Raw genomic sequence first — 55,391 nt, 5'->3', positions numbered from 1 at the left:
CAGCCTTCGTGCGTGAGGGCCGGTCGAAGGAGGAGCGAATGTTCGAGCGGTTTACAGACCGAGCCCGTCGGGTGGTCGTGCTGGCCCAAGAAGAGGCCCGCATGCTCTCCCACAACTACATCGGCACCGAGCACATCCTGCTGGGCCTCATCCACGAGGGTGAAGGCGTCGCGGCGAAGGCCCTGGAGTCACTCGACATCTCCCTGGAGGCGGTCCGCGCCCAGGTCGAGGAGATCATCGGACAGGGGCAGCAGGCGCCGAGCGGGCACATCCCGTTCACCCCGCGCGCCAAGAAGGTCCTCGAGCTGTCGCTCCGCGAGGCCCTCCAGCTAGGTCACTCCTACATCGGCACCGAGCACATCCTGCTCGGCCTGATCCGCGAAGGGGAGGGCGTCGCCGCCCAGGTGCTGCAGAAGCTGGGCGCCGACCTCAACCGGGTCCGCCAGCAGGTCATCCAGCTCCTCTCCGGCTTCCAGGGCAAGGAGGGCCAGGGCGCCCAGGGCCAGGGAGCCCAGGCCGCCGGCGTGGGTGGCTCCGAGGCCCCGACCTCGTCGCTGGTGCTCGACCAGTTCGGTCGCAACCTCACCGCCGACGCCCGCGAGGGCAAGCTCGACCCGATCATCGGCCGCGAGCCGCAGATCGAGCGCGTCATGCAGGTGCTCTCCCGGCGTACCAAGAACAACCCGGTCCTGATCGGCGAGCCCGGCGTCGGCAAGACGTCCATCGTCGAGGGTCTGGCGCAGGACATCGTCAAGGGCAACGTCCCCGAGACGCTCAAGGACAAGCAGATCTACACGCTCGACCTCGGCGCCCTGGTCGCCGGTTCGCGCTACCGCGGTGACTTCGAGGAGCGCCTCAAGAAGGTGCTCAAGGAGATCCGCACCCGCGGCGACATCGTGCTGTTCATCGACGAGATCCACACCCTCGTCGGTGCCGGTGCGGCCGAGGGCGCGATCGACGCCGCGTCGATCCTCAAGCCGATGCTGGCCCGCGGTGAGCTCCAGACCATCGGTGCCACCACGCTCGACGAGTACCGCAAGTACCTGGAGAAGGACGCCGCGCTCGAGCGCCGCTTCCAGCCGATCCAGGTGCCCGAGCCGTCGATCTCCGAGACCGTGGAGATGCTCAAGGGTGTCCGCGACCGGTACGAGGCCCACCACCGGGTCACGATCACCGACGCCGCGCTGGTCTCAGCGGCGACGCTGGCCGACCGCTACATCTCCGACCGGTTCCTGCCCGACAAGGCCATCGACCTGATCGACGAGGCCGGCTCCCGGCTCCGGATCCGTCGCATGACCGCGCCGGCCGACCTGCGCGAGTACGACGACAAGATCGGTGACGTCCGCTCCCGCAAGGAGGCCGCGATCGACGGCCAGGACTTCGAGGCCGCTGCTCGTCTGCGTGACGAGGAGAAGCAGCTCATCCTGGCCAAGGGCGAGCGCGAGAAGTCGTGGCGCTCCGGCGACATGGACGAGGTCGCCGAGGTCGACGAGGCCCTCATCGCCGAGGTGCTCGCCGTCGCGACCGGCATCCCGCTGGGCAACTTCTCCGCCGAGGAGTCCGCGCGACTGCTCACCATGGAGGACGACCTGCACAAGCGCGTGATCGGCCAGGACGAGGCGGTCAAGGCCGTCGCGCGGGCGATCCGTCGGACCCGTGCCGGCCTGAAGGACCCGAAGCGTCCCGGTGGCTCGTTCATCTTCGCCGGCCCCTCGGGTGTCGGTAAGACCGAGCTGTCCAAGGCGCTGGCCGAGTTCCTCTTCGGCAGTGACGACTCGCTGATCTCGCTCGACATGAGCGAGTTCGGTGAGAAGCACACCGCGTCGCGTCTGTTCGGTTCGCCGCCCGGATACGTCGGCTACGAAGAGGGCGGTCAGCTCACCGAGAAGGTGCGCCGCAAGCCGTTCTCCGTCGTCCTGTTCGACGAGGTCGAGAAGGCGCACCCGGACATCTTCAACTCGCTGCTGCAGATCCTCGAGGAAGGTCGCCTGACCGACTCGCAGGGCCGAGTGGTCGACTTCAAGAACACCGTGATCATCATGACCACCAACCTCGGTGCGCACGAGATCAACAAGTCGGTCTCGCTCGGCTTCGGCAGCTCCGACGGCGCCGGCGACTACGACCGGATGAAGGCCAAGGTCACCGACGAGCTGAAGAAGCACTTCAAGCCCGAGTTCCTCAACCGTGTCGACGAGGTCATCGTCTTCCCGAAGCTGCAGAAGTCGCAGATCATCGCGATGGTCGACAACTTCGTCGGGGCGATCGACAAGCGTCTCAAGGACCGCGACATGGGTGTCGAGCTCACCCAGGCCGCCAAGGACCTGCTCGCCGAGCGCGGCTTCGACCCCGACCTGGGTGCGCGTCCGCTGCGTCGCACGATCCAGCGCGAGATCGAGGACCCGCTGTCGGAGAAGATGCTGTTCGGCGAGATCGGCCCGGGCGAGATCGTCCTGGTCGACGTCGAGGGCAGCGGTCCCGGCGCGGAGCTCACCTTCACCGGTCAGAAGAACTCGTCGGTCCCCGACGTGCCGCCGCTGGAGACCGCCGACCTCGGCGAGTCCCTGCCGGACGACATCGAGGGCATCGAGGGTCTGGAGGCCCCGCCGACCGAGGAGTGACTCGGTGAACTTGAGGAAAGTAACGCCCTCAGCGCACTGAACCGGGGGAAGGTCACATCGCACTTGTGACTTTCCCCCGGTTCACCGCATTTCTGGGGTTACTTTCCTCAAGTTCACCGTCCCGGGGTGCCGTCAGAGGGCGAAGGTGTCCGGGCCGACCTGGCGGACGAGACCGTCGGCGAGCAGCGTCGCCAGGCAGCGCTCACGTTGCTCCGGGAGCGTCCAGGCGGCCTCGAGGGCGGAGCGGTGCACCGGGCCGTGGGAGTCGCGCAGCACCGCCATCAGGCGGCCCCGGCACTGGCGGTCGGTTCCGGCCCAGGCCTGACCCTTCCGGGCCGGCCCGTCGTACGGCGGGCGGCCGGCGAGATCCCAGGCGCAGTCGCTCCGCACGGGACACACGTCGCACCGCGGCGAGCTGGCCGTGCAGACCAGGGCGCCGAGCTCCATCACGGCCACGCCCCACGCGGGCGAGCGCTCCGGGTCGGGCAGCAGCTCGGTCGCGCGGTCCCGCTCGGCGCGCGTGACCGACGCCGGCGGGAACTCCTCTCCGCCAACAGCGCGGGCGAAGACCCGGCGGACGTTGGTGTCGAGCACGACGTGGTGGGTGCCGAACGCGAACGCGGCGATCGCCGAGGCGGTGTAGTCGCCGATCCCGGGCAGGCCGAGCAGCTCCTCGTAGGTGCCGGGGACCTCGCCGCCGTGCTGCTCCACGATCGCCGTCGCGGCGGCGTGCAGGCGTTGCGCACGCCGGGGGTAGCCGAGCCGGCCCCACGCCCGGACCGCCTCGCCGACCGGCTCGGCCGCGAGGTCGGCCGGCGTCGGCCAGCGCTCCATCCAGACCTGCCAGACCGGGAGCACGCGGACCACGGGGGTCTGCTGCAGCATGAACTCGCTGACCATCACCCCCCACGGCGTGGCCGCGGGGGAACGCCAGGGAAGGTCGCGCTGGTGGATGTCGTACCAGCCGAGGATGGCGTCGTGGAGTGAAGTCATGGCGGGACGATTCTGCGGAACAATGCTCGCCGTGCCCAAACCGATCACGCTGCTGTTCGAGGGGGAGTCCGACCGGGCCGCCTTCGAGACCCTCGCCCCCCGACTCGGTCTCGACCTCGTCGCGGAGGAGATCACCGTCGCCTCCCTCGGTGGGGCCGGCAACTTCGGTCGCGCGATCGGCGACGCCGTCGCCCTGGGGCACCGGGTGGGCGGCCTGTACGACGAGGCCGAGGAGCGGTTCGTCGCCGGCGCGCTCAACCGGCAGGAGGGCGAGGACCTGACCCGGCAGGGCTTCTTCGCCTGCCGCCGTGATCTCGAGGACGAGCTGATCCGTGCCATCGGGGTGGTGGGGATGACGGCGGTGCTGGAGTCGAAGGGCGATCTCAAGCGGTTCCGGGATTTCCAGGGCGAGGCAGCGCACCGTGACGCCGAGGCGGGCGAACAGCTGCGCCGCTTCCTCGGTGCCAACGGCGCCCGCAAGCGGGAGTACGCCGCCGTGATGGCCGCCGAGGTGGACCTTGCCGACGTGCCGGAGCCGATGTCGGGCCTGGTCAACTGGATCTGGGGCTTCTGAGCGCCCCACTCCGGGTCGTCCCCGGAGTGGCACCATCAATCTCGCCTGCCCCACCCATACCGTGGGTCACATGCCTGCGATGACCCGCGGACCCCTTCCGGCCGCCGTGTACTGGCGCCGCCGTGCGGCCGTGCTGGGCATCGTGCTGCTGCTCCTGATCGGGGTCACCCGGATGTTCGGCAGTGGCGAGGAGGAGCCGACCGCGCGTCAGGCCTCCTCGACCACCTCGACGCCTCCCGTGGTCCCCGACCACGTCGGTGCCGTCGACCCGTCCACCACGGCGACCACCGACGCGGACACCGACACGAACACGGACGCCGCGGCCGCGCCCACCGCCGCAGCGACGGCTCCCACGGCTCCCACCACGACGCTGGCGGCCCCCAGCACGGTCCTGCCGACCCCGACGGGGCGCTGCTCCGACGACGACGTCAGCGTCACCGCCTCGGTGCCGAAGGCCGAGGCGACCCGATCGGTCGTGGTCTCGCTGAGCATCCGGACGAAGGTCCAGGCGGCCTGCCTGTGGCGGATCAGCCCCAAGTCCCTCCAGGTCGAGATCAGCTCCGGGTCCGACCAGTTCTGGACGTCGCTGCAGTGCCCCAAGGCGATCCCGGCCAAGGAGCTCGTCCTCCGCCGCGACACCCCGGTCACCGTCGGCGTGCGGTGGAACTCCCGACGCTCGGACAAGGACTGCTCGGACCACACCCAGTGGGCCCTGCCCGGCTACTACCACGTGAAGGCGGCCGCCCTGGGCGGCGAGCCGGTCGACGTGCAGTTCCGCCTGGTGAAGCCGGTCCGTGTGGTCGCGCCGAAGCCCACAGCCTCCGCGACCCCGACGGCCAAGCCCGGCGCGGCGACGACGAAGAAGAACCCGAAGAAGAAGGGCGCTCGTTCCGAGCCCACCGGCAATCCGTCGGTCAACCCCGACTGATCCGGCCCGGGTACGACGCGGACGGAGCGCTCAGCGCACCATCCGACGATCCAGCAGCCCGTACTGGTCGACCTCGTCGAGTCCGTCGTACTCGAAGCCGTGCCGGCGGTAGAACGCCTCGGCGCGACCGTTCCCGTCCAGCACCCAGACCGAGGCCGGTTCGGTGCCGAGCGCGCGCTCCAGAAGCCGAGTGCCGAGCCCGGTCGACCAGTGGTCGGCGTGCAGGTAGATCGAGTACAGCTGCAGCTCGGGGCCGTCGGTGTCCCGGGTCGGCCCGGCCTGGGCCCACCCCACGATCGACTCCGGGGCACCGTTCGCGACGGCTTGCGCGACCCAGGTGGCGGTGTGCTCGATGAAGTCGGCCCAGCGTCGCTCCCGGTCCGCCGCGGGAACCGCCTCGCGGTCGAGGAAGACCTGCTCGGGGACGAGGCCGGCGTAGGCCTGCCGCCAGACCAGCAGGTGCAGCGCCGCGAGCTCGGCAGCGTCCTCGAGCACCGCTCGACGAAGCACCACCTCGACCGGCATCGGCGACCAGCTCGCTGGGGCGATCAGACGTAGCGCTCGAGGATGCTGGACTCGGCCAGTCGGCTGAGGCCCTCACGGACCGACCGGGCGCGGAGCTCGCCGACCCCCTCGACGGCCTGGAGGTCGTCGATGCTCGCCGAGAGCAGCTTCTGCAGGGTCTCGAAGTGCTCGACCAGCCGGTCCACCACGGTCACGGGCAGGCGCGGCACCTTGGCCAGCAGCCGGTACCCACGGGGCGTCACCGCGCTGTCGAGGTTCTCGGGGCCGCCGAGGCCGAGCAGCCGTGCGGCCGAGGCCGGGTCGACCAGCTCGGTGGGGGACAGCGCCGCCATCTCCTGGAGCACGTCGTCGATCGAGCGCTGCTTGCGCGACTTGGGCAGGTAGTCACGGATGACGAGCTCGCGCTCGGCGTCCACCCCGACCACGAGCTCCTCCAGCTGCAGGGCCAGCAGCCGGCCGTCGGTGCCGAGCTCGACGATGTAGGACTCGATCTCCTGCGCGATCCGGGTCACCATCTCCAGGCGCTGCGCCACCGCGGCGACGTCGCGGGCGGTGACCAGGTCCTCGATCTCCAGGGCGGACAGGGTCGAGGAGACCTCGTCGAGACGCATCTTGTAGCGCTCGAGCGTCGCCAGCGCCTGGTTGGCGCGGGACAGGATCGAGGCGGAGTCCTCGAGCACGTGCCGGGTCTCGCCGACGTAGGCGGCGATGATCTGCATCGACTGCGACACTGAGATCACCGGGTAGTTGGTCTGCTTCGCGACCCGGTCGGCGGTCCGGTGCCGGGTGCCGGTCTCCGTGGTCGGGATGGTGTGGTCGGGCATCAGGTGCACGGCGGCCTTGACGATCCGCGAGTTCGCCGCGTCGATGATGATCGCGCCGTCCATCTTGGCCAGCTCGCGCAGGCCGGTGGAGGTGAACGGCACGTCGAGCTGGAAGCCGCCGGTGGAGATGGCGTCGACCAGGCGGTCGTGGCCCAGCACGATCAGTGCGCCGGTCCGCCCACGCAGGATCCGCTCCAGTCCGTCGCGCAGCGGGGAGCCCGGCGCGATCAACGCCAGGGTCTCGCGCAAGGAGGGTTCAGGACGGTCGCTGGGCACGGACGTGATCCTAGCGTCGGGAGTGACTCAGGGCTCGACCGGTTTTGCCTGATCAGAAACCGGGGTCGACCGAGCGCAGGTTCGGGCGCTCCTGCGGCTCCGCGACGGCCTCGCTCCGTGAGCGCAGCACACCCAGCAGGTCGAGCGCGGAGTAGACGTTGTCGACCGCCAGCACGTCGAGGCCGTCGACCTTACGTCGCCCGGGTCGGGCACCCGGCTCGATCGGGACCACGGCGGTGGAGAAGCCGAGCCGGGCCGCCTCGGCCAGTCTCTGAGGCAGGTCCCGGACCCGGCGCAGCTCACCGGCCAGTCCGATCTCGCCCATCGCGACCACCGAGCGTGGGGCCGGATCGCCGTTGTAGGCCGACGCCAGGGCCACCGCGACCGCGAGGTCGGACGCCGGCTCCGTCAGCCGGGCGCCGCCGACGGTGGAGGCGAAGACGTCGGAGTTCTGCAGCTTGACCCGGCAGTGCCGGTCGAGCACCGCGAGCACCATCGCGACCCGCGACCCGTCCAGCCCGGAGGTGGTGCGGCGCGGTCGCTCCTGGGCCGACCGGGTGACCAGGGCCTGGACCTCGGCCAGCATCGGGCGCCGGCCCTCCATCGTCACCGCGACACAGGTGCCCGAGACGGGCCGCTGGTGGGACTCGACGAACAGGCCGGTCGGATCGGTGACCGCCTCGATGCCCGATGAGGTCAGCTCGAAGCAGCCCACCTCGTCGATCGGCCCGAAGCGGTTCTTCACCGCGCGCACCATCCGGAACCGTGAGTTCCGGTCGCCCTCGAAGCCGAGCACGACGTCGACCAGGTGCTCGAGCACGCGCGGGCCCGCGATCGAGCCGTCCTTGGTGACGTGGCCGACGATGATCGTGGTCAGCCCGCGGGTCTTGGCGGTGCGCACCAGCGCCGCGGCCACCTCCTTGACCTGGGAGACCCCGCCGGGGACCCCCTCGACCCCGGCTGCGCTGATCGTCTGCACCGAGTCGACGACCAACAGCTCCGGACGCACCTGCTCGATGTGGGTCAGGACCGCGCCGAGGTCGGTCTCGGCGGCCAGGTAGAGCTCGTCCTCGACGGCCTCGGTCCGCTCGGCGCGCAACCTGACCTGGGCGGCCGACTCCTCCCCGGAGACGTAGAGCGCGCGTTGCCGGGTGGCGGCGGTCCGGGCCGCGACCTCCAGCAGCAGGGTGGACTTGCCCACGCCGGGCTCGCCCGCGAGCAGGATCACCGCTCCGGGCACGAGCCCGCCGCCCAGCACCCGGTCGAGCTCCTCGACGCCGGAACCGCGGAACGCGGCGTCGCTGAGCTGCACCTGGCCGATCGGGACGGCGGCGGAGGTGACGGCGGCCGGCGCCGTCCGGGAGGCGACCGAGGTGGCCGCGGCGACCTCGGCCACGGCGCCCCACGCCTGGCACTCACCGCATCGGCCGACCCATTTGGCGGTCTCCCACCCGCACTCGCTGCAGCGGAAGGTCGCCCGTGGTTTAGCCATGGGAACCACCGTAGGTGAGACCGCCGACACAACGATGGATATGCTCTCCGTTGGATCGTTCCACCATGCAGGCCCTGTGCAGGGTGCTCAGCAGGCCGGCAACCGGTGGTGAGGAGGTGAAGACGTGGCGCGCTATCCGATGGCCGCTCCGACCCTGGCAGACGTCGCCGAACTGGCCGGCGTCTCGCGCCAGACCGTCTCCAACGCGGTCAACAACCCTGAGCTGCTGCGCCCCGAGACCCTGGTCCGGGTGCAGAACGCGATCGACGAGCTGGGCTACAAGCCCAACCGTGCGGCCCGCAACCTGCGCACCCGCACCTCGCACCTGGTGGGCTTAAGGATGAGCCCGGTCCAGGAGGGCGCCGCCGGCGCGATGATGGACCGGTTCATCCACTCGCTCGTCGAGACCAGTCGTGAGGCCGGCTACCACGTGCTGCTCTTCACCGGCTCGCACGAGGACCCGCTCGAGGGGTACGACGACCTCCTCCGCTCCACCGCGGTCGACGCCTTCGTCCTCACCGACACCTACCAGGGCACCGCCGTCGCCAGCTGGCTGCGCGAGCGGCGCGCTCCGTTCGTCAGCTTCGGCCGGCCGTGGGGCGACTCCGAGGCCCGCCACCCGTGGGTCGACGTCGACTGCGCCGCCGGCGCCGAGCTCGCCACCCAGCACCTGATCGACAAGGGTCACACCCGGATCGCCTGGATCGGGTGGAAGAAGGACTCCGTCCTCGGTGAGGAACGGCGCTCGGGCTGGCTGCACGCCATGCACACCGCCGGACTGTCGACGACCGGCCTGGCCTCCCGGGTCGAGGACACCATCGCGTCGGGCCGCAGCGCCGCCGAGGTGCTGCTCACCGAGGCCCGCCCGACCGCGTTCGTCTGCGCCTCGGACACGCTCGCCGTCGGCGTGATGCACATCCTCGCCGAGCGCGGCCTGCAGGCCGGCGACGACGTCGCCGTCGTCGGGTTCGACGACTCCCAGGTCGCCCAGACCGTCTGGCCCGGCCTGTCCAGCGTGCGCCAGCCGCTGGAGGAGGCAGCGATCCAGGTGGTGCGTCAGATGGAGGGCCTGCTCTCGCTGCCCTCGCAGCCGCACCCGGGGGTGATGCTCACCCCGAAGCTCGAGGTGCGCGGCACCTCGGGACCCATGCTGCGCTGACGCAGAACTTGAATCTCACCACCGCCGTGCTGTGCTGGGGGCATGAGCAGACTGGTGATTCTCGGCGCCGGGCTCACCGCTGCAGCCGCAGTGGAGACCGCGCGCGACCAAGGTTTCGACGGATCGATCACGCTGGTCGGGGACGAGTCCTGGCCGCCGTACGAACGACCACAGCTGTCCAAGGACCTGCTCCAGGGCAAGGACTTCGCGCTGCGCCATGACGCACAGTGGTACGTCGACCACGGGGTCGACCTGCGGCTCGGGACGGCGGCCACCGCGATCGATCGCGAGCGCACCACCGTCGTGCTGGCGGACGGCAGCGAGCTGCCCTACGACCGCCTGCTGATCGCCACCGGCGCCGCCCCGCGCGTCCCGGACCTCCCCGGCATCGACCGGGCGCTCGTGCTCCGCACGAAGGAGGACGCCGAGGCCCTGATCGGTCGGTTCGAGCCGGACGCCCGCTTGGTGACGATCGGTGGCGGCTGGATCGGGCTCGAGGTCGCCGCCTCGGCGCGTGCCGCCGGCCTGGAGGTGACGGTCCTGGAGCGGGGTGAGAAGCCGCTGCTGGGCGTGCTCGGACCCGTGATGGCCGACCACCTCGCCAAGCTGCACGCGTGCCACGGGGTGAAGGTGCGCACGGGCGTCGACGCCGCCGAGGTCGTCGACGGCGCGGTGCGGCTCGGGACCGGCGAGGAGATCGCTGCCGACGTCGTGGTCCTCGCCATCGGTGCGGTGCCGCGCGACCAGCTCGCCGCGGAGGCCGGGCTGGAGATCGGCGAGCACGGCGGGATCGTCACCGACGAGCACCTGCGGACCTCCGACCCGGCCATCCTCGCGGCCGGCGACGTCGCCCTGGCCAGGCACGCCGAGCTGGGGCCGTTGCGGGTGGAGCACTGGGACAACGCGATCAAGCAGGGACGCCTGGCCGCTCAAGAACTCACCGGCGGCACGGGCAGCTACAGCTGGCAGCCCTACTTCTTCACCGACCAGTTCGAGTTCTCCATGGAGTACGTCGGCCACAGCACGCCCACCGACGAGGTGGTGGTCCGCGGCAGCCTGGAGAAGAACGAGTTCATCGCCTACTGGCTGCGCGACGAGCACGGCTCGATGGTGGTCGCGGCGGCGATGAACGTGGGGATCTGGGACGTCAACGACACCCTGCGCGGTCTGGTCGGCTCGACCGTCGATCCCGACGAGCTCACCGACCTGCGGGACTAGAAGTCGCGGCTCCACACGTTGACCGCGTAGTCGACGTCGAGGCCGCCGCCGCTCGTCCAGTGCTCGGCGAGCGCGGCCTCGGCCACCTCGGGACTGAACTCGATCCGGACCACGGCCTCGAGGTCCTCGCGTGAGGCGAACCGCCAGCCCATCTCCACCGGCGTGCGGGTCCAGCCGTGGGTCGACCACCAGCGCTCGATGGCGTCCGGGTCGACCATCGGGTAGCCACGTCGGAACCAGCGGCCGAAGGTCGAGGTGGTCGCGTCGTTGTCGATCACCATCGCGGTGCCGCCGCGACGGACCACCCGGTCGAGCTCGCGCAGGCCGGGCTCGGCGCCGGGACCGAAGAAGTACGCCCACCGCACGTGCACGACGTCGACGGAGGCGTCCGGCAGCGGCAGCCGCTGCGCGACGCCTTCCAGGACACTGACGTTCGGCAGCCGTCGGGTGCGGCGACGAGCCAGCGCGGCGAGGTCGGCATGGGGTTCGACGCCGACGACGGATCGGGCCTCGTCGGCGAACTGCGGGAGGTGGAACCCGGTCCCGCAACCGAGGTCGAGCACGTCGCGCCCGGACCACGACGCCGTCGTACGCAGGGTCGACCAGAGCCGACCGTCAGGGTCGACGGCGCGGTTCTCGATCTCGTAGGTCGCGGTGTGGTCCCAGATGTTCGGGGACGGGATCGCGCCGTCGGGACGCGAGGAGCGCCCCGAGCGACCGGTCACGTTCAGATGCGGACGTCGCCCGCCGGGCCGCGGAAGTTGGCGGCCAGCAGACCGGGGGTGCCGTGCTCGGCGACCCACTTGATCTCGACCTCCTCGGCCGGCTTGCCGGTGTAGGGGTCGATCCGCTCGTCGAGGTCGTCGCCCAGCCAGTCCCGCACGCGGTGCGGGTCGCCGGAGATCTCCAGCGAGGCGAGGGTGACGTCGGAGCCGGCGTTGCCGGGGTGGTTGTCCTCGGACTCCCAGTGGATGAAGTAGGGCAGCTGCGGGTCGACGATCAGGTCGTTGATCCCGATCTGCTTCCAGCGCAGCTCGGTGCCGTCGGGCTTGTGCCGGTTGCCGTCGACCCAGTCGCGCCCGAGGCGCTCGGAGATCTTGGCCATGTTGCCGGCGCGGACGACCCAGCCGAGCCAGCCGCCGCCGAGGGCCGAGCGGGCCTTGACCGCCTGGCCGAACGGGGCCTTGTCGGAGGAGGGGTGCTCCAGCGCCTCGACGACCTCGAGATAGAGACCGCCGCGCAGCGGAAGCGTGTAGTTGCGGGTGCCGAAGCGGGGGTGCACGCCACCGTCCTCGAACTCAGCCCCGAGCAGCTCGCCGATCCGCTTGGCGGTAGCCACGAGACCATCGGGTCCGGCGGCGTAAGAGAGGTGGTCCAGACGCATGTGTTGATTCTTAACAATCCCTGAAGAGCACTCGTCAGGGGGGTCGATCTATCTTGACGTCGAGAATTCTCAGCGAGGGTCGGCTGGATGCAGCGCGAGGGCCGAACGCGATCGCACGTGGGCCTCGCAGTGCCGCGCCAGCTCGGCGTACCCCTCCGAGCCGATCAGGGCGACGAGCTCGTCGCGGCTGGTCAGGAAGAGCGGCTCGACCGCCGTGTGCGCGACCGGGTTGCCGGTGCAGTACCAGTCCAGGTCGTGCCCGCCGGGGCCCCAGCCGCGGCGGTCGTACTCGGTGATGGTGACCTCGGTGTACGTCGACCCGTCGGTGCGCTCGACCTCGCGGAAGAGCCGCCGGATCGGCAGCTGCCAGCACACGTCGGGCTTGGTCGTCACGTGCGAGGTCTCGAGTCGGTTCGCCAGCAGGTGCAGGGCGCACCCCGCGCCGCCGGCGAAGCCCGGCCGGTTGGCGAAGACGCAGCCCTGCTCGCCGTCGACGGTGTGGACCTTGGTCTTGCGCCCGCCCTCGTCGTCCTTCTCCACCCAGTCCGACGTCTTGACCCTGTCCCGCTTCGGCTTGAACTGCCACTCCTCCGCGGTGAGCATCTCGACGTGCTGACGGGTCCGGGCCTCGTCCTCGTCGTCGGCGAAGTGCGCGCCGAGGGTGCAGCACCCGATCGAGGGGGCGTCGGCGTAGATCCCGGCGCAGCCGTTGCCGAAGATGCAGGAGTACGCCGACGTGAGCCAGGTCAGGTCGGCCTTGATGATCTCGTCGGTGTCATCCGGGTTGACGAACTCGACCCAGGCACGGGGAAAGTCCAGGGGAACCTCGGGCATGTCCCCAGCCTAGGGGCCGCCCCGACGATCGGCGCGCGGCTAGGCTGCCGCTATGCGTCTGGGCGTGCTCGACATCGGCTCCAACACGGGCCACCTCCTCGTCGTCGATGCGCACGGCGGAGCAGCGCCGCTGCCGGCGTACTCCTTCAAGCAGCCGCTCCGCCTGGCCGAGCACCTGGATGCCCGGGGTGACGTCAGCCAGGTCGGCATCGACGCGCTGACCGACTTCGTCCGCGAGTCCGTCCACGTCGCCGAGGACAAGGGCTGCCAGGAGGTGATGGCGTTCGCGACCAGCGCTGTCCGCGACGCCGGCAACTCCGACGCCGTGCTCGACCACGTCGCCCGGGCGACCGGGATCCGGCTGGAGGTGCTCTCCGGTGAGGACGAGGCCCGGCTGACCTTCCTCGCCGTGCGGCGCTGGTTCGGCTGGAGTGCCGGTCGGCTGGTCGTCTTCGACATCGGTGGTGGGTCCCTCGAGCTCGCCGGTGGCGCCGACGAGGCCCCGGACGTGGCCTGGTCGTTGCCGTTGGGTGCGGCTCGGTTGGCGCGGGCCTCGCTCGGCCAGCACCCGACCGACGACGACCTCAAGACCCTGCGCCGTCAGATCCGCGCCGAGATCGCACGCAACGCCGGCCAGCTGATCCGTGCCGGCGCGCCCGACCGTGCGGTGGCGACGTCGAAGACGTTCCGCAGCCTGGCCCGGATCACCGGCGCCGCCCCGAGCGGGGAGGGCCTGCTGGTGCGCCGCACCCTGCCGCTCGCTGAGCTGCGGGAGTGGATCCCCAAGCTGGTCGGGATGGATCCAGCCACCCTGAGCGACCTGCCCGGGGTCAGTCAGAGCCGCGCCCACCAGATCCTGCCCGGTGCGCTGGTCGCCGAGGCCTGCATGGACATCTTCGACCTGCCCGAGCTGGAGATCTGCCCGTGGGCGCTGCGGGAAGGTGTCATCCTCGAGCGGCTCGACCACCTCGACTTCCTCGCCGGCGACCAGTGAGTCGGCCGGAGGAGTCATGAGCCAGCCCCTGCGCATCGGCCTGTCGACCGTCTCGGTCTACCCGGAGTCGACCGCGCAGGCCTTCGACTGGGCCGTCGCGCTGGGGTACGACGCCGTCGAGGTGATGGTCGGCGTCGACCGTGACTCCACCAGCATCGAGTCGGTGCGCCAGCTCGCCGACGGTCACGGCATCGCGGTCAGCGCGATCCACTCCCCGTGCCTGCTCTTCACCCAGCGGGTGTGGGGCACCGAGCCGTGGGGCAAGCTCGAACGGGCCGCCGAGATGGCGCACGCGGTCGGTGCCCCCACCGTGGTGGTGCACCCGCCCTTCCGCTGGCAGCGCGACTACGCACGCTACTTCGCGGTCGGGATCGAACGCCTCGAGCGCGAGACCGGGCTGGTCTACGCGGTGGAGAACATGTACCCGTGGAAGGGTCGCTCCGGTGCGACGCCGGGCAAGATGTCGAGCGGCTCCGTGGAGATGTACATCCCGGAGCGGGACCCCTCCTACGGCGACTACGCGCACGGCACCATCGACCTGTCCCACGCCGCGATCGGCGGCGACGACGTGATCGAGATGGCACAGCGCTGGGGCGCCCGGTTGAAGCACATCCACCTCACCGACGGCACCGGCTCGTCCAAGGACGAGCACCTGGTGCCCGGTCGGGGCACGGTCGGCGCCGACCGCTTCCTGCACCACCTCGTCGAGACCGGGTTCGACGGCGAGATCATCGTCGAGATCACCACCCGCAAGGCCGGCAGCCGGGAGGCGCGCGAGCAGATGCTCGCCGAGTCGCTGGCCTTCGCCCGGGAGCATCTCGGCCAGACCGAACCGGCGCCCTGAACCCTCCCCTGACCGAACTCAGCGGCCGCCGAGATCCCTCAGCCCTACACTGGCGGGCGTGAAGATCGCGATCGTCGGCGTGGGGTCGATGGGCGGAGCGGTGCTGGCAGGCCTCGTCGCCGCCGGACATGACGTGCTCGCCGGAGTCCGACGGCCCGAACGCGGAGCCGAGCTGGAGGCGACGTACGGGGTCGAGCACGGTGCGGCCGCCGAGGTCGCCGCTGCTGCCGACGTCGTCATCCTCGGGGTGAAGCCCTACGACATCGTGCGGATGGCCACCGAGCTGCCGCTGCGCTCGGGCCAGCTGGTGATCTCCCTGGCGGCGGGCATCACCACCGCCCAGATCGAGGCCGCCGCGCCCGCCGGCGTCGGCGTCGTGCGGGTGATGCCCAACACCCCGGCCGTGCTGGGGCAGGGCATGTCGATCATCAGCGCCGGACCGAGCGCCTCGGCCGAGCAGGTCGCCCTGACCGAGACCCTGATGGGTGCGGTCGGAGCCACCGTCACCATCCCCGAGAGTCAGCTCGACGCGGCCACCGCGCTGAGCGGTTCGGGTCCGGCCTACGTCTTCTACATCGCCGAGTCGCTGATCGAGGCCGGCGTCCACCTCGGCCTGCCGCGTGCCGTCGCGACCACCCTGGTCGAGCAGACCCTGGTCGGTTCGAGTCGGCTGCTGGCCGAGTCCGACGCGCACCCGGCGGTGCTGCGCGAACAGGTCACCAGCCCGGGCGGGACCACGGCGGCGGCGCTGCGGGTCTTCGAGGACGCCGGGCTGCGGGGCACCTTCCTCGCCGCGACCCGGGCCAACCGGGACCGCAGTCGCGAGATCGCCACCGAGGGCTGAGCCGTGAGCGATCCGCGGGCCGCGTGCCCGGGGCCGGCGAGCATCGTCTTCTCGCCGGACCTGACCGAGTACGACTTCGGGCCGACGCACCCGATGAGCCCGCTGCGGATCGACCTGACGATGCGGCTGGCCGACGAGATCGGTGTCCTGGCGACTCCCGCAAGCCCGGCCGGTGGCGGACGGCTGCTGACCGTGCCGGCCCCGATGGCCGACCTCGACACCCTGGCCACCGTGCACGACGAGTCCTACATCGAGGCCGTGATGAAGGCCGGAGCACACGGTGTCGACGACCCGGCGCACGGCCTGGGCACCGACGACGACCCGGTGTTCGCGCACATGCACGAGGCCAGCGCCCACATCGTCGGGGCGACGGTCGAGGCCTGCCGCCGGGTGTGGCAGGGCGAGGCGCTGCACGCGGCCAACATCATCGGCGGCCTGCACCACGCGATGCGTGACCGGGCCAGCGGCTTCTGCATCTACAACGACGTCGCCGCCGGGATCCAGTGGCTGCTCGACCACGGCGCCCAACGGGTGGCGTACGTCGACGTCGACGTGCACCACGGCGACGGGGTCGAGCGGGCGTTCTGGAACGACCCGCGGGTGCTCACGGTCAGCCTGCACGAGACCGGCCAGCTGCTCTTCCCCGGGACGGGGTTCGCCACCGAGGTCGGTGGTCCCGACGCCGCGGGGACGGCCGTCAACGTGGCCCTGCCGCCCGGCACCGCCGACGCCGGCTGGCTGCGTGCCTTCCACGCCGTGGTCCCTGAGCTGGTCCGCTCGTTCGAGCCCGAGATCCTGATCACCCAGCAGGGCTGCGACTCGCACTTCGAGGACCCGCTGGCCCACCTGATGCTCTCCGTCGACGGTCAGCGGGCGTCGTACCTGGCCCTGCACGACCTGGCGCACGAGGTCGCCGACGGGAAGTGGGTGGCGCTCGGCGGAGGCGGTTACGCGATCACCGACGTCGTCCCCCGTGCCTGGACCCACCTGCTGGCGATCGTGGCCGGCGAACCGCTGGACCCGACGCTGGAGATCCCCGGTGGATGGCGCGAGCACGTGGAGCAGCGCTACGGCCGGATCGCGCCCGGTTGGATGACGGACGGACGCACGCCGTTCTGGCGGGACTGGCGCGAGGGGTACGACCCCGACGCCTGGCTGGACCGTCAGGTGCACGAGACCCGGCAGGCGGTCTTCCCGCTGCACGGGCTCGACCCGTCGGCCTGGTGAGCACCCATCACATTGGGGATGTTTGCGTCAGTTTCAAGCCGACACGCCGATACAAAGTAAAATCACGTCTGTTTCCTCTTCCCCACCAGTCACAGCAGGCTCTAATCTTCACTCGCTGCCCTGCATGACGGAGGGTGACCAACGGTGGGGAAGCCGTTGACGGAGCAGGACACAAACGAACAGACAGGACCGATGGACCATGGCTGGACAGCCCGAGTTCTCTGAGGCGAAGTTCCTGACGGTCGCCGAGGTTGCCGCGATGATGCGCGTCTCCAAGATGACCGTGTACCGCCTCGTTCACAGTGGAGAGCTGCCCGCCGTGCGGGTGGGTCGCTCGTTCCGAGTTCGCGAAGAGGACGCCAACGCGTACCTCCAGAACAGCTTCTACAACGCCGGCTGACCACTCGCGTTTTCGCTGGCACAGGGAACCTCGATAGTCTGTCGCGGTCCGGCTCCCTGCCCGGGCTAGTCGGATACGGACGTGATGAGGCCCGATGGGCCTCGATGAAAGAGGTTTCCTGTGGGTTCTGTCATCAAGAAGCGCCGCAAGCGGATGGCGAAGAAGAAGCACCGCAAGCTGCTCAAGAAGACGCGCGTCGCTCGCCGCAAGCTCGGTAAGTGATGCAGGTGGTCGGGCTCTCGTAGCCTGACCGCACTGCGTTGTTAACGTCGACGACGCGATCGGCTCGTTCCGCCGGATAGGGTGGCGGACATGGCTGGTCGCGTCGTTCTCGTTACCGGGGTCTCGCGCGACCTCGGGCGGAAGTTCGCGGCCGGAGCCGCCGAGCACCCCAGTGTCGACCGAGTGATCGGCGTCGACGTGGTGCCCCCGCGCGGCGACGTCGGCGGGATGAGCTTCGTCCGTGCCGACATCCGCAATCCGATCATCGCCAAGGTGATCGCGAAGGAAGAGGTCGACACCGTCGTCCACATGAGCGTCATCTCGACGCCCGGCCCCACCGGTGGCCGGATGTCGATGAAGGAGCTCAACGTCATCGGCACCATGCAGCTCCTCGCCGCCTGCCAGAAGGCCCAGAGCGTCAAGCACCTGGTCGTGAAGTCGACCACCACCGTCTACGGTGCCAGCCACCGCGACCCGGCCCTCTTCACCGAGGACATGGAGCCGCGCCGGACCCCGCGCAGCGGCTACGCCAAGGACGTCGCCGAGATCGAGGGCTACGTCCGCGGCCTCGCCCGCCGCCGTCCCGACGTCAAGGTCACCGTCCTGCGCTGCGCCAACGTGATCGGTCCGAGCGTCAACAGCCCGATCGCCAACTACCTGCGGCTCTCGCTCATCCCGACCGTGCTCGGCTTCGACCCGCGGATGCAGTTCCTGCACGAGCAGGACCTGCTCGCGGTGCTCGGGCACGCGGTCGCGGCCGAGAAGCCCGGCACCTACAACATCGCCGGCGAGGGCGTGCTGACCCTGAGCCAGATCACCCGCAGCATCTCCCGGCCGACCGCGCCGGTCCCCGGCTTCGCGCTCGGCGGCGTCGGCAACCTGCTCCGCTCGGCCCGGCTGAGCGACTTCTCCCCGGAGATGCGAGGCTTCCTGACGTACGGACGCGGCGTCGACACCACCCGGATGCGCGACGAGCTCGGCTTCACCCCGCGTTATTCGACCCCGGCCGCGCTGGCCGACTTCGCTGCCTCCCTCGACCCGGTCCCTCACCGGGTCGACGACCTCCTGGCCGGCATGGAGACCCGCCTCGCCGCGGCCGCCCGGCCGGCACTCGGCCACGACGACGTCCTCGGGGAGGTGGCACCGTGAGCAGCCCACGCCCGGAACAGCCCGGCGACGGCGCCGAGATCATCCCGATCGGCACCCGCGGCCGCCCCGGCCGGGGCACGGGCCAGCGACCCTCGGCAGCCGCCCGCGGCCTGGTCGCGCCGAGCCGACGTACGACGAAGCCCACACCGGTCAAGCCGCCGATCGACCTCGAGGCCGAGGCCCCTGTCGAGGAGCTCCCGGGGCAGGACCTGCCCGTGGCCGAGGACGTGGTGAGCCTGCACGCCGAGACCGACGCCCCGTCGGCCGGCACGTCGGGCGGCCCCTCGGTCCGGGTCTCCGGGCCGACCCACCCGATCACGCACATCCCGGTCGGGGAGTGGGTCTCGGCGATCAACCACGCGGCCCGCGAGACCTTCGGGGAGGAGTGGGAGCCCCAGCTGGCCCGTTTCCTCGCCTTCCTGCGCCGCCGGGTGACCGGTGACTTCTCGATCGACCCCTACGGATTCGACGAGGAGATCACCACCGGCTTCCTCCTGGCCGCCCTGCGCCCGATCGCGCAGAAGTGGTTCCGGATCGAGGTCGTCGGCGCCGAGAACATCCCCGCGACCGGTGGTGCGCTCGTGGTCTCCAACCACTCCGGGACGTTGCCGATGGACGCGTTGATGACGCTGGTCCAGGTGCACGACCACAGCGACCGGTTCCTGCGCCTCCTCGGTGCCGACCTGGTCTTCCGGCTGCCGTTCGTCAGCTCGATCGCCCGCAAGGCGGGTGCCACCCTGGCCTGCTCGGAGGACGCGGAGCGGATGTTGCGCGACGGTCACCTCGTCGGGGTCTGGCCCGAGGGGTTCAAGGGGATCGGGAAGCCGTTCAGTGAGCGGTACAAGCTGCAGCGCTTCGGTCGCGGTGGCTTCGTCGCCTCCGCGATCCGCACGGGCGTGCCGATCATCCCGGTCTCGGTGGTGGGCGCCGAGGAGATCTACCCGCTCGTCGGCAACGTCCCGGCACTGGCGCGGGCCCTCGGCCTGCCGTACCTGCCGATCACCCCGTTCTTCCCGCTGCTCGGCCCGCTCGGCGCGATCCCGCTCCCGTCGAAGTGGCTGATCGAGTTCGGCGAGCCGATCCGGACCGACGCCTACGAGGCGGGTGCGGCCGATGACCCGATGCTGGTGTTCAACGTGACCGACCAGGTCCGCGAGACGATCCAGCAGACGCTGTTCGGCCTGCTGCAGCAGCGCCAGAGCGTCTTCCGCTGAGCGCCTGAGCCGGGCGGGCCGGCGCTCGGCCGGGGTGTGTTACTCGGCCGGCTTGCCGTCGAGTGCGCCGCCGACACCGTTGAGCAGGTCGTCGACCGCCTGGCCGAGACCCTCGACCGTCTGGCCGAGTCCGCTCACGACACCGCCGACCGGTCCGCCGACGCCTTTGCCGAGGTCGTCGACCGCTCCGCCGACTCCGCCGACGACACCGCCACCGACCGCGTCACCGACGCCGCCGACGACTCCACCGAGCGAGGTCGGCTTGGACGAGGGCTTCGATCCGGTGGAGGGCTTGGCACCCTTCGCGGGGGTGCTGGGCGCGGGGGTGGTCGGCTTCGCCGTGGGCTGGCCGGTGGGCTTGGTCGCCGGGGCGGTGCCGGTGGCCGGCTTCTTCACGGCGTCGGCGGCTGCGGTGAGGATCTGGGTCAGCGTGTTCGGCAGCTCCGACAGCCCGTCACCGGCGCCGGGGAAGGCGCTGGTCGCGGCCTTGTCGATCGCGATCACGAGGGTCAGGACCGGGGTGAGCAGGTCCACCGGGAGCAGCGCGGCCAGGCCGGTGAGCTGCTGCAGGCTGGAGTCGGTGAAGGCGTGGATCTCGCCGCCCTCGCCGGCGTCGGTCAGGTGGGACGCACCGCTCTTGGCCTGGGTGAGGAAGTCGTCGAGCGCCTCGGCGGCCTCGTCGGACTTGCCCTCCTGGGCCAGCTCGGTGGCCTCGGCCAGACGGGTGTGGGCCCGCTCGATCTCGACGCTGCCCTTGCTGCCGTCGCTGAGGCTGAGGCGCGAGTGGACGTTCTCGACGAGGCGCTTGATCGGGTAGAGGGTCTCGCCCGGCAGGGAGTTCTCGGCGGCGAACGCGGTGCCGGTCGCGGCACCGGCGACGGAGAAGGCGGCCACGGCGGCGGCGATCTGGCGGCGACGGCGGGCCGCGGCGAGGTCGTCGGTCCGCGCCGGGTCGGCGACCGGGGTGGTGGCACCGGCGGCGAGGGCGCTCGGAGCGGCCTCCATCAGCCGGGCCCGCAGGTTCGCGGTGAACTCGGGGCGCGGCTCCGGGGCGGGGACGGCCCAGACCTGTTCGGCGAAGGCGAGCAGCTTGTTCAGCTCCTGGCTCGCCTCGGCGATGCGGCCCTCCAGCAGGTCGTCGAACTGCTGGGAGGTGCGGCGGTCGAAGGGTGTGGTGATCATCGTGCACCCCCCGTGCTCGTCGCGCGCGTCAGCTGTCGTCCCCATGATGAATCTTCAACGCATCGTTCCACGTCGGGGTTATGACTTGAAAATCCACAAGTAGGGATCAGGTCGGTAACAAGGGGGCGCGGGGTGCGGGTGACGGTGCTCATCGCAGTCCCTCCGGCATCAGCTTGGCCAGGTTCCGGACGCCGCGCAGCTGGAGCTGCTTGATCGCGCCCTCGGAGCGGCCCAGGACCAGTGCCGTCTCGGCGATCGACATGCCCTGGAGGAAGCGCATCACGACGCAGTCACGCTGCTCGTCGGGCAGCTTGGCCAGGGACTGCATGAGGATCTCGTTGGTGAGGCCGGCGAGGACCTCGGTCTCGGGCGACTCGGTCTCGTCGTCGTGCGCACCCATGTCCTCGGTGGTGAGCTCGAGTCGGGTGCGGCCGGCCTTGAAGTGGTCGGTGGCGAGGTTGCGCGCGATCGTCATCAACCAGGCGCCGAAGTCCTTGCCCTGCCAGCGGAAACCCGTCATCGAGCGCAGCGCGCGGAAGAAGGTCTCGGAGGTCAGGTCCTCGGCCAGCGCCTGGGAGCGGGTCCGGTAGTAGAGGAAGCGGTAGACGGCACCGTTGTAGTGGTCGTAGAGCATCCCGAACGCGTCCGTGTCGCCCTTGCGGGCCAGCTCGACGAGCGCGATCAGGCGCTGTCGGTCGGCCTCGGACTCCTCCGAGGAGGCGGCCAGTGCGCGGTCGTCCTGGGTCGGGCCCTCGGGCGTGCCTGAGTCGGCCCAGTTGTGCGCGACCTCGGTGAGCAACCAGCCGGATCCGGCGGACGTGCCGACCAGGTGGGGGAGGGGCTCGGCGCAGAGCGCGACCGCGACGGCGTGACGCAGCGCGTCCCATCCGCGCGCGACATCGCGATTCCACGACGGCATGACTGCCCTCCCCTTTGCTTCCCCCATGTAAGCGGGATCACTGTAACCCGGGCCGACATCGCTGTCAGCCAGTCTCAGAATCGGTCCGGTCCGGGTGCGGGTGAGGGAAAAGACGCTCAGTTCTGGCGTCGTCGGGCCGCCAGGCCGACCGCGATCGCACCCGTCAGGGCGCCGGCGGCCGCGGCGGCGAGGGCGCCCGCCCGGGCCGCCTTCCGCGCGGTCCGGTAGTCCCGGATCCGCCAGCCGTGCTCCCGGGCGTGGGCCCGGAGCCGGCGGTCGGGGTTGACCGCGCAGGGGTCACCGACCAGGGACAGCATCGGCAGGTCGTTGTAGGAGTCCGAGTACGCCGAGCAGCGACTGAGGTCGAGCCCCTCGCGCTCGGCGAGCTCCTGCACGGCCCGTGCCTTCTCCGGTCCGTGCAGCATCTCGCCGACGAGGTGGCCGGTGTAGACGCCGTCGACGGCCTCGACCCGGGTGCCCATGGCACCGGTCAGGCCCAGCCGGGTCGCGATCACGTCGGCGATCTCCTGCGGCGCCGCCGTGGCGATCCAGACTCGCTGGCCCTGCTCGAGGTGGATCTGGGCGAGGGCGCGGGTGCCCGGCCAGATCCGGTCGGCCATCCGCTCCTCGAAGATCTCGGCCGCGACGGCGCGGATCTCCGCCACCGAGTGGCCCTGGATGAAGCTCAACGCCGACGCGCGCGCCTCGGCGATGTGCTCGGGGTCCTCCCCGGCGAACTGGAAGTAGGCCTGCTTCCACGCCGCGGCGAGGATCTGGCGGGTGGTGAAGAAGTCCCGCTCGTACAGCCCGCGCGCCAGGTAGAAGATCGACGCGCCCTGCATGATCGTGTTGTCGACGTCGAAGAAGGCCGCCGTGTCGCTCTGGCTCGGCGTCGCCAGAGCGTCCTCGACCTCACTGACCGCTCGCGACGCCTCCCCCGCCAACGTCGAGTGCCGGTGCAGGGGTTTGGGCGGTCGGTTGGGTGCGGCTGCCACGGCCCCACGGTAGTGAAAGACTGCCGCCGTGTCTGCGCCCTCTGCCCGTGTCACGGTCTATTCACGTGCCGGTTGTCACCTGTGCGAGGTGGCCCTCGAGGTGGTCGCCGACGTCTGCGCCGAGCTGGGTGAGTCCTACCTGGAGCTGGACATCGACGACCCGGCCCAGGTCGACCCCGAGCTGCGTGAGCGGTGGACCGACGAGGTCCCGGTCACCCTGGTCGACGGCCGCCAGCACGACTTCTGGAGGGTCGATCCGGTGCGCCTGCGGGCAGCGCTCGGTGGCGGAGTGCGCTAGACGACCGTCTCGGCGGTTTTGTTCTCACGTTCACAAGCGGCGTAACGTCACCCGATGTGACCAAGGGGACCCTGCCGAACGTGGGCCGGGATGCACGCACCGACGCCCGGGACATCCCCGAGGCGACGGTGGCTCGACTCCCGGTCTACCTGCGGGCCCTGACCGCCCTCGCTGACGACGGCATCCAGACCTGCTCGAGCGAGGACCTCGCCACCGCGGCAGGCGTGAACAGCGCCAAGCTGCGCAAGGACCTCTCCTACCTCGGCTCCTACGGCACCCGCGGCGTCGGGTACGACGTCGAGTACCTGCGGTTCCAGATCGCCCGCGAGATCGGCGTCACCCAGGACTGGCCGGTCGTGATCGTCGGCATCGGAAACCTCGGCCACGCGCTGGCCAACTTCTCCGGCTTCCGCAGCCGCGGTTTCCGGATCGTCGCGCTGCTCGACGCCGACCCGGAGCTCCAGACCAAGGAGGTCGGTGGCGTCGCGGTGCGTCCGTTCAGCGACCTCGAGAAGATCGTCGCCGACCACGGGGTCGCCATCGGTGTGATCTCCGTCCCCGCCCACGCCGCGCAGGCGGTCGCCGATCGGATGGTCGGGGCGGGCATCAGCAGCATCCTCAACTTCGCGCCGACCGTGCTGTCGGTGCCGACCGGGGTCGACGTCCGCAAGGTCGACCTGTCGATCGAGCTGCAGATCCTCGCGTACCACGAGCAGCGCAAGGCACATGGAGAACCAGCATGAGCGTCCTGGTTGTGGGCATCAGCCACAACACCGCCCCCGTGAGCATGCTCGAGAAGGTCAGCCTCGACGGTGACGGTGTCGCCAAGCTGATCGGCGAGATCGCCGGCAACGAGCACGTCACCGAGGCGACCGTGATCGCCACCTGCAACCGGCTCGAGATCTACACCGAGGTGGACCGGTTCCACGGCTCCGTGGAGTCGCTCTCGGGCCTGCTCGTCGACCGGGCCGGGGTCTCGGTCGAGGCGCTGCTGCCGCACCTCTACGTGCACTACGACGACGGCGCCGTCACCCACCTCTTCCGGGTGGCCGCGGGCCTCGACTCGATGGCGGTCGGCGAGGGCCAGATCCTCGGCCAGACCCGCGAGGCGCTGCGGATGGGCCAGGAGATCGGCACGGTCGGGCCCGCCCTCAACACGCTCTTCCAGCAGGCGCTGCGGGTCGGCAAGCGCACCCGCGCCGAGACCGACATCGACCGCGCCGCACCCACCCTGGTGACCGCGGCCCTGGACGAGGCCGCCCCCGGCGGGATCGCCGGCAAGCGGGTCGTCGTCGTCGGCGCCGGCGCGATGGCCGGCCTCGCGGCCGCCACCGTGCGCCGCCTGGGCTGCGGCGAGCTCGTCATCGTCAACCGGACCGTCGCCAAGGCCGTCCGCCTCGCCTCGGAGTACGACGGCCACGCGGCGCCCCTGGCCGACCTGCAGGCCCAGCTGGCCGATGCCGATGTCGTGATCACCTGCGCCGGTGCCCGTGGCCTCTTGCTCGACGCCGAGACCGTCGCCGCGCGCCCCGACCCGTCGCGTCCGCTCGCCCTGATCGACCTGGCGCTGCCCCGCGACGTCGACCCCGCGGTGGCGTCCCTGCCGGGCGTGACGCTGGTCGGCCTGGAGGAGCTCGCCGACCGGCTGCACGGCACCGAGGCCGGCGCCGAGGTCGCAGCGGTGCGCGGCATCGTCACCCAGGAGGTCCAGGCCTTCCTGGCGGCCCGGCGCAAGGCGTCGGTGACCCCGACGGTGGTCGCGCTGCGGTCCATGGCGACCCAGGTCGTCGACGCCGAGATCGAGCGCTTCGACAGCGTGCTGCCGGAGCTGGACGCGCGGACCCGCGGCGAGGTGGTCAAGGCCATCCGCCGGGTCGCCGACAAGCTGCTGCACGAGCCCACCGTCCGCGTGCGTGAGCTCGCCAACGAAGGCGCGATCTCCTACGAGCGGGCGCTCGCCGAGCTGTTCGCCCTCGACTCCGGCGCGGTCGCCGCGGTGACCAGCTCCGTGGTCACCTCGGTGGTCAGCCCCGGCGAGACCACGGCCTCCGCTGCGGCGGACCTCTCCACCGGCACGGGGGCCGAGTGAGCACCGCACTGCGTCTGGGGACGCGTCGGTCCCTCCTCGCCCGCACCCAGTCGGGCCACGTCGCCGAGATGATCCGGACCCAGCTGGGTCGTGAGGTCGAGCTGGTCGAGATCAGCACCGACGGTGACGCCTCCCAGGCGGCGAACACGCCGCTGACCGGCGGGTCGAGCACGGGCGTCTTCGTGAGCGCTCTGCGCGACGCGCTCCTGGCCGGCGAGATCGACCTCGCGGTGCACTCGCTCAAGGACCTCCCGACCTATCCGCAGGACGGCATCACGCTCGCCGCGATCCCCGAGCGCGAGGACCCGCGCGACGTCCTGGTCGCCCGCGACGGCCTCACTCTCGGAGAGCTGCCGGCGGGTTCGAAGGTCGGTACCGGATCCCCGCGCCGGGTCGCCCAGCTGCACGCCCTCGGCTTGAGTTTGGAACTGGGTCTCGTGCGTGGAAACATCGACACCCGGATCGGCAAAGTCCACTCCGGAGAGTTCGACGCAGTCGTGCTCGCCCGCGCCGGCATCGCTCGGATCGGCCGCCTCGACGAGGTGACCGAAACGCTCGACCCGCTGCAGATGCTTCCAGCCCCCGGGCAGGGAGCACTCGGCATCGAGTGTCGTGCAGCGGATGAGCTGGCCGACGTACTTGCAGAACTGGACCACGGTCCGACCCGAGCCGCTGTCACGGCGGAGCGGGCGTTGCTCGCCACCCTCGAGGGTGGATGCGCAGCACCGATCGGAACCCTCGCCGAAGTCGTCGAGGGGGAGGACGGAGACGAGTTGTGGGTACGAGCGGTAGCGCTCGCACCCGATGGGAGTGTCGCGGTGCGGATGTCCGCCACCGGCAGTCCCGCCGATGCCGCCGGCGTCGGCACTCGATTGGCAACTGAGATGCTCGACGAGGGTGCTGCAACCCTCGTGAGCAGGAGCTAGACAGGCACGAGCATGAGTTGGGTGTCCTTCGTCGGAGGCGGCCCCGGTGATCCGGAGCTGCTGACCGTCCGAGCCATCGGTCTGATTCGTCAGGCCCAGGTCGTCATCACCGAGGATCCTGAGCACGAGGCGCTGGTGCGCCTGCTGCTCGAGGTCGGGGAGGGCGAGGGTCCTGAGTTCGTCGACGGCGGATTCGGTGAGGACGGCCAGCCGCTCACCCACGCCGCCCGCGCGAAGGTCGTGGTCAAGCACGCCAAGCGTGGCCTGCGGGTGGTGCGCCTCATGGTCGGTGACCCGTTCACCTACGCCTCGGGTCCGGAGGAGGCGGCCGCGGTCGCCAAGGCCGGATACGGGTTCGAGATCGTGCCCGGTGTCAGCTCCGTCTCGGCCGTGCCCGCCTACGCCGGCATCCCCCTGACCACCAAGGACCACCGCGAGGTCGCGGTCGTCACCTGTGGTGACAAGGTCGACTGGTCGCAGTACGCCGACGACCGCACCCTGGTGCTGCTCTCCGGCGTCGGGATGATCGCCGACGTCGCCAAGGCCCTGGTCAACGCCGGTCGCTCCGCGACCACCCCGGTCGCGATGACCCGGGTCGGCACCACCACCGGTCAGCAGACCGTGGTCTCCGACCTGGCCAACATCGCCGCCGACGCTCGGGCCGCTCGGATGACTCCTCCGGCCATCATCGTGGTCGGCAAGGTCGTCTCCCTGCGCGAGACGCTGTCCTGGTTCGAGACCAAGCCGCTCTTCGGCTGGCGCGTCCTGGTCCCGCGGACCAAGGAGCAGGCTCCGGCCCTGTCCACCAAGCTGCGCGGCTTCGGTGCGGTGCCCGAGGAGGTCCCGACCATCTCGGTCGAGCCGCCGCGGAACCCGCAGCAGATGGACAAGGCCATCCGTGGCCTGGTCGAGGGCCGCTACGAGTGGGTCGCCTTCACCTCGGTGAACGCGGTCAAGGCCGTCCGGGAGAAGTTCGAGGAGTACGGCCTGGACGCGCGTGCGTTCTCCGGTCTCAAGATCGCCGCGGTGGGGGACAAGACCTCGGCCGCGCTGATCGAGATGGGTCTGCGCCCCGACCTCGTTCCGGACACCGAGGACCAGTCCGCCGCCGGCCTGCTCGACGTCTGGCCCGAGTTCGACGAGTCCCTGGACCCGATCAACCGGATCTTCCTGCCGCGTGCCGACATCGCGACCGAGAACCTCATCGCCGGACTGAACGAGCTCGGTTGGGAGTGTGACGACGTCACCGCCTACCGGACCGTGCGGGCCGCGCCGCCGCCCGCGCCGACCCGGGACGCGATCAAGACCGGCAAGTTCGACGCCGTCGTCTTCACCTCGTCCTCGACGGTGCGCAACCTGGTCGGGATCGCCGGCAAGCCGCACCCCTCGACCGTGATCGCGGTGATCGGGCCGGCCACGGCCAAGACCGCCGAGGAGCACGGTCTGCGGGTCGACGTCCTCGCGTCCAGCCCGTCGATCGAGGCGCTCACCGACGCGCTCGCCGACTTCGGCCTGGCCCGTCGTGCCGCGCTGGTCGAGTCCGGCCAGCCGATCACGAAGCCGTCGGACCGCAAGCCGGCCGCGCGCCGCAAGGCGACCAACAGCTGATCCCGGCTGACTGAGGCTGCACCCGCTCGGCGGGGCGATCGTGAGATCGCCCCGCCGAGCGCATTTGCGCCGGTGCCGACGCGGATGCTCGGCGTCGGGGGAGGGATGATGGACCCATGAGCGAACTCGTGCCGCCGGTGATCCGCCCGCGACGCCTGCGTCAGACCCCGGTGCTGCGACGGATGGTCGCCGAGACCACGGTCGAGGCGTCCCGACTGATCCTTCCGGTATTCGTCCGCGACGGGATCGACGCACCGGTGCCGATCAGCTCGATGCCCGGCGTCGTGCAGCACACCCGGGACTCGCTCCGGAAGGCGGCGGCCGAGGCGGCCGCGGCCGGGATCGCGGGGATCATGATCTTCGGCGTCCCCCGCGACGAGGACAAGGACGCCGCCGGGTCGGCGGCCCTCGACCCCGCAGGCATCCTCAATGTCGCGATCGCTGACGTCGTCGCCGAGGTCGGGGACGCGCTGACGGTGATGAGCGACCTCTGTCTCGACGAGTTCACCGACCACGGACACTGCGGCGTGCTGGACCGGAACGGTCGGATCGACAACGACGCCACCTTGGCGTCGTACGCGGCGATGGGGTTGGCCCACGCCGCGGCCGGGGTCCACATGGTCGGCCCGAGCGGGATGATGGACGGCCAGGTCGGGGTGATCCGCTCCGCGCTGGACGGCGCCGGCTTCACCGACGTCTCGATCCTCGCGTACGGCGCCAAGTACGCCTCCGCGTTCTACGGACCGTTCCGCGAGGCGGTCGGGTCGTCCCTCGAGGGCGACCGACGGACCTACCAGCAGGACCCCGCCAACGCGCTCGAAGGCGTCCGGGAGGCGCTGCTCGACGTCGAGCAGGGGGCCGACATCGTGATGGTGAAGCCGGGCCTGCCCTACCTCGACGTGCTGCGCCAGGTGAAGGACGCCGTCGACATCCCCGTGGCGGCGTACAACATCTCGGGGGAGTACTCGATGGTGGAGGCTGCGGCCGAGCGCGGCTGGATCGACCGGGAGGCGGCGATCCTCGAGACGCTGACCGCGTTCCGTCGCGCCGGTGCCGACGCGATCCTCACCTACTGGGCCGTCGAAGCGGCCGAGCTGCTGGGACGTTAGTCCTTTTTCGGGCCCCAGTTACTGCGACACGCGTAACCTCACGGACATACGGGTCGTTGAGGCGTACGTCACAACGTGCCCCGTCCGCGGGCACCGTCGCAGTTCCTGGGAGTCGATATGTCCAGCACGCACCGCACCACCGGCCGCACCCGGATCGGATCGAGCCGCGTCAAGCGCGCCGCCGTCCTGATGCCGCTGGCCCTGCTGTCCGCCGCCTGGACCGTGTCGATCAGCACCTCGGGTGCCTCCACCGCGAGCGCTGACGACGACCAGACCCTGCCCGACGGCACCAACGTCCCGGCCGACGCGCTCAGCGTCCCGGCCAGCCTCACCACCGACTCGGTCACCGCCGGTGTCACCGGGGAGAGCGCGCAGCAGATCATCTCCTCGGCGTCCGCCTCGGAGATCCCGGCCGCGGCGCTCGCCGCCTACCAGCGCGCCGAGACCGTGATCAACAAGGCCGACGGCACCTGCCGGATCCCGTGGCAGCTCGTCGCCGCGATCGGTCGGGTCGAGTCCAACCACGGTCGCGCCCAGGGCAACATCCTGACCGACGAAGGCGTCGCCACGCCCGGCATCTTCGGTCTCCCGCTCAACGGCCAGAACGGCACCGCGGCGATCGCCGACACCGACGCCGGCCGCTACGACGCCGACACCAGCGTCGACCGCGCCGTCGGCCCGATGCAGTTCATCCCGTCCACCTGGTCCACCGTCGGCGTCGACGCCGACGGCGACGGCCAGCGCAACCCGCAGGACATCAACGACTCCGCCCTCGCCGCCGCGGTCTACCTCTGCTCCGGCGAGGAGGACCTCTCCACCGACGCCGGTCAGCGGGCCTCGGTGCTGCGCTACAACCACTCCGACTCCTACGTCATGACGGTGATGTCGGTCTACCGCGACTACCTGTCCGGCGACTTCAGTGCGATCCCGAACTACGTCCTCCCGGCGACGTACTTCGAGCAGGCTCCGGCCCCCCAGGCGCACAAGAAGAACAAGAACAAGCCGGTCCGGTTGAACGCCGCGACGGCGCCGACGTCGACGCCGACCAAGGTGCCGACCGCGAACCAGCCGAGCAACGACCCGACGCAGCAGCCGTCCACGCCGCCGGTCAAGACGCCGGACGTCGTGATCCCGTCGCCGTCGCCGATCGCGCCCGCACCCACCACCGGCATCGAGCCGCTGGACCAGGCGCTGACCAAGTCGCAGGCCACCGCCCAGTGCCTCCAGGACTTCGGCTACAAGTCGGTCAACGGCCTCCTCGCCGCCCTGACCAAGCCCGGCAACCTCGGCAAGGACCTGCCCACGCTGGCCGACCTGAACGCCTGCGTCGCCAAGCTCCTCGGCTGATCCCCTGTCGCCGACTTGAGGGTTCTGGGCGCCGACGTGAGGCTTCCGGCAGCCGAGTCCCGGGTTCTGGGGCATCGAGTTGCGAGTTCTGGTGCGCCCGTCGCCGTACTGCTGGTGATCGGCGGGCTGGTCAGCGGATGCTCGCTCGGTACGTCCGAGGTCAAGGCTGAGAAGGCGCCGAATATCGTCAAACAGTGCGAACGGCTCACCTAGGCTCACTGGGTGAATCGTCGGTCCTACTACGAGGCGGCGCGCGTCGCGGTCGTGACCAAGCAGGCCGGGGAATCGACCGTGCGTGAGATCGATCCGCAACAGCCTTCCTCGGCTCCGATGGTGTCCACCGAGGAGGGTCCGCTGCCGGATCTGGAGGATCTGGCGGCGGCTCTGGGCGACGATCTCCATTCCGAGCCCGACGTGGACGCCGCTGAGCTCCTCGACGTCGATCTGCCGTCCGCCCAGGACGGCACCTACTTGACGTACTCCGGCGACCGGTGGGTGAGCGGCGAGTACACGGCACGCTGCGTCGCGCCGCTCGGCAAGATCACCGGTACGGCGACGTTCTGGACGATCAACGTCGGGGGAGTGCTCGACTGCGCGCTCCCGCCGCCGGAGGACACGCTGGGGCGCACGCTCGTGCCGTTGTGCCCCTGAACCCGCAACTCGACCCTCGAGAACCCGGGACTCGACCCACGAGAACCCGCAACTCGGCGGTCAGAAGCCTCAAGTCGGCGCCCCGAACCCTCAAGTCGGCGGAGCGGGGGTTCCTGAGAATCGCCCCGAAGATGCTCAGGTTGGCCTTCGCAGGGACAATGAGCGGGTGTTTGAGTCAGACGCGATCGACACCGGATCCGTGCCCGCTTCCGAGGAGCTTTTCGCCCGGGCCCAGGCGGTGACCCCCGGTGGGGTCAACTCGCCGGTCCGTGCGTTCAACGCCGTCGGCGGGACGCCGCGATTCATCCGGGAGGCGCAGGGCGCCTGGCTGACCGACGTCGACGGCAACGAGTACGTCGACCTGATCTGCTCCTGGGGCCCGATGCTGCTGGGGCACCGCCACCCCGAGGTCGAGGCCGCGGTGCTCTCCGCGATCAGCCGCGGGACGTCGTACGGCACCCCGACGGTGCCCGAGGTCGAGCTGGCCGAGGAGATCGTCCGTCGCACCCCCGTCGAGGAGGTCCGGTTCGTCTCCAGCGGCACCGAGGCCACGATGAGCGCGATCCGGCTCGCCCGCGGGTTCACCGGTCGTGACGTGATCATCAAGTTCGCCGGCAACTACCACGGCCACGTCGACTCGCTGCTGGCCGCGGCCGGCTCCGGCCTGGCCACCTTCGCCGTGCCCGGCACCCCGGGCGTGCCGGCGAGCAGCACCGAGCTGACCATCGTGCTGCCCTACAACGACACCGCCGCCGTCGCCGCGACCTTCGCCGAGCACGGTGACCGGATCGCCGCGGTGATCACCGAGGCCGGCCCCGGCAACATGGGCGTCGTCCCGCCCGCGCCCGGCTTCAACCGGTTCCTCTCCGAGATCACCGCCAAGCACGGGGCGCTCTTCATCTCCGACGAGGTGATGACCGGCTTCCGCGCCTCCGCCGAGGGGCACTGGGGCCTGGACGGCAAGGTCGAGGGCTGGGTCCCCGACCTGATCACGTTCGGCAAGGTGATGGGCGGTGGCTTCCCCGCCGCCGCGTTCGGTGGCCGCGTCGACGTGATGCAGACCCTGAGCCCGGTCGGGCCGGTCTACCAGGCGGGCACGCTGAGCGGGAACCCGATCGCGACCACCGCCGGACTGACCACGCTCAAGCTCGCGACCGCGGAGGTCTACGAACACATCGGGCGCGCCGGCGAGGTGATCAAGGCCGCCGCCGCCGAGGCGCTCACCGCCGCCGGTGTCGCGCACCAGATCCAGAGCGCCGGCACGATGTTCTCGATCTTCTTCACCGACGCACCGGTCACCAACTTCGACCAGGCGAAGACCACCGACGAGACGGCGTACAAGGCGTTCTTCCACTCGATGCTCGCCGACGGCGTCTACCTGCCGCCGAGCGCGTACGAGGTGTGGTTCCTCTCCGCCGCTCACGACGAGCGTGCGATCGAGGCCGTCGTCCAGGCGCTGCCCCAGGCGGCGCGAGCGGCCGCATCGGCCCAACAGAGGAGCCTGCGATGAGCACCCCCGACACCATCGTCCACCTGCTCCGCCACGGGGAGGTGCACAACCCGGACGGCGTCCTCTACGGACGTCGGCCGAACTTCCACCTCTCCGAGCGCGGCCAGGAGATGGCGCGCACCGTCGCGGCGGCGATCGGCGACCGGGACATCACCCACCTGGTCTCCTCGCCGCTCGAGCGTGCCCAGGAGACCGCCGCGCCGCTGGCTGCGGCTCGGAACCTCACGCCGGTGCTGGACGAGCGCGTGATCGAGTCGGCCAACGACTTCGAGGGGATGGTCTTCAAGGGCAAGAACAACGCCCTGAAGAACCCGCGGATCTGGCCGAAGCTGTGGAACCCGCTGCGCCCGTCGTGGGGCGAGCCGTTCACCGAGATCGCCGACCGGATGATGGCCGCGATCCAGGACGCCCGCGCCGCAGCGGTCGGCCACGAGGCGTTGATCGTCTCCCACCAGCTGCCGATCTGGACGGTCCGACTGGCCGCCGAGAAGCGCTCCTTCCTGCACGACCCGCGCAAGCGGCAGTGCACGCTGTGCTCGCTCACCTCGTTCCACTTCGTCGGCGAGGAGCTCACCCAGGTCTCCTACAGCGAGCCCGCCGGCCACCTGATCCCCGAAGCGGACCGCAAGGACCCGTTCTCCGCCGGCAGCAACGACGCCGGAGACTCGCGCGACCAGCAGGGTGGTCAGTCGAAGTAATGCGTCGCCTGCTCCTCCCGCTGCTCGGTCTCGTGCTCGCCGTCTCGGCCTGCACGGACCTCGCCGGCACCTCCGGCGGTTCCTACGTCACCGGTGACGGTCAGATCACGGTCTGGCCGGTCGCCGAACGTGGCGAGCCGGTCACGCTCACCGGCGACACCCTCGACGGGGCGTCCTACGACTCGACGACCGCGCTGGGCAAGCCCGTCGTGGTCAACGTGTGGTGGAGCAACTGCGGTCCGTGTCGCAAGGAGATGCCGCTGATCGCTTCGGCGGCCGCGGACCTGGGCGACCGGGCCGCGTTCGTCGGGGTCAACACCCGGGACAACTCCGCCCAGAACGGGATCGCGTTCGAGCGCTCGATGGGCGTCGAGTACCCCTCGATCTACTCCCCGGACGGGAAGGCGCTGCTGGCCATCCCGAAGCTGCCGCGGTCCCTGCCCTCGACCGTCATCCTCGACGCCGAGGGTCGGATGGCCGCGGCGATCTCCGGTGAGATCCCCACCAAGCTCACCCTCACCGCGCTCGTGGAGTGCATCGCCGACGGAGCTGCCGACCAGCAGTGCAAGGTCTCCGGGAAGTGATGCAGCGTCATGAGTGACTGGTTCCACTCCTCGGTCGGCGGCTCCCTGCCGATCGCGATCCCGATCGCCCTGCTGACCGGGCTGATCTCGTTCTTCTCCCCGTGCGTCCTGCCGCTGCTGCCCGGCTACCTCTCCTACGCCACCGGCCTGTCCGGCGCCGACCTGGCCGAGGGCAAGGTGCACAACGGCCGGATGTTCGCCGGTGCCCTGCTCTTCGTCCTCGGGTTCACCGCCGTGTTCGTCGCGATCGGTGTCGCCGGCGGCACGTTCGGGTCCTGGCTCAGCGTCCACCGGCAGACCATCTCGATCATCCTCGGCGTGCTCACGATCGTGCTCGGCCTGGCCTACATGGGCCTGATCCCGGCGCTGCAGCGCGACGTGCGGTTCCACCAGGTCCCGGCCGTCGGCCTGGTCGCGGCGCCCCTGCTCGGTGTGCTCTTCGCCGTCGGCTGGACCCCGTGCATGGGCCCGACGCTCGGCGTGATGTTCAACCTCGCCTACAACGAGGGCACGGCGCTGCGCGGCGGCATCCTGCTGGCGTTCTACTCCCTCGGCCTCGGGATCCCGTTCGTCGCGTTCGCGATCTGGTGGCGTCACGCCCTCGGCGCCCTCGGCTTCATCCGTCGGCACGCGGTCTGGGTGACCTGGTTCGGCGGCGCGATGTTCGTGCTGATCGGGATCGCCCTGCTCACCGGCTGGTGGGACTACGGCGTGGACTGGATCCAGCAGCAGCTGGTCGACTCGTGGACGGTGACAGTGTGAGCACCACCCCACCCACCCTCGGCGACGGGCTCGAGGGTCGTGACGAGCGCGGCGTGACGACCGGCAACGAGCGCCGCAGCGGCGAGCTCACGTTCCGTGAGCTGGCCCGCTGGTCGTGGCGTCAGCTGACCTCGATGCGCACGGCGCTGATGCTCCTGCTGCTGCTCGCCCTCGCGGCGATCCCCGGCTCCCTGATCCCGCAGCAGGGCGTCGACTCGCTCAAGACGTCGAACTGGCAGGACGCGCACCCGAAGCTGACGCCGATCTACGAGAAGCTCGACCTCTTCGACGTCTACTCGGCGCCCTGGTTCGCGGCGATCTACATCCTGCTGATGATCAGCCTGGTCGGCTGCATCGTGCCGCGCCTGCGGGTCTACTGGCGTGCGCTGCGCGCCCAGCCTCCGGCGACGCCGCGGCACCTGGACCGGATGACCGACTCGACGTCGTACCTGACCACGGAGGCTCCCGAGGTCGTGCTCGAGCGGGCCCGCACCCAGCTCGGGAAGCGCTACCGGATCCGCAAGGACGCCGACGGAGCGGCCAGCGACTCGGTCTCGGCGGAGAAGGGCTACCTCCGCGAGGCGGGCAACCTGCTCTTCCACCTCTCCGTCATCGTGGTCCTGATCGGCTTCGCGATGGGCTCGCTGTTCGGCTACAAGGGCGGCGTCATCGTCGTCGTCGGGTCGGACTACGGGTTCACCAACACCCCCCAGCAGTACGACGACCTCGACCCGGGCAGCCTCTTCAACTCGTCCCGGATGGACCCGTTCACGTTCAGCATCGACAAGTTCCACGTCGAGTGGCTCTTCTCGGGGCCGCGGAAGGGGATGGCGCGCGCGTTCGACTCCAAGCTCTCCTACTGCGAGAAGTGCGACGGCAGCGACGAGCAGAGCTACAACCTCAAGGTGAACCACCCGCTCGCGATCGGGTCGACCGAGCTGTTCCTGATCGGGCACGGGTACGCGCCCGAGATCACCGTGCGCGACGGCGAGGGGAACGTGACCTACTCGGGCCCCACCGTCTTCCTGCCGCAGAACCAGACCTTCTTCAGCTTCGGCGTGGTCAAGGCGGTCACCGCGAAGCCGCAGCAGCTGGGTCTGCAGGGGGTCTTCTACCCGACGTTCATCATGGACGACGACGGCAACCCGGCCACCCTGATGGGTGACGACCTGAACCCGCTGATCTCGATGCAGGTCTGGGCCGGTGACCTCAACCTCGACGCCGGGCCGCAGTCGGTCTACATGCTCGACACCTCCAAGTCGAAGCAGCTCACCACCACCGACGAGAAGACCGGCAAGACCAAGCCGCTGCGCCTCGACCTGCAGGTCGGCGAGACCGCGACGCTGCCCGACGGCCTCGGCACCGTCAGCTTCGACGGGGTCACCAGCTGGAACAAGATCCAGATCAGTCAGCAGCCGGGCAAGCGGATCGCCCTGGGTGGCGTCGTGCTGTGCCTGATCGGCCTGCTGGGTTCCCTGTTCATCCGCCCGCGTCGACTCTGGGTTCGTGCCACCGCCACCGACGAAGGCACACTGGTCGAGGTGGCAGGACTCGACCGGTCCGGCGGTGACGACACCGAGACCGTCGTCCGCGACGTCGTGGCCAAGCTGCAGGGGGACACGCCCCCGACGAAGGAGAGCGATCAGACATGAGTGGCGCCCAGTGGGACACCCTCTCCAACCACGCCATCGGCGCGGCCGGCATCGTCTACTTCCTCGCCCTGCTGTGCAGCCTCTACGAGTGGGCGTCGCTGGCCGGGACGGGTTCGGCGAAGCGTGAGCCGGAGCTGGTCGGCTCCGGTGCGCCCGGATCGGCCGACGCGAAGGGCGTGACCTGGGTCGACGGTGCCGACGCCCGCGCGGAGAAGGCCGAGTTCCGGCGCGAGTTCGCCGGTCGGCTCGGCTTCCTGCTGACGATCATCGCGGTCGGCCTGCACTTCTTCGCCCTGTTCGCCCGCGGAATGGCCGCCGACCCGCACCGGGTGCCGTGGGGCAACATGTACGAGTTCACGATGTCGGGCACCTTCGTCGTCGCCGCGGCCTACGTCCTGCTGCGCCGCCGGCTCAAGCTGGCCTGGATGGCGCCCCTGGTCCTCGGCTTCGTCATGGTCTGCCTGATGATCGGCGAGATCTGGCTCTACGAGCCGGTCGCCCCGCTGACCGAGGCGCTCAACTCCTACTGGCTCGTCATCCACGTCGTCTCGGCGATCCTCGCCACCGGCGCGTTCACGCTCGGCGGCATGGCCTCGGCGATGTACCTGGTCAAGATGCGCGCCGGCGAGCGCGAGACCGGCTGGCTCGCCCGGGTGCCCGACCTGGCCACGCTCGACCGGACCGCCTACCGGATCCACGCGTTCGCCTTCCCGGTCTGGACGTTCGCCGTCCTGATCACCGGCCCGATCTGGGCGCACGAGGCCTGGTCGTCGTACTGGAACTGGGACCCCAAGGAGGTCTGGGCGTTCATCACCTGGGTCGTCTACGCCGGGTACCTGCACGCGCGCGCCACCGCCGGGTGGAAGGGCCGCAACGCCGCGATCCTCGCGCTGGTCGGGCTCTTCACGCTCTGGTTCAACTTCATCGGGATCAACTACTTCAGCACCACCTCGCAGCACAGCTACGCGGCACCGAGCGCGCCGGTCGTGGCGGCGCTGCAGCACACGAACGGAACACAGTCATGAAGGAATTCGGCCTCTACACGCTGCTCCGCTTCGCGGTCTTCGGCGCCACCCTCGCCATCGTCGCCGCGGTCTGGGCCCTGGCCACCGGCGACGGTGTGCCGTGGCTGCCGGTCGTCGTGACGAGCGCGATCATCTCGATGATCATCTCCGTCCCGCTGCTCAACCGGCAGCGTCAGGAGTTCGCGGCCCGGGTCGAGACCCGCGCCAACGCGGCGCTGGAGAAGGCGCGCGCCCGCGAGGACGGCGAGACCGAGGCCTGAGCCTCCCGGCCGGGGAACCGGCCGTCAGGCCAGCAGCAGCGGTGCGGCGACGAGGACCGACCAGACCAGCTCGACGCGGCCGGTGATCCCGAGCACGGGGATCAGCGCCGGACCGCGGGCGCCGGAGACGACGATCCGGATCGCGGGGGCCGCGAGAGCCGCCGTCGCCAGGGCGATCAGCACCCACGGCGTCGTCAGGGCCGCGAGCACGAACACCGTTCCCCAAGCCACGCCCAGCAGCCCGACGTACAGCGCCCGGGTGCGGGCGTCGCCGAGCATGACCGCCAGCGTGCGCTTGCCGGCCACCGTGTCCGACGGGATGTCGCGCAGGTTGTTGGTCAGGTTGAGCGAGCAGGCCATCGCACCGATGCCGATCGCGGCGACCAGGGCCGGCGTCGACCAGGCCTGCGCCTGCACGTAGTAGGTGCCGATCACGGCGACCAGCCCGAAGAAGACGAACACGCTGACCTCGCCGAGGCCGGCGTAGCCGTAGGGCCGTGAGCCGCCGGTGTAGAACCAGGCCGCCAGGATCGCGACCGCGCCGACGGCGATCAGCCACCAGCTCGTGCTCGCGGCGAGCACGATGCCGGCGATCGCGGCGACGCCGAAGGCGGTGAACGCCGCCCGCTTCACCGCGGCCGGCGCGGCCAGGCCGGAGCCGGTCAGGCGCAACGGACCGACCCGGTCGTCGTCGGTGCCGCGGATGCCGTCGGAGTAGTCGTTGGCGTAGTTGACCCCGACCTGCAGCGCCAACGCCACCACGAGGGCCAGTGCCGCCTTCCACCACACCGCGGCGTCGTCGTACGCCGCCACGGCGGTGCCGGCGATCACGGGTGCCAGTGCTGCGGGAAGGGTGCGCGGCCGGGCGCCGGCGAGCCATTGAGCGGAGGTTGCCACGAGGCGCTATTCAACCCCAGGTGGTGGATCAGGCGGTGACCGGCACGGTCTGCCGGGCCAGGTGGCGCTCGGCGGCGTGCGAGGCGGGTCCGATGACCAGGGCGGCCGCGACGACGATCACCGCGATCACCGCCCAGCCGATCCCGCCCAGCCCGAGCGCGAGGAACGTGTAGAGCGCCGGCGCCCAGATCTCGCTCATCGTGTAACCGAGCGAGGAGACGCCCTGGTAGTCGCCGAGCCGCCGCGGGTCGGAGAGCTCGGAGACCAGGCCCCACATCCCGGCGGACTGGAACAGCTCGGCGCCGGTGACGGTGATGTGCCCGACCCAGACCAGCAGGATGGTCGCCCACCCGAAGGTGTCGTGCGTGCTCGCGATGATGCCGCACGACAGCACGAAGCAGGCGGCGCCGCGGTACTGCGCCCGCAACGACTCGCTGACCGTGGTCACCCCGCGGGCGGCGGCGACCTGGAGCAGGACCGCCATCACGGTGTTGGTGCCGAAGAGCCAGGCCAGCAGCACCCGCGGGGCGTCGGTCTCCTCGACCAGCCACAGCGGGATGACGGTGTTGAGCAGCACGCCGTGGGTGCCGAGGACGCCGTTGGCGATCGCCATCACCACGTAGCCGCGGTTGCGCAGGGCGCTGTCGGCTCCCTTGCGCTGCTCGATCGCCTGCTCGGCGGGCGTCTCCGGGACCGGTTCGGCCTCCGGGAGCGCGGGCAGGCGGGCGACCCAGACGGTGTTGCCCACCAGCAGCAGGCCGGTGAGCAGCGGGACCAGCTCCATCGCGGTGTCGGAGTCCAACGCCAACGCCATCCCGGCCAGCAGCGCACCGAGGGTGTAGCCGACGTTGCGGGCGGCACGCATGAACGCCTGCGAGGTGACGCGCTGCTCCCTGGGGAAGACCGCGATCGTGTAGGCGTTGCGGCCGGCCCGCATCGTCGACTCGACGACGCTCATCGCCGCCATCATGGCGAGGAAGGTGAGGAAGCCGTTGATCGTGGGCCACAGGAAGTAGAGCCCGGCCTGGGCCGCGGCCATCAGCACCCAGGCCCGCTTCGACCCGGTCCGGTCCACCCAGCGGCCGGTCGGCACCGAGGCGAGGAACTGGATCCCCGCGGCCAGGGAGAGGCCGATGCCGACGTGCTGGGCCGACAGCCCGACCAGCTGGGTGAAGTAGAACGCCGAGCCGGCCAGGAACGCCCCGTCACCGAAGGCGGAGATGACCGACTGCAGCGCCAGTCGGCGGGTCAGGGGGTCGGCGGGCAGCAGGTTCTGCCCGAGGTCACGCAGGAATCGCATCGGCTGCCTCGGCCTCCGGGAAGTGCTGGTCACCGAACCGCTTCGCCATCCGCGACGCGGGGCCGAGCCCGGCACCGGCGACGAGGCCGATCGCGGCGATCACGAACCAGCCGGTGCCGTCGTGCCACTCCATCGCCAGCCAGGTGTAGAGCGCCGGCGCCCACATCGAGCCCAGTCCGCGGGCCACGTTGGCCACGCCGTCGTACTCCCCGCGGCGACGGGGATCCATCAGCTCGGACTGGAACGTCCAGGTGGCGCCGCTGATCGCGAGCTCGGCACCGGTGACCGTCATGTGGCCCAGCCAGATCAGCAGGATCGTCCAGATCCCGACGGTGGTGTGGGTCAGGGCGGTGATCAGGCAGGAGACGATGAAGAACGCCGTCGAGATCCAGACCGCGCGCATCGCGGTGTGCAGGGTGCGGCCCATCTTCGCCAGGTACGGCGGGATGAAGATGCAGGCCACCGTGTTGGTCGCGAACAGCCAGGCCAGCAGCACCTGAGGGGCGTCGGTGCGAGCGACCAGCCACAACGGGATCACGGTGTGGAGCAGGAACTGGTTGGTCCACATCGTCGAGACCAGGGTCGAGGTCAGGATCCAGCCGAGGTTGCGGACCGCGCTCGGTCCCTCCGGAGCGACGGCGCGCGCGGTCGGGTCCTCGGCCCGGCGGTCGTGGGCCGCCTTGGGCAGCCGGACGATCCAGAACGCGTTGGCCGCCATCAGGACCGCCGAGACCCACGGCACCCAGCGCACCACCGCCGTCGAGTCGAAGGCCAGCGCGACAGCACCCAGCAGGGCGCCGAGGGTGAACCCGATGTTGAGCGAGGAGTACATGTACGCCCGAGTCTCGATCAGCTCGTCGGGCGGCATCGCGTCGAGGACGTAGGTGTGGTTCGCGTTCTCCCCGGCCGCGTCGAAGGCCTCGAAGGCGACGGCGACGATCAGGTAGGTGGTGAAGTCCCCCACGAACGGCATCCCGAGGAAGATCAGGGCGCGGGCGGCCGCCGAGATCCACCAGATCAGGCGCGGACCGAAGCGGTCGACGATCCGGCCGGTCGGGTAGGCCAGCAGGAACCGCGCCACCAGCGCGGTGGTCAGCCCGATCCCGACCTGGCCCGGGCTGAGCTCGAGCACCCGGAGGAGGAAGACGGCGCTGACGGTGGTGAAGGCGCCGCTGCCGCTCGCGGTCAGCAACGACTGGATCGCCAGCTGTCGCGACATCGGGGTGGGCGGCACCAGGCGGCGGATCGGATCGGTGAGAACGGCGAGCGTGCGGGAGGACATCAGGGACATCCGATCACGTCCCACTACGGTGAGTCACATGGATAACGCCAGCCCCGCTGACCGCACCGCCGCGGCGGTGATCGAGCGGGCCCGGGGCTGGCTGAGCTCCGCCGACGAGCCCGAACCGTGGCTGATCGAGACCTCCGGATCGACCGGCGTGCCCAAGCAGGTGGTGCTCTCCCGGGGCGCGATGGTGGCGTCCGCCGAGCTGTCGGCGCGGCGCCTCGGCGCGAGTGGGGCCTGGGTGCTCGCGCTCGCCCCGGGGTACGTCGCCGGACTCAACGTGATCGTCCGGTCCCTGCTCGCCGGGCACACGCCGGCGGTCCTCGGCGACCGCTCCCTGGGCGACGCCGTCGCGGAGCTGCCCGAGGACGTGCCCGCGTTCATCTCGCTGGTGCCGACCCAGCTGTCACGCCTGCTGGAGGCCGACCAGGTCGCGCTGCAGCGGTTCCACACCGTGCTGCTCGGCGGCGGACCGATCGACCCGGCCCTCCGTGCTCGCGCTGCGGCTGCCGGGGTCACCGTCGTGGCGACGTACGGCTCGGCGGAGACGAGCGGTGGGTGCGTCTATGACGGGGTGCCGCTGGACGGGGTCGCGCTCGCGATCGCCGACGACGGACGGCTCCGGGTCAGCGGTCCGGTGCTGGCCGACGGCTACGTCGACCCCGAGCTGAGTGCCGAGCTCTTCCGCGACGGCTGGTTCCTCACCTCCGACGCGGCCCGGTTCGACGCCGACGGCCACCTCCAGGTGCTCGGCCGGATCGACGACATGGTGATCTCCGGCGGCGTCAACGTCCCCGCCCCCGCCGTCGCCGCCCGCCTCCGCCTCCACCCCGACGTCGCCCACTGCGAGGTCCTCGGCGTTCCCGACGACGAGTGGGGCACCCGACTGGTGGCCTTCGTCGAGATGGCCGGTCCGGGGCACCGAGATGGCCCGTCTGGGGGACAGCTGTTGTCGGAGCTGCGTGACTGGGTCGCCGTCGAGCGGCCCCGCTCCTGGGCGCCGCGCCAGCTGGTGCTGCTCGAGACCCTCCCGATGCTGCCCAACGGCAAGGTCGACCGGGTGCGGCTCCGCGAGATCGCGGTTGAGCCTCAAGTCGACGCCAACAACCCTCAAGTCGGCGCCCCGAACCCTCAAGTCGGCGCCAGTCACCAGGGGCTCGGCGAATGACGGCGCAGGTGTTCTCGATCCCGATGCGGACGCGGTTCCGGGGGATCACCGTTCGCGAGGGGATGCTGCTCGAGGGGGAGGCGGGGTGGGGGGAGTTCAGTCCCTTCCTCGACTACACCGACCCGGCGGTGACCGGGCCGTGGCTGCAGGCGGCGCGGGAGGCGGCCGACCTCGGCTGGCCCACGCCGGTCCGCGAGTCCGTGCCGGTCAACGTCACGATCCCGGTCGTCGATCCCGAGCGGGCGCACGCCCTCGTGCTCGCCGGCGGCTGCGCGACGGCGAAGGTCAAGGTCGGCGAGAGCACCCTGGCCGAGGACGCCGCCCGACTCGAGGCCGTCCGCGACGCGCTCGGCCCGACCGGCAGGGTCCGGGTCGACGTCAACGGACTGTGGGACGTCGGCACCGCCGTCGCGTCCATCGGGGTGCTCGACCGAGCAGCCGGCGGTCTGGAGTACGTCGAGCAGCCCGTGATGGCGGTCGAGGACCTCGCCGTCGTCCGTCGTCGCGTCGACGTCCCGATCGCGGCGGACGAGTCGATCCGGCGTGCCGAGGACCCCTTCCGGGTCCGCGACCTCGAGGCCGCCGACATCGCCGTGCTCAAGGTCCAGCCCCTCGGCGGGGTCCGGGCCTGCCTGCGGATCGCCGAGCAGATCGGCCTGCCGATCGTGGTCTCCAGCGCGCTGGAGACCAGCTTCGGCATCGCCGCCGGGGTGGCGCTGGCGGCGGCGCTGCCCGAGCTTCCCTACGCCTGCGGCCTGGCCACGATCCAGCTCCTCACCGACGACGTGGCGCAGGCACCGTTGCTCCCGGTCGACGGCGTGCTGCCGGTGACCCGCCCGACCCTGGACGTGACGGCAGCGGCCCGAACCGCCGCGCCCGCCGACCGGGTGGCCGAATGGGACTCCCGCCACGCCGAGGCTGCACAATGGCTTCGCCATGCCTCCCGCCACTGACCTCGCCCGCGCCGTCCTCGACGGACTGATCGAAGCCGGGGTCACCGAGGTCGTGCTGGCGCCGGGATCGCGCAACGCCCCGCTGGGCTACGCGATCCGCGCCGCGGAGGCCGCCGGACGGATCCGGTTGCACGTCCGGGTCGACGAGCGCAGCGCCGGATTCCTCGCCCTCGGCCTGACCAAGACCGGCGCCCGGGCTGCCGTGGTGTGCACCAGCGGGACCGCCGCAGCCAACCTGCACCCCGCGGTGCTCGAGGCCGCCCATGCCGGGGTCGCCCTGGTCGCGATCACCGCCGACCGGCCCGCCGCCCTGCGCGGGACCGGCGCGAACCAGACCACCGACCAGGTCGGACTCTTCGCCCCGGCGATCGGCACCAGCGACATCGACGACGTCGCAGCACTCGACGCCGCCACGATCGACGCCCTGTGGTCGGCCACCGGTCCGACCCACTGGAACCTCCAGTTCACCGAACCGCTCGTCCCGGATCCCGCCGCACCGGCCTGGACCCCCAGCGCCACGGCCAGGCCCCAGCCCGTCCGCCCCGAACCGCGGATCTACGAGTCCATCGACGCCGGCCCGACGGCACCGCGCACCGTGGTCGTCGCCGGTGACGACGCCGGCCCCGCCGCGCGCCGGCTCGCCGAGGCGGCCGGCTGGCCGCTCTTCGCCGAGCCCTCCAGCGGATCGCGCACCGGCGACCAGGTGATCCGCAGCTACCGGATCCTTCTGGCCGACCCGACCCTGGCCGACCGGATCGAACGCGTCGTCGTCTACGGGCACCCGACGCTCTCGCGCCCGATCACCCGCCTCCTCGGACGCGAGGACGTGGAGGTGTGGAGCAAGCGGCCCGACGGCATCTGGCCCGAGCGACCCTTCGCGGTCGACCACCAGATCCAGACGCAGCTGCACGTCACCCACGACACCGATCCCGACACTGAGCCCGACACCGGCTGGTTCGAGGAGTGGCGCACCGCCGATCGCGACGTTTCCCGCCAGCTCGACGCCCTCGTCGCCGAGCAGGAGGAGCTCACCGGCTACGCGATCGCGCGCACCCTCACCCGCGCCGTGGAGCCGGGCGCCCAGCTGGTCCTCGGGCCGTCCAACCCGATCCGCGACCTCGACCTGATGCTCACCGGCTGGGCCGTCGGCGCCCGGCGCAAGGTGCTCTCCAACCGTGGCCTGGCCGGGATCGACGGCGTCGTCTCCACCGCGATCGGGGCCGCCCTCGGCCGCCCCGAGGGGCCGACGTACGCCCTGATGGGTGACCTGACCTTCCTGCACGACACCAACGGACTCCTGATCGGGCCGGACGAGCCCCGGCCCGAGCAGCTCGTGATCGTCGTCGCCAACGACGACGGCGGGTCGATCTTCGCCACCCTGGAGCAGGGCGACCCGGCCTACGACGCCGACTTCGAGCGGATCTTCGGCACCCCGCACCACGCCGACCTCGAGCAGCTCTGCGCCGCGTCCCGGACCCCGTTCACCCGGGTGCGCAACGCGCTCGAGCTGGAGCAGGCGCTGCGCAGCCCCAACGGCGGCGTCGAAGTGATCGAGGCCGTGATCGGCCGGACCGATCGACGCGACCTCGACGCCCGGGTGCGGGGGTTGCGCCATGGCTGAGAACATGGCTGAGGCGTCGTCGCGCCGCCGCGTCGGCGCCCTCGTCCTCGCGATGGCCAGCGTGCTGGTCGCCGGACTGTTCGGCGCCTACGTGATCACCAGCGGCAACGCCGACAGTTCTGAGGACGCTTCCAGCGCAGCGGTCACGGTCGGGGAGATCACCGCGACCGACGTCCGGGTCGCACCCGCCGGCACGGCGCAGCTCCACCCCGGCGACCTGGTCACCCTGACCGCGCAGGTCACCACGACCGGAGCCTCCTCGCTCTGGATGAGGACCTTCCTCGACGTCGGCGAGATCGACCCGGCGCTGGCGCCCTACCTCTCGCTCTACGACGGCCCCGTCCCGACCGCCGCCGACCTCGCCGCCGCCACCGACATCACCGATCCGATCACCTTCCCCGGGTACGTCGGCACGGCCGATGCCCTCACGCTCTTCAACGTCCAGCCCTTCGTGCTCAACGGCACCAGCGAGACCGAGGCCGCCGGGATCTCGAGCTACCCCGTCGCGGTCGCGGTGTACGTCGACCCGCAGACCCCCGCCGATCTGCTCGCCCGCCCCCTGGCCGAGACGCTGCCGCTGTCGGCGATCGTCCAGTCGTTCCCGTACCGCGCGCACCCGGACATTCCCGACGGCGACCTCTGGAACAACGGCCCGCGTCTAGCCCTAGGCTGAGCCCATGCGGATCACCAAGTTCGGCCACGCGTGCGTTCGACTCGAGACCGGTGCGGGAACCCTGGTCCTGGACCCCGGCATGTTCGCCACCCCGGACGTCCTCGACGGTGCCGACGCGGTCCTAATCACGCACGAGCACGTCGACCACTACAACGCCGCGCTGCTCGCCGGCAGTGACGTCCCGGTCTTCACCATCGACGGTGTCGCCGCGCACATCCGCGAGGACGCTCCCGCGGTCGCGGAGCGACTCACCGTGGTCGCGCCGGGTGAGGTCTTCACCGCCGCCGGGCTCGAGGTCACCGCGGTCGGCGAGCTGCACGCCGTGATCCACCCGGAGTTCCCGCGGATCCACAACTCCGGCTACCTGATCGAGGCCGAGGGCACGAAGGTCTTCCACCCGGGCGACGCGCTGACCGGCCCCGGCACGGACATCGACCTCCTGCTCGCGCCCGTCTCCGCCCCGTGGGCGAAGGCCTCGGAGCTGTTCGACTTCATCCGCTCCGTCGGTGCCCCGAAGAACCTCGCGATCCACGACCGGATCTACTCCGACCTCGGCGCCGGGTTCTTCGACAACATGCTCGCCCCGCTGATCGAGGGCAAGCAGGAGTACACCCGCCTGGCCGACGGCCAGGACCTCTGAGCCGCTGGCTCAATAAATTCTGAGTCACCACCCAGCCCCGCCTTGTACTGAGTTCCAGGAGATACCCATGTCGATCTACGCAGTCACCTACGTCTACGGCCCCGACACCGCCAAGCTGGACGAGTTCCGTCCGGCGCACCGCGCCTGGATGGCGACGGAGGACGGCCTGCTGCTCTCGGGCCCGACCGACGACAACGGAGCCCTGCTGCTCTGGGAGGCCAAGTCCGCCGCCGAGGTCGAGTCCTCCCTGGACGAGGACCCGCTGTGGACCGAGGGCATCATCGTCGAGCGCAACGTGGTCGGGTTCACCCCCAAGACCGGCCCGTGGCTCGAGCCGCTCGGCCTCGACTGAGTTCCGCAGCCCCGGTCGCCGTAGGCTGACAACGTGCAGCAACCCCCCGTCGGCCCTGTCGTTGGTCCGCTGGTCGTCACGACCACCCCGCTCGATCTGGCCGATGCCGAGGACCTGATCGCACGCCTTCCCGCCGGCTCCCCGCTGTCGTGGGTGCGCCGTGGTGAGGGCCTGGTCGGGTGGGGGATCGCCGCGGAGGTCCGGACCACGGGCGTGACCCGGTTCGCCGACGCGGCGAAGTGGTGGACCGAGCTGGTCGCCACCGCCACGGTCACCGACCCGGTCGCCGAGCCCGGCTCCGGCCTGGTCGCGTTCGGCTCGTTCGCGTTCGCCGACGAGGGCACCGCCGCGACCTCGATCCTCACCGTGCCGCGCACGGTGATCGGGCGCCGCGGCTCCGTCGCCTGGATGACCACGATCGGTGAGCCGACCGACGTCGAGGTCGCGCCGGTCACCACTCCGACCGTGGTCGAGGGCCCGGGTTCGCTCACGCCGTCCGCGTGGACCGCAGCGGTCGCCGAGGCGACCGCCCGGATCGGGTCCGGCGCGCTGGAGAAGGTCGTCCTCGCTCGCGACGTCAGCGCGGTCGCCGACGGTCCGATCGACGTCCGCGGTCCGCTCGCCTACCTCGCGACGAACTACCCGATGTGCTGGACGTTCCACGTCGACGGCCTCTTCGGCGCCACCCCCGAGCTCCTCATCCGCCGCGAGCGCGGCCTGGTCACCAGCCGCGTCCTGGCCGGCACCATCCGTCGCACCGGCGACGACCACCGCGACGACCAGCTCGCCGGCGAGCTGGCCCGCTCCTCCAAGGACCTCGAGGAGCACGAGTACGCCGTCCGCTCGGTCGCCGACGCGCTCGAGCCGCACTGCTCGAGCATGAACGTGCCCGAGGCGCCGTACGTCCTCCACCTGCCCAACGTGATGCACCTGGCCACCGACGTCACCGGTGTGGTCCGCGACGGCATCACCTCGCTCGAGCTGGCCGCCGCGCTGCACCCGAGTGCCGCCGTCGGGGGCACTCCCCGGGAGGAGGCGGTCGCGCTGATCGCCGAGCTCGAGGGGATGGACCGTGGTCGCTACGCCGCGCCGGTCGGCTGGATGGACGCGGCCGGCGACGGCGAGTGGGGGATCGCGCTGCGCTCCGCCCAGATCGACCCGACCGACGGCGTGAGTGTGCGGCTCTTCGCCGGGTGCGGTGTCGTCGGATCCAGTGATCCGGCCGCCGAGCTGGCGGAGTCGGAGGCCAAGCTGGTCCCGATCCGCTCCGCGCTCGGTCTGTGACGCTCACCGGCCCGATGTCGAGACTCTCAGGGACAGCGGGTAGCGTGCGCAGGCGTGACTAAGCCTCGCGTCGTTCTGCCCGGCGTCCTCGTCGGCCTGCTCCTCCTCGGCCTGGCCGTGGTGTTCGCCGTGGTCCTGCCCAAGGCTCAGGGCGCGACGGGCGATCTCGCCCTCCCTGACAAGCTTCCCGGCGGTTATATCGCCGCGGACACCAGCGAGGCGTACGCCGCGCTGACCAACACCACGGACGCGGACAAGCAGAACTACGCCGACCAGCAGGTGGCGTCGAACAAGTTCGCCGCGAAGTCCTTCAAGGGCGTCGACGTCGAGGGTGTCTCGCGCAACTACCTCACCAAGGACGGCCAGAGCTTCGTCGCCGTCCAGCTGATCCGGGCCGAGGGTGGCGCGCTGTCGCCGTTCCTGTTCTCCGACCCGAAGACGGCGCAGTCGGGCCAGCAGCTCGACCACCTGGTCAAGGCCGGTGACGCGACCTGCATCGAGACGGGCGTGGCCGACGGCTCCGGCGCCGTCCAGCAGTCCGTGATCCAGTGCCAGAAGAGCGAGCACGGTCTCACCCTGCAGGTCACCACGCAGGCTCCGATCAAGGCCGTCGGCGATCTCGTCGACGACATCTGGAACGCGGTCGCCTGAGTCCACGTCGACCCACCCGTCGATCCCTGCCGAGGAGCACCACCTGATGGCCCGCGCTGATCTGGACAAGCAGCCGTCCGACGTCCGTCGCATGTTCGATGCGGTGGCGCGACGCTACGACGTCACCAACGACGTCCTCTCCCTCGGGCAGGACCGCCGCTGGCGGCACGAGGTCGTCACCTCGGTCGCCGCCACGAAGGGCGAGCTGGTCCTGGACCTGGCCGCCGGCACCGGCACCAGCTCCCAGCCGTTCGCCGACGCCGGCGCGACGGTCGTCCCGACCGACTTCTCCCTCGGCATGCTGCAGGTCGGCAAGAAGGCCCGGCCGCACCTGCCCTTCACCGCCGGGGACGGCACCAAGCTGCCCTACCGCGACGCGACGTTCGACGCGGTCACGATCAGCTTCGGGCTGCGTAACATCGTCGATCCCGAGGCCGGTCTGGCCGAGCTGCGCCGGGTCACCAAGCCCGGTGGGCGGCTCGTGGTCTGCGAGTTCAGCCACCCGACCAACGCGCCCTTCCGGACCGTCTACATGGAGTACCTGATGAAGGCGCTCCCGGCGGTCGCCCGCGCCGTCTCCTCGAGCCCGGACGCCTACGTCTACCTGGCCGAGTCGATCCGCGCCTGGCCTGACCAGGAGGGGCTGGCCCGGATGATCCGCTCGGCCGGCTGGAACCGCCCCCAGTGGCGGAATCTGAGTGGCGGCATCGTCGCCCTGCACCGCGCCTCCGCCTGATCCGCACCAGCGTCAACTGCTGGTCGATCTAGGGAGCCAGGCGCTCCAAGCGCCCGTTCACCAGCACTTATCTGGGGGTTCCGGCACTCAGGACCCCTGAGTTGGTGACGCGCGTCACAAAGTAGGTGTAGAACAGACTCCAGGGAGTTTGTGATCCAGATCACAAACTCACAAACCATCGAGGGATGGGGAGTTTTCGGATGCACCCCTACGTGCCGATCCTGGTGCTGGCGACGTTGGCGATGGCCTTCGCCGTGGGCTCGGTCGTGATGAGCTCGCTGGTGGGTCCGCGACGCGCCAACCGGGCGAAGCTGGACGCCTACGAGTGCGGCATCGACCCGACGCCGCAGCCGCTCGGCGGTGGCCGCTTCCCGGTCAAGTACTACGTGATCGCGATGCTCTTCATCCTCTTCGACGTCGAGATCATCTTCCTGATCCCGTGGGCGGTCCGGATGGACGCGATGGGTCTCTACGGCCTGGTCGAGATGGGCCTCTTCGTCCTCACGGTCTTCGTCGCCTACGCCTACGCCTGGCGCCGAGGAGGCCTGGAATGGGACTGACCGCCGCTGACATGGGCCTGGAGGAGAAGCTCCCCTCCGGTGTCCTGCTCACCACCGTCGAGGGCCTCGCCGGCTACATGCGCAAGGCCTCGTTCTGGCCGGCCACCTTCGGGCTGGCGTGCTGCGCGATCGAGATGATGACCTCCGGCGGGCCGAAGTACGACCTCGCCCGGTTCGGGATGGAGGTCTTCCGCGCCTCGCCGCGCCAGGCCGACCTGATGATCGTCGCCGGTCGGGTCAGCCAGAAGATGGCCCCGGTCCTGCGCCAGATCTACGACCAGATGCCCGAGCCGAAGTGGGTGCTCGCGATGGGCGTCTGCGCCAGCTCCGGCGGGATGTTCAACAACTACGCGATCGTCCAGGGCGTCGACCACATCGTCCCCGTCGACATGTACCTGCCCGGCTGCCCACCGCGTCCCGAGATGCTGATCGACGCGATCCTCAAGCTGCACGAGAAGGTGCAGCACACCCCGCTGGGCAAGGACCGCACCGCCGCGATCGCCGAGCTCGAGGAGCAGCGTCGCCGGATGCTGCCCCTGATCGAGGAGAAGGGTCTCCTCCGATGACCGAAGCCGTGGGTACGACGACCCTTGAGGCTGTCGGGGTCGAGCTCGCCGGTGCGGGCGACGGGTTCACCTTCCACGTCCGCCGTGAGGACCTGGTCGAGATCGCCCGGGCGCTGCGCGACCGGTGGGGCTTCGAGCTGTGCCTCGGCGTCACCGGTGTGCACTACCTCGACGACGCCGGTGCCGAGCTGCACGCGGTCTACCACCTCGCCTCGCTGGCGAAGAACCGCCGGGTGATGCTGGAGACGACCGCTCCCGACGCCGACCCGCACCTGCCGAGCCTGGTCGGGGTCTGGCCGACCCTGGACTGGCACGAGCGCGAGGCCTGGGACATGTTCGGCATCGTCTTCGACGGCCACCCGTCGCTGGCGCGGATCCTGATGCCGGACGACTGGCCCGGACACCCGCAGCGCAAGGACTACCCGCTCGGCGGGGTCCCCGTGGACTACAAGGGCGCGACCACTCCGCCGCCGGACCAGCGGAGGATGGCATGACCGCCACCAGCGACACCGGGGCCGAGGGCCGCGTCTTCACCGTCACGGGCCAGGACTGGGACGAGATCGTCGACGCGGTCGGCGCCGACCACGACGAGTACGAGCGTCTCGTGGTCAACATGGGCCCGCAGCACCCGTCGACCCACGGCGTGCTGCGTCTCATCCTCGAGCTCGAGGGCGAGACGGTCACCGAGGCCCGGTGCGGCATCGGCTACCTGCACACCGGCATCGAGAAGTCGATGGAGTTCCGCACCTGGACCCAGGGCGTCACGTTCTGCACCCGGATGGACTACCTCGCCCCGCTCTTCAACGAGACCGCGTACTGCCTCTCGGTGGAGAAGCTGCTCGGCATCACCGACCAGATCCCCGAGCGGGCCAACGTCATCCGGGTCCTGATGATGGAGCTCAACCGGATCTCCTCCCACCTGGTCGCCATCGCGACCGGCGGCATGGAGATCGGCGCGCTGACCGTGATGACGATCGGGTTCCGCGAGCGTGAGCTGGTGCTCGACCTCTTCGAGCTGATCACCGGCCTGCGGATGAACCACGCCTACGTCCGCCCCGGCGGCGTCGCCCAGGACCTGCCGCCCGGCGCCCTCGACGAGGTCCGCGGCTTCGTCGAGCTGATGCGCACCCGGCTGCCCGAGTACGCCGACCTGTGCAACGCCAACCCGATCTTCAAGGCCCGGCTCGTCGACGTCGGCGTGCTCAACCGAGCGGGTTGCCTCGCCCTTGGCGTCACCGGGCCGGTGCTGCGCTCGACCGGCCTGGACTGGGACCTGCGCAAGTCCCAGCCCTACTGCGGCTACGAGACCTACGACTTCGACGTCGTCACCTGGGAGCGCGAGGGTGGCCCTCACGGGGACGCCACCGGCTCCGACGGCAGCCTCGCCGAGGGCGACTCCTACGGCCGATTCCGGATCCGGCTCGAGGAGATGGAGCAGAGCCTGCGGATCGTCGAGCAGGCCGTCGAGCGTCTCGCCGCGTCCGAGGGTGAGCCGGTCATGGTGGCCGACAAGAAGATCGCCTGGCCCGCCCAGCTCTCCCTCGGCGGCGACGGGATGGGCAACAGCCTCGAGCACATCCGGCACATCATGGGCGAGTCGATGGAGGCCCTGATCCACCACTTCAAGCTGGTCACCGAGGGCTTCTCCGTCCCCGCCGGACAGGCCTACGTCCCGATCGAGGCGCCGCGCGGGGAGCTCGGCGCCCACGTCGTCTCGACCGGCGGCACCCGGCCCTACCGGGTGCACTTCCGCGATCCCAGCTTCACCAACCTGCAGGCGACGAGCGTGATGAGCGAAGGGGGTCAGGTCGCCGACGTCATCGTCGCGATCGCCTCCATCGACCCGGTCATGGGAGGAGTGGACCGATGAGCGCATCCACGAACATCGACGAGACGACGTACGACGAGCTGCGAGCGATCACCCAGCGCTACCCCAGCGCGCGCAGCGGTCTGCTGCCGATGCTGCACCTGGTCCAGTCCGTCGAGGGCTGCGTGAGCACCGCGGGGATCGAGGCGTGCGCCGAGGTGCTGGGCATCACCCCGGCCGAGGTCACCGCGGTCGCGACGTTCTACTCGATGTACAAGAAGGAGCCGGTCGGGGAGCACCTCGTCGGGGTCTGCACCAACACCCTGTGCGCCGTCATGGGCGGCGACGCCATCTGGGAGCGGTTGTCGGCGATGCCCGCCACGGACCGGGTGACGTTGGAGCGGGTGGAGTGCAACGCGGCCTGCGACTACGCCCCGGTGGTGATGGTCAACTGGGAGTTCATGGACAACCAGACCCCGGCCTCGGCCGAGGCGCTGGTCGCGGATCTCACCGCGGGCCGTCCCGTGACCTCCACCCGGGGACCGGAGATCTGCACCTGGCGACAGGCCGAGCGCGTGCTGGCCGGATTCCCTGACGGGCTGGTGGATGAGGGCCCGAGCGCGGGGCCCGCGTCCCTCGCCGGTCTGGAGGTGGCCGAATGAGCAAGCTGACGCCCGTCCTGATGGCCGACTGGGCCACCGAGAAGAGCTGGACCCTGCCGGTCTACAGCGCCAACGGCGGCTACACGGCGCTGGACACCGCCTTCGCGATGGAGCCGACCGAGGTCGTGCAGATGGTCAAGGACGCCGGCCTGCGAGGCCGCGGTGGCGCCGGGTTCCCGACCGGGATGAAGTGGGGCTTCCTGCCCCAGCTCGACCCCGAGAACCCGAAGCCCCGCTACCTGGTGGTCAACGCCGACGAGTCCGAGCCGGGCACGTGCAAGGACATCCCGATGATGATGGCCACCCCGCACACCCTGATCGAGGGCGTCATCCTCAGCTCCTACGCGATCGGTGCGCACCACGCCTTCATCTACGTCCGCGGCGAGGTGCTGCACGTCATCCGCCGGCTGCAGGCCGCCGTCGTCGAGGCGTACGCCGCCGGGCACCTGGGCCGCGACATCCACGGCTCGGGGTACGACCTCGACCTGGTCGTCCACGCCGGTGCCGGCGCCTACATCTGCGGGGAGGAGACCGCGCTGCTGGACTCGCTCGAGGGCTACCGCGGCCAGCCCCGGCTGCGCCCGCCGTTCCCGGCCGTCGCCGGTCTGTACGCCAGCCCGACCGTGATCAACAACGCCGAGTCCATCGCCAGCGTGCCGGGGATCGTCCGGCACGGGGTGGAGTGGTTCACCGCGATGGGCACCGAGAAGTCCGCCGGTCACGGGATCTTCTCGCTGTCGGGTCACGTCACCCGGCCGGGACAGTACGAGGCCGGCCTCGGCATCACGCTGCGTGAGCTGCTCGAGCACGCCGGCGGTGTGCGCGCCGGCCACCAGCTGAAGTTCTGGACCCCGGGCGGGTCGAGCACCCCGATCTTCACCGACGCGCACCTCGACGTACCGCTCGACTTCGAATCCGTCGGGGAGGCCGGCTCGATGCTCGGCACCCGGGCGCTGCAGATCTTCGACGAGACCACGTGCGTGGTCCGGGCGGTGCTGCGCTGGAGCGAGTTCTACAAGCACGAGTCCTGCGGCAAGTGCACGCCCTGCCGCGAGGGCACCTACTGGCTGGTCCAGGTGCTGGCCCGGCTGGAGAAGGGTGAGGGCACCGAGGCCGACCTCGACCTGCTGCTCGACCAGTGCGACAACATCGCCGGCCGCTCCTTCTGCGCCCTCGGCGACGGTGCGACCTCACCCGTCGTCAGCTCGATCCAGTACTTCCGCGACGAGTACATCGCCCACCTCACCCACGGCGGCTGCCCGTTCGACCGCGAGGCGTCCACGTTGTTCGAGAAGGCGGTGACCGCATGAGCGCCGACGTCCAGCCGACGCAGGTGCCGGTCACCACCGTCACCCTGAGCATCGACGGCCGCGAGGTCACCGTCCCGGCCGGCACGCTGCTGATCCGTGCCGCCGAGGAGCTCGGCATCCAGATCCCGCGGTTCTGCGACCACCCGCTGCTCGCCCCGGCCGGCGCCTGCCGGCAGTGCCTGGTGACCATCTCCGACGCCGGCAACGGTCGGGGATTCCCCAAGCCGCAGGCCTCCTGCACCATCCCCGTCGCCGACGGCATGGTCGTCGAGACCGCCGACCCGGTCTCGGTGAAGGCCCAGGCCGGCGTGATCGAGCTGCTGCTGATCAACCACCCGCTCGACTGCCCGGTCTGCGACAAGGGCGGCGAGTGCCCGCTCCAGGACCAGGCGATGAGCAACGGCGGTGTCGAGTCCCGCTTCGGCGCCACCGGCGGGGTGAAGCGGACCTACCCCAAGCCGATCCCGCTCTCGGCCAACATCCTGCTCGACCGCGAGCGCTGCGTGCTCTGCCAGCGTTGCACCCGCTTCGCCGACGAGATCGCCGGCGACCCCGGGATCGTGCTGGTCGAACGTGGCGCCAAGCAGCAGATCGGGATCGCCGAAGGGGTCGAGTTCTCCTCCTACTTCTCCGGCAACATCATCCAGATCTGCCCGGTCGGCGCGCTCACCTCGACCGAGTACCGGTTCCGCTCCCGACCCTTCGACCTGGTCTCCAGCCCGGGCATCGGCGAGCACGACGCCTGCGGTGCGGCGCTGCGGGTCGACCACCGTCGCGGCCAGGTGCTGCGCCGGATGGCGGGTGACGACGCGGAGGTCAACCAGGAGTGGCTCGGCGACAAGGACCGCTTCGGGTTCGCCTACCTCGACGACCGCCTCACGACCCCGCTGGTCCGCGATGGCGCCGAGCTTCGGCCCGCCGCGTGGACCGAGGCCCTCGCGGTCGCGGCCCGCGGACTGAGCGGCCGCGCCGTCGGCGTGCTGCCCGGTGGCCGCCTCACCCTCGAGGACGCCCGCGCCTGGGCGGACTTCGCCGCCACCGAGCTGCGCTCACCCGACGTCGACTTCCGGGCCCGCCCCGTCTCGGCCGAGGAGACGACGTTCCTGCGCGACCACGTCGCCGGACGCGGGGTCGAGGTCACGTACGGCGACCTGGCCACCGCCCCCGTCGTCGTCCTCGTCGGGCTCGAGCCCGAGGACGAGGCAGCCACGATCTTCCTGCGACTGCGCGCCGCCGTCACCGCCGGCACCACCCGCGTGATCACGATCGCGCCGTTCACCTCCCGCGGATCGGCCAAGCTCAACGCCGAGCTGATCCGGATCGTGCCCGGTGAGGAGGCCGCGGCGTTGGCCGGACTCGACCTCCCGGCCGGGGCGATCGTGCTGGCCGGCGAGCGGCTGGCGCTCTCGCCGGGTGCACTGCCCGCGGTGGTCGCCAGCGGTGCCCGGTGGGCGTGGGTGCCTCGCCGGGCCGGTGACCGAGGCGCGGTCGAGGCAGGCCTGCTGCCCGGTCCCGGGGGCCGCGACATCGACGGCATCCTCGAGGCGGTCACCGACCACCGCCTGGCCGGCCTGATCGTCGGCGGGGTCAGC

General features: G+C 70.9%; 56 protein-coding genes and 1 pseudogene (1 of these 57 only partly in view). 44 read left to right on the top strand and 13 right to left on the bottom strand.

Annotated features, from left to right (window positions below):
- Positions 1-38 precede the first annotated feature (38 nt).
- Entirely contained in the window at positions 39-2,618 is a 2,580-nt protein-coding gene (locus ACZ5J1_RS15845) for an ATP-dependent Clp protease ATP-binding subunit (protein ID WP_464560496.1), read from the top strand.
- A 132-nt stretch (positions 2,619-2,750) separates the two neighbouring features.
- Here the strand turns inward: ACZ5J1_RS15845 and ACZ5J1_RS15840 are convergent, their stop codons facing one another.
- Complete coding sequence (locus ACZ5J1_RS15840; RefSeq protein WP_464560495.1) at positions 2,751-3,611, bottom strand: HhH-GPD family protein; 861 nt, start codon at positions 3,609-3,611, stop codon at positions 2,751-2,753.
- A gap of 22 nt (positions 3,612-3,633) precedes the next feature.
- Between ACZ5J1_RS15840 and ACZ5J1_RS15835 the strand changes: the two genes are divergently transcribed.
- Positions 3,634-4,185: a TOPRIM nucleotidyl transferase/hydrolase domain-containing protein gene (locus ACZ5J1_RS15835; protein ID WP_464560494.1), complete on the top strand. Its 552-nt coding sequence runs from the start codon at positions 3,634-3,636 to the stop codon at positions 4,183-4,185.
- 70 nt (positions 4,186-4,255) lie between these two features.
- Positions 4,256-5,113: a hypothetical protein gene (locus tag ACZ5J1_RS15830; RefSeq protein ID WP_464560493.1), complete on the top strand. Its 858-nt coding sequence runs from the start codon at positions 4,256-4,258 to the stop codon at positions 5,111-5,113.
- A 30-nt stretch (positions 5,114-5,143) separates the two neighbouring features.
- Here the strand turns inward: ACZ5J1_RS15830 and ACZ5J1_RS15825 are convergent, their stop codons facing one another.
- Genes ACZ5J1_RS15825 through radA form a run of 3 tightly spaced genes read right to left on the bottom strand, consistent with a single transcriptional unit; the run spans position 5,144 to position 8,230 of the window.
- Complete coding sequence (locus ACZ5J1_RS15825) at positions 5,144-5,638, bottom strand: N-acetyltransferase family protein (protein WP_464560492.1); 495 nt, start codon at positions 5,636-5,638, stop codon at positions 5,144-5,146.
- Between the two features lie 23 nt (positions 5,639-5,661).
- A complete protein-coding gene (gene disA / locus ACZ5J1_RS15820) occupies positions 5,662-6,738 on the bottom strand; it encodes a DNA integrity scanning diadenylate cyclase DisA (RefSeq protein WP_464560491.1) in 1,077 nt (358 codons plus the stop codon).
- 52 nt (positions 6,739-6,790) lie between these two features.
- Complete coding sequence (radA, locus tag ACZ5J1_RS15815; RefSeq protein WP_464560490.1) at positions 6,791-8,230, bottom strand: DNA repair protein RadA; 1,440 nt, start codon at positions 8,228-8,230, stop codon at positions 6,791-6,793.
- 124 nt (positions 8,231-8,354) lie between these two features.
- Here radA and ACZ5J1_RS15810 point away from each other — a divergent pair, with 124 nt between their 5' ends.
- Both ACZ5J1_RS15810 and ACZ5J1_RS15805 read left to right on the top strand, forming a co-directional pair.
- Positions 8,355-9,389, top strand: coding sequence for a LacI family DNA-binding transcriptional regulator (locus ACZ5J1_RS15810; RefSeq protein ID WP_464560489.1), 1,035 nt, complete (start codon positions 8,355-8,357; stop codon positions 9,387-9,389).
- A 42-nt stretch (positions 9,390-9,431) separates the two neighbouring features.
- Positions 9,432-10,607: an NAD(P)/FAD-dependent oxidoreductase gene (locus tag ACZ5J1_RS15805; RefSeq protein ID WP_464560488.1), complete on the top strand. Its 1,176-nt coding sequence runs from the start codon at positions 9,432-9,434 to the stop codon at positions 10,605-10,607.
- Here the strand turns inward: ACZ5J1_RS15805 and ACZ5J1_RS15800 are convergent.
- From ACZ5J1_RS15800 to ACZ5J1_RS15790, 3 genes are all read right to left on the bottom strand, one after another.
- Positions 10,604-11,332: a class I SAM-dependent methyltransferase gene (locus tag ACZ5J1_RS15800; RefSeq protein WP_464560486.1), complete on the bottom strand. Its 729-nt coding sequence runs from the start codon at positions 11,330-11,332 to the stop codon at positions 10,604-10,606. The genes ACZ5J1_RS15805 and ACZ5J1_RS15800 overlap by 4 nt on opposite strands.
- A 2-nt stretch (positions 11,333-11,334) precedes the next feature.
- A complete protein-coding gene (locus ACZ5J1_RS15795; protein WP_464560484.1) occupies positions 11,335-11,991 on the bottom strand; it encodes a VOC family protein in 657 nt (218 codons plus the stop codon).
- A gap of 69 nt (positions 11,992-12,060) precedes the next feature.
- A complete protein-coding gene (locus tag ACZ5J1_RS15790) occupies positions 12,061-12,825 on the bottom strand; it encodes a DUF3109 family protein (RefSeq protein WP_464560482.1) in 765 nt (254 codons plus the stop codon).
- A 52-nt stretch (positions 12,826-12,877) separates the two neighbouring features.
- Between ACZ5J1_RS15790 and ACZ5J1_RS15785 the strand changes: the two genes are divergently transcribed.
- From ACZ5J1_RS15785 to ACZ5J1_RS15750, 8 genes are all read left to right on the top strand, one after another.
- Positions 12,878-13,819, top strand: coding sequence for a Ppx/GppA family phosphatase (locus tag ACZ5J1_RS15785; RefSeq protein WP_464560480.1), 942 nt, complete (start codon positions 12,878-12,880; stop codon positions 13,817-13,819).
- A gap of 16 nt (positions 13,820-13,835) precedes the next feature.
- Positions 13,836-14,663, top strand: coding sequence for a sugar phosphate isomerase/epimerase family protein (locus ACZ5J1_RS15780; protein WP_464560478.1), 828 nt, complete (start codon positions 13,836-13,838; stop codon positions 14,661-14,663).
- A 58-nt stretch (positions 14,664-14,721) separates the two neighbouring features.
- On the top strand, positions 14,722-15,507 hold the full coding sequence (proC, locus tag ACZ5J1_RS15775; RefSeq protein ID WP_464560476.1) for a pyrroline-5-carboxylate reductase: 786 nt from the start codon (positions 14,722-14,724) through the stop codon (positions 15,505-15,507).
- A 3-nt stretch (positions 15,508-15,510) separates the two neighbouring features.
- Positions 15,511-16,734: an acetoin utilization protein AcuC gene (locus ACZ5J1_RS15770; RefSeq protein ID WP_464560474.1), complete on the top strand. Its 1,224-nt coding sequence runs from the start codon at positions 15,511-15,513 to the stop codon at positions 16,732-16,734.
- A 199-nt stretch (positions 16,735-16,933) separates the two neighbouring features.
- Entirely contained in the window at positions 16,934-17,134 is a 201-nt protein-coding gene (locus ACZ5J1_RS15765; protein ID WP_464560472.1) for a helix-turn-helix domain-containing protein, read from the top strand.
- Between the two features lie 120 nt (positions 17,135-17,254).
- The gene (locus ACZ5J1_RS15760; RefSeq protein WP_017933175.1) at positions 17,255-17,356 is read left to right on the top strand and encodes a 30S ribosomal protein bS22; all 102 of its coding nucleotides are present in this window, start codon (positions 17,255-17,257) and stop codon (positions 17,354-17,356) included.
- Between the two features lie 90 nt (positions 17,357-17,446).
- The gene (locus tag ACZ5J1_RS15755; RefSeq protein WP_464560470.1) at positions 17,447-18,505 is read left to right on the top strand and encodes an NAD-dependent epimerase/dehydratase family protein; all 1,059 of its coding nucleotides are present in this window, start codon (positions 17,447-17,449) and stop codon (positions 18,503-18,505) included.
- Positions 18,502-19,719, top strand: a complete 1,218-nt coding sequence (locus ACZ5J1_RS15750; protein WP_464560468.1) for a lysophospholipid acyltransferase family protein — start codon at positions 18,502-18,504, stop codon at positions 19,717-19,719. The genes ACZ5J1_RS15755 and ACZ5J1_RS15750 overlap by 4 nt, the downstream gene beginning before the upstream one ends.
- Before the next feature lie 39 nt (positions 19,720-19,758).
- Here the strand turns inward: ACZ5J1_RS15750 and ACZ5J1_RS15745 are convergent, their stop codons facing one another.
- From ACZ5J1_RS15745 to ACZ5J1_RS15735, 3 genes are all read right to left on the bottom strand, one after another.
- Complete coding sequence (locus ACZ5J1_RS15745) at positions 19,759-20,946, bottom strand: DUF5667 domain-containing protein (protein WP_464560466.1); 1,188 nt, start codon at positions 20,944-20,946, stop codon at positions 19,759-19,761.
- A 103-nt stretch (positions 20,947-21,049) separates the two neighbouring features.
- Positions 21,050-21,820, bottom strand: a complete 771-nt coding sequence (locus ACZ5J1_RS15740; RefSeq protein ID WP_464560464.1) for a sigma-70 family RNA polymerase sigma factor — start codon at positions 21,818-21,820, stop codon at positions 21,050-21,052.
- A 116-nt stretch (positions 21,821-21,936) separates the two neighbouring features.
- Positions 21,937-22,815: an HAD family hydrolase gene (locus ACZ5J1_RS15735; RefSeq protein ID WP_464560462.1), complete on the bottom strand. Its 879-nt coding sequence runs from the start codon at positions 22,813-22,815 to the stop codon at positions 21,937-21,939.
- An 88-nt stretch (positions 22,816-22,903) separates the two neighbouring features.
- Here ACZ5J1_RS15735 and ACZ5J1_RS15730 point away from each other — a divergent pair, with 88 nt between their 5' ends.
- From ACZ5J1_RS15730 to ACZ5J1_RS15660, 15 genes are all read left to right on the top strand, one after another.
- Positions 22,904-23,113 (top strand): glutaredoxin family protein, encoded by a 210-nt coding sequence (locus tag ACZ5J1_RS15730; protein ID WP_464560460.1) that lies wholly within the window; start codon positions 22,904-22,906, stop codon positions 23,111-23,113.
- 56 nt (positions 23,114-23,169) lie between these two features.
- The gene (locus ACZ5J1_RS15725; RefSeq protein ID WP_464560458.1) at positions 23,170-23,856 is read left to right on the top strand and encodes a redox-sensing transcriptional repressor Rex; all 687 of its coding nucleotides are present in this window, start codon (positions 23,170-23,172) and stop codon (positions 23,854-23,856) included.
- Entirely contained in the window at positions 23,853-25,202 is a 1,350-nt protein-coding gene (locus tag ACZ5J1_RS15720) for a glutamyl-tRNA reductase (RefSeq protein WP_464560456.1), read from the top strand. Before ACZ5J1_RS15725 ends, ACZ5J1_RS15720 begins: the two co-directional genes overlap by 4 nt.
- Positions 25,199-26,128: a hydroxymethylbilane synthase gene (hemC, locus tag ACZ5J1_RS15715; RefSeq protein ID WP_464560454.1), complete on the top strand. Its 930-nt coding sequence runs from the start codon at positions 25,199-25,201 to the stop codon at positions 26,126-26,128. The genes ACZ5J1_RS15720 and hemC overlap by 4 nt, the downstream gene beginning before the upstream one ends.
- A 12-nt stretch (positions 26,129-26,140) precedes the next feature.
- Positions 26,141-27,736 carry a bifunctional uroporphyrinogen-III C-methyltransferase/uroporphyrinogen-III synthase gene (locus ACZ5J1_RS15710; protein WP_464560452.1) on the top strand — a complete coding sequence of 532 codons (1,596 nt, stop codon included), beginning with the start codon at positions 26,141-26,143 and terminating at the stop codon, positions 27,734-27,736.
- Positions 27,737-27,852: 116 nt separating this feature from the next.
- Positions 27,853-28,845 carry a porphobilinogen synthase gene (gene hemB / locus ACZ5J1_RS15705; protein WP_464560450.1) on the top strand — a complete coding sequence of 331 codons (993 nt, stop codon included), beginning with the start codon at positions 27,853-27,855 and terminating at the stop codon, positions 28,843-28,845.
- Positions 28,846-28,962: 117 nt separating this feature from the next.
- Positions 28,963-30,192, top strand: coding sequence for a lytic transglycosylase domain-containing protein (locus ACZ5J1_RS15700; RefSeq protein WP_464560448.1), 1,230 nt, complete (start codon positions 28,963-28,965; stop codon positions 30,190-30,192).
- A 222-nt stretch (positions 30,193-30,414) separates the two neighbouring features.
- Positions 30,415-30,843, top strand: coding sequence for a hypothetical protein (locus tag ACZ5J1_RS15695; protein ID WP_464560446.1), 429 nt, complete (start codon positions 30,415-30,417; stop codon positions 30,841-30,843).
- Between the two features lie 166 nt (positions 30,844-31,009).
- Entirely contained in the window at positions 31,010-32,353 is a 1,344-nt protein-coding gene (gene hemL / locus ACZ5J1_RS15690; RefSeq protein ID WP_464560444.1) for a glutamate-1-semialdehyde 2,1-aminomutase, read from the top strand.
- The gene (locus ACZ5J1_RS15685) at positions 32,350-33,051 is read left to right on the top strand and encodes a histidine phosphatase family protein (protein ID WP_464560442.1); all 702 of its coding nucleotides are present in this window, start codon (positions 32,350-32,352) and stop codon (positions 33,049-33,051) included. The genes hemL and ACZ5J1_RS15685 overlap by 4 nt, the downstream gene beginning before the upstream one ends.
- Positions 33,051-33,635: a TlpA disulfide reductase family protein gene (locus ACZ5J1_RS15680; RefSeq protein ID WP_464560440.1), complete on the top strand. Its 585-nt coding sequence runs from the start codon at positions 33,051-33,053 to the stop codon at positions 33,633-33,635. The genes ACZ5J1_RS15685 and ACZ5J1_RS15680 overlap by 1 nt, the downstream gene beginning before the upstream one ends.
- A 9-nt stretch (positions 33,636-33,644) precedes the next feature.
- Positions 33,645-34,397: a cytochrome c biogenesis CcdA family protein gene (locus ACZ5J1_RS15675; protein WP_464560438.1), complete on the top strand. Its 753-nt coding sequence runs from the start codon at positions 33,645-33,647 to the stop codon at positions 34,395-34,397.
- Positions 34,394-36,049, top strand: a complete 1,656-nt coding sequence (gene resB, locus ACZ5J1_RS15670) for a cytochrome c biogenesis protein ResB (RefSeq protein WP_464560436.1) — start codon at positions 34,394-34,396, stop codon at positions 36,047-36,049. The genes ACZ5J1_RS15675 and resB overlap by 4 nt, the downstream gene beginning before the upstream one ends.
- Entirely contained in the window at positions 36,046-37,074 is a 1,029-nt protein-coding gene (gene ccsB / locus ACZ5J1_RS15665) for a c-type cytochrome biogenesis protein CcsB (protein ID WP_464560434.1), read from the top strand. The genes resB and ccsB overlap by 4 nt, the downstream gene beginning before the upstream one ends.
- Entirely contained in the window at positions 37,071-37,334 is a 264-nt protein-coding gene (locus ACZ5J1_RS15660; RefSeq protein ID WP_464560432.1) for a DUF4229 domain-containing protein, read from the top strand. Before ccsB ends, ACZ5J1_RS15660 begins: the two co-directional genes overlap by 4 nt.
- A gap of 24 nt (positions 37,335-37,358) precedes the next feature.
- Here ACZ5J1_RS15660 and ACZ5J1_RS15655 read toward each other — a convergent pair whose 3' ends face one another.
- The 3 genes from ACZ5J1_RS15655 to ACZ5J1_RS15645 are packed head-to-tail and all read right to left on the bottom strand — an operon-like array spanning position 37,359 to position 40,813.
- Positions 37,359-38,231: a 1,4-dihydroxy-2-naphthoate polyprenyltransferase gene (locus ACZ5J1_RS15655; RefSeq protein ID WP_464560430.1), complete on the bottom strand. Its 873-nt coding sequence runs from the start codon at positions 38,229-38,231 to the stop codon at positions 37,359-37,361.
- A gap of 28 nt (positions 38,232-38,259) precedes the next feature.
- On the bottom strand, positions 38,260-39,531 hold the full coding sequence (locus ACZ5J1_RS15650; RefSeq protein WP_464560428.1) for an MFS transporter: 1,272 nt from the start codon (positions 39,529-39,531) through the stop codon (positions 38,260-38,262).
- On the bottom strand, positions 39,515-40,813 hold the full coding sequence (locus ACZ5J1_RS15645; protein ID WP_464560426.1) for an MFS transporter: 1,299 nt from the start codon (positions 40,811-40,813) through the stop codon (positions 39,515-39,517). Before ACZ5J1_RS15645 ends, ACZ5J1_RS15650 begins: the two co-directional genes overlap by 17 nt.
- Before the next feature lie 37 nt (positions 40,814-40,850).
- Between ACZ5J1_RS15645 and ACZ5J1_RS15640 the strand changes: the two genes are divergently transcribed.
- The 16 genes and pseudogenes from ACZ5J1_RS15640 to ACZ5J1_RS15565 form a co-directional block, all read left to right on the top strand.
- Positions 40,851-41,984, top strand: a complete 1,134-nt coding sequence (locus ACZ5J1_RS15640; protein ID WP_464560424.1) for an AMP-binding protein — start codon at positions 40,851-40,853, stop codon at positions 41,982-41,984.
- Positions 41,981-42,937 carry an o-succinylbenzoate synthase gene (locus ACZ5J1_RS15635; protein ID WP_464560422.1) on the top strand — a complete coding sequence of 319 codons (957 nt, stop codon included), beginning with the start codon at positions 41,981-41,983 and terminating at the stop codon, positions 42,935-42,937. Before ACZ5J1_RS15640 ends, ACZ5J1_RS15635 begins: the two co-directional genes overlap by 4 nt.
- Positions 42,921-44,558, top strand: a complete 1,638-nt coding sequence (gene menD / locus ACZ5J1_RS15630) for a 2-succinyl-5-enolpyruvyl-6-hydroxy-3-cyclohexene-1-carboxylic-acid synthase (RefSeq protein WP_464560420.1) — start codon at positions 42,921-42,923, stop codon at positions 44,556-44,558. Before ACZ5J1_RS15635 ends, menD begins: the two co-directional genes overlap by 17 nt.
- Positions 44,551-45,231 (top strand): hypothetical protein, encoded by a 681-nt coding sequence (locus ACZ5J1_RS15625; protein WP_464560418.1) that lies wholly within the window; start codon positions 44,551-44,553, stop codon positions 45,229-45,231. The genes menD and ACZ5J1_RS15625 overlap by 8 nt, the downstream gene beginning before the upstream one ends.
- Before the next feature lie 4 nt (positions 45,232-45,235).
- The gene (locus ACZ5J1_RS15620) at positions 45,236-45,871 is read left to right on the top strand and encodes an MBL fold metallo-hydrolase (RefSeq protein ID WP_464560416.1); all 636 of its coding nucleotides are present in this window, start codon (positions 45,236-45,238) and stop codon (positions 45,869-45,871) included.
- A 67-nt stretch (positions 45,872-45,938) separates the two neighbouring features.
- Positions 45,939-46,223 (top strand): YciI family protein, encoded by a 285-nt coding sequence (locus tag ACZ5J1_RS15615; protein WP_464560414.1) that lies wholly within the window; start codon positions 45,939-45,941, stop codon positions 46,221-46,223.
- 33 nt (positions 46,224-46,256) lie between these two features.
- Entirely contained in the window at positions 46,257-47,507 is a 1,251-nt protein-coding gene (locus ACZ5J1_RS15610; RefSeq protein WP_464560412.1) for an isochorismate synthase, read from the top strand.
- Positions 47,508-47,561: 54 nt separating this feature from the next.
- Positions 47,562-48,158, top strand: coding sequence for a hypothetical protein (locus ACZ5J1_RS15605; RefSeq protein ID WP_464560410.1), 597 nt, complete (start codon positions 47,562-47,564; stop codon positions 48,156-48,158).
- A 46-nt stretch (positions 48,159-48,204) separates the two neighbouring features.
- Complete coding sequence (locus tag ACZ5J1_RS15600) at positions 48,205-48,894, top strand: demethylmenaquinone methyltransferase (protein WP_464560408.1); 690 nt, start codon at positions 48,205-48,207, stop codon at positions 48,892-48,894.
- Positions 48,895-49,094: 200 nt separating this feature from the next.
- Positions 49,095-49,454, top strand: coding sequence for an NADH-quinone oxidoreductase subunit A (locus ACZ5J1_RS15595; protein ID WP_464560406.1), 360 nt, complete (start codon positions 49,095-49,097; stop codon positions 49,452-49,454).
- Between the two features lie 11 nt (positions 49,455-49,465).
- Positions 49,466-50,020: a NuoB/complex I 20 kDa subunit family protein gene (locus tag ACZ5J1_RS15590; protein WP_464564809.1), complete on the top strand. Its 555-nt coding sequence runs from the start codon at positions 49,466-49,468 to the stop codon at positions 50,018-50,020.
- Positions 50,017-50,514 (top strand): NADH-quinone oxidoreductase subunit C, encoded by a 498-nt coding sequence (locus ACZ5J1_RS15585; RefSeq protein WP_464560404.1) that lies wholly within the window; start codon positions 50,017-50,019, stop codon positions 50,512-50,514. The genes ACZ5J1_RS15590 and ACZ5J1_RS15585 overlap by 4 nt, the downstream gene beginning before the upstream one ends.
- On the top strand, positions 50,511-51,890 hold the full coding sequence (locus ACZ5J1_RS15580) for an NADH-quinone oxidoreductase subunit D (RefSeq protein WP_464560402.1): 1,380 nt from the start codon (positions 50,511-50,513) through the stop codon (positions 51,888-51,890). The genes ACZ5J1_RS15585 and ACZ5J1_RS15580 overlap by 4 nt, the downstream gene beginning before the upstream one ends.
- A complete protein-coding gene (nuoE, locus tag ACZ5J1_RS15575) occupies positions 51,887-52,489 on the top strand; it encodes an NADH-quinone oxidoreductase subunit NuoE (protein WP_464560400.1) in 603 nt (200 codons plus the stop codon). The genes ACZ5J1_RS15580 and nuoE overlap by 4 nt, the downstream gene beginning before the upstream one ends.
- Positions 52,486-53,799 (top strand): NADH-quinone oxidoreductase subunit NuoF, encoded by a 1,314-nt coding sequence (nuoF, locus tag ACZ5J1_RS15570; protein ID WP_464560398.1) that lies wholly within the window; start codon positions 52,486-52,488, stop codon positions 53,797-53,799. Before nuoE ends, nuoF begins: the two co-directional genes overlap by 4 nt.
- Positions 53,796-55,391: pseudogene (locus tag ACZ5J1_RS15565) on the top strand (NADH-quinone oxidoreductase subunit G) (its annotated part continues 168 nt past the right edge of the window); the annotation flags it as partial. The gene nuoF and the pseudogene ACZ5J1_RS15565, both read left to right, overlap by 4 nt.

The sequence above is a fragment of the Nocardioides sp. JCM 18999 genome, from assembly GCF_055391175.1.
This window is presented reverse-complemented; position numbering and strand designations above follow the sequence as displayed.

Coding starts and splice junctions, on each gene's coding strand:
- ACZ5J1_RS15780 (WP_464560478.1), top strand. CDS start 13,836: ATGAGCCAGCCCCTGCGCATCGGCCTGTCGACCGTCTCGGTCTACCCG.
- ACZ5J1_RS15710 (WP_464560452.1), top strand. CDS start 26,141: ATGAGTTGGGTGTCCTTCGTCGGAGGCGGCCCCGGTGATCCGGAGCTG.
- ACZ5J1_RS15620 (WP_464560416.1), top strand. CDS start 45,236: ATGCGGATCACCAAGTTCGGCCACGCGTGCGTTCGACTCGAGACCGGT.
- ACZ5J1_RS15680 (WP_464560440.1), top strand. CDS start 33,051: ATGCGTCGCCTGCTCCTCCCGCTGCTCGGTCTCGTGCTCGCCGTCTCG.
- radA (WP_464560490.1), bottom strand. CDS start 8,230: ATGGCTAAACCACGGGCGACCTTCCGCTGCAGCGAGTGCGGGTGGGAG.
- ACZ5J1_RS15650 (WP_464560428.1), bottom strand. CDS start 39,531: ATGCGATTCCTGCGTGACCTCGGGCAGAACCTGCTGCCCGCCGACCCC.
- ACZ5J1_RS15840 (WP_464560495.1), bottom strand. CDS start 3,611: ATGACTTCACTCCACGACGCCATCCTCGGCTGGTACGACATCCACCAG.
- ccsB (WP_464560434.1), top strand. CDS start 36,046: ATGAGTGGCGCCCAGTGGGACACCCTCTCCAACCACGCCATCGGCGCG.
- ACZ5J1_RS15625 (WP_464560418.1), top strand. CDS start 44,551: ATGGCTGAGAACATGGCTGAGGCGTCGTCGCGCCGCCGCGTCGGCGCC.
- ACZ5J1_RS15745 (WP_464560466.1), bottom strand. CDS start 20,946: ATGGGGACGACAGCTGACGCGCGCGACGAGCACGGGGGGTGCACGATG.
- ACZ5J1_RS15675 (WP_464560438.1), top strand. CDS start 33,645: ATGAGTGACTGGTTCCACTCCTCGGTCGGCGGCTCCCTGCCGATCGCG.
- ACZ5J1_RS15740 (WP_464560464.1), bottom strand. CDS start 21,820: ATGCCGTCGTGGAATCGCGATGTCGCGCGCGGATGGGACGCGCTGCGT.
- ACZ5J1_RS15755 (WP_464560470.1), top strand. CDS start 17,447: ATGGCTGGTCGCGTCGTTCTCGTTACCGGGGTCTCGCGCGACCTCGGG.
- ACZ5J1_RS15830 (WP_464560493.1), top strand. CDS start 4,256: ATGCCTGCGATGACCCGCGGACCCCTTCCGGCCGCCGTGTACTGGCGC.
- ACZ5J1_RS15845 (WP_464560496.1), top strand. CDS start 39: ATGTTCGAGCGGTTTACAGACCGAGCCCGTCGGGTGGTCGTGCTGGCC.
- ACZ5J1_RS15805 (WP_464560488.1), top strand. CDS start 9,432: ATGAGCAGACTGGTGATTCTCGGCGCCGGGCTCACCGCTGCAGCCGCA.
- ACZ5J1_RS15720 (WP_464560456.1), top strand. CDS start 23,853: ATGAGCGTCCTGGTTGTGGGCATCAGCCACAACACCGCCCCCGTGAGC.
- ACZ5J1_RS15825 (WP_464560492.1), bottom strand. CDS start 5,638: ATGCCGGTCGAGGTGGTGCTTCGTCGAGCGGTGCTCGAGGACGCTGCC.
- ACZ5J1_RS15600 (WP_464560408.1), top strand. CDS start 48,205: ATGGCCCGCGCTGATCTGGACAAGCAGCCGTCCGACGTCCGTCGCATG.
- ACZ5J1_RS15790 (WP_464560482.1), bottom strand. CDS start 12,825: ATGCCCGAGGTTCCCCTGGACTTTCCCCGTGCCTGGGTCGAGTTCGTC.
- nuoE (WP_464560400.1), top strand. CDS start 51,887: ATGAGCGCATCCACGAACATCGACGAGACGACGTACGACGAGCTGCGA.
- ACZ5J1_RS15660 (WP_464560432.1), top strand. CDS start 37,071: ATGAAGGAATTCGGCCTCTACACGCTGCTCCGCTTCGCGGTCTTCGGC.
- ACZ5J1_RS15685 (WP_464560442.1), top strand. CDS start 32,350: ATGAGCACCCCCGACACCATCGTCCACCTGCTCCGCCACGGGGAGGTG.
- ACZ5J1_RS15765 (WP_464560472.1), top strand. CDS start 16,934: ATGGCTGGACAGCCCGAGTTCTCTGAGGCGAAGTTCCTGACGGTCGCC.
- hemB (WP_464560450.1), top strand. CDS start 27,853: ATGAGCGAACTCGTGCCGCCGGTGATCCGCCCGCGACGCCTGCGTCAG.
- nuoF (WP_464560398.1), top strand. CDS start 52,486: ATGAGCAAGCTGACGCCCGTCCTGATGGCCGACTGGGCCACCGAGAAG.
- ACZ5J1_RS15835 (WP_464560494.1), top strand. CDS start 3,634: ATGCTCGCCGTGCCCAAACCGATCACGCTGCTGTTCGAGGGGGAGTCC.
- ACZ5J1_RS15700 (WP_464560448.1), top strand. CDS start 28,963: ATGTCCAGCACGCACCGCACCACCGGCCGCACCCGGATCGGATCGAGC.
- ACZ5J1_RS15785 (WP_464560480.1), top strand. CDS start 12,878: ATGCGTCTGGGCGTGCTCGACATCGGCTCCAACACGGGCCACCTCCTC.
- ACZ5J1_RS15585 (WP_464560404.1), top strand. CDS start 50,017: ATGACCGAAGCCGTGGGTACGACGACCCTTGAGGCTGTCGGGGTCGAG.
- ACZ5J1_RS15615 (WP_464560414.1), top strand. CDS start 45,939: ATGTCGATCTACGCAGTCACCTACGTCTACGGCCCCGACACCGCCAAG.
- ACZ5J1_RS15595 (WP_464560406.1), top strand. CDS start 49,095: ATGCACCCCTACGTGCCGATCCTGGTGCTGGCGACGTTGGCGATGGCC.
- ACZ5J1_RS15580 (WP_464560402.1), top strand. CDS start 50,511: ATGACCGCCACCAGCGACACCGGGGCCGAGGGCCGCGTCTTCACCGTC.
- menD (WP_464560420.1), top strand. CDS start 42,921: ATGCCTCCCGCCACTGACCTCGCCCGCGCCGTCCTCGACGGACTGATC.
- ACZ5J1_RS15640 (WP_464560424.1), top strand. CDS start 40,851: ATGGATAACGCCAGCCCCGCTGACCGCACCGCCGCGGCGGTGATCGAG.
- ACZ5J1_RS15635 (WP_464560422.1), top strand. CDS start 41,981: ATGACGGCGCAGGTGTTCTCGATCCCGATGCGGACGCGGTTCCGGGGG.
- ACZ5J1_RS15795 (WP_464560484.1), bottom strand. CDS start 11,991: ATGCGTCTGGACCACCTCTCTTACGCCGCCGGACCCGATGGTCTCGTG.
- ACZ5J1_RS15590 (WP_464564809.1), top strand. CDS start 49,466: ATGGGCCTGGAGGAGAAGCTCCCCTCCGGTGTCCTGCTCACCACCGTC.
- ACZ5J1_RS15645 (WP_464560426.1), bottom strand. CDS start 40,813: ATGTCCTCCCGCACGCTCGCCGTTCTCACCGATCCGATCCGCCGCCTG.